48 protein-coding genes and 3 pseudogenes (1 of these 51 running past the window's edge) are annotated in these 57671 nt (G+C 57.1%); 39 read left to right on the top strand and 12 right to left on the bottom strand.

The features are described from left to right. On the top strand, positions 1-190 hold the 3' portion of the coding sequence (locus HYQ67_RS18520; protein ID WP_202306011.1) for a hypothetical protein. The gene continues 20 nt to the left of window position 1, outside the view; only the last 190 of its 210 coding nucleotides appear in the window; its start codon lies beyond the left edge, outside the window; its stop codon occupies positions 188-190. Positions 191-200: 10 nt separating this feature from the next. Here the strand turns inward: HYQ67_RS18520 and HYQ67_RS18515 are convergent, their stop codons facing one another. From HYQ67_RS18515 to HYQ67_RS18490, 6 genes are all read right to left on the bottom strand, one after another. Continuing rightward, positions 201-9887, bottom strand: a complete 9687-nt coding sequence (locus HYQ67_RS18515; protein WP_202306010.1) for an autotransporter-associated beta strand repeat-containing protein — start codon at positions 9885-9887, stop codon at positions 201-203. A 410-nt stretch (positions 9888-10297) separates the two neighbouring features. Next, positions 10298-10921, bottom strand: a complete 624-nt coding sequence (locus HYQ67_RS18510; protein ID WP_202306006.1) for a BBE domain-containing protein — start codon at positions 10919-10921, stop codon at positions 10298-10300. Between the two features lie 59 nt (positions 10922-10980). Further along, the gene (locus HYQ67_RS18505) at positions 10981-11268 is read right to left on the bottom strand and encodes a type II toxin-antitoxin system RelE family toxin (RefSeq protein ID WP_202306000.1); all 288 of its coding nucleotides are present in this window, start codon (positions 11266-11268) and stop codon (positions 10981-10983) included. Continuing rightward, on the bottom strand, positions 11265-11516 hold the full coding sequence (locus HYQ67_RS18500; RefSeq protein ID WP_202305998.1) for a type II toxin-antitoxin system Phd/YefM family antitoxin: 252 nt from the start codon (positions 11514-11516) through the stop codon (positions 11265-11267). Before HYQ67_RS18500 ends, HYQ67_RS18505 begins: the two co-directional genes overlap by 4 nt. 1843 nt (positions 11517-13359) lie before the next feature. Beyond that, on the bottom strand, positions 13360-14406 hold the full coding sequence (locus HYQ67_RS18495; protein ID WP_348519219.1) for a Replication protein: 1047 nt from the start codon (positions 14404-14406) through the stop codon (positions 13360-13362). A gap of 549 nt (positions 14407-14955) precedes the next feature. Then, entirely contained in the window at positions 14956-15237 is a 282-nt protein-coding gene (locus HYQ67_RS18490; protein WP_431355452.1) for a RepB family protein, read from the bottom strand. Positions 15238-16032: 795 nt separating this feature from the next. Between HYQ67_RS18490 and HYQ67_RS18485 the strand changes: the two genes are divergently transcribed. The 32 genes from HYQ67_RS18485 (at position 16033) to HYQ67_RS18330 (ending at position 47775) form a co-directional block, all read left to right on the top strand. Further along, positions 16033-16542 (top strand): transcription termination/antitermination NusG family protein, encoded by a 510-nt coding sequence (locus tag HYQ67_RS18485; protein WP_348519218.1) that lies wholly within the window; start codon positions 16033-16035, stop codon positions 16540-16542. A gap of 158 nt (positions 16543-16700) precedes the next feature. Then, on the top strand, positions 16701-16961 hold the full coding sequence (locus HYQ67_RS18480; protein WP_202305996.1) for a hypothetical protein: 261 nt from the start codon (positions 16701-16703) through the stop codon (positions 16959-16961). A gap of 8 nt (positions 16962-16969) precedes the next feature. Next, positions 16970-17629, top strand: coding sequence for a conjugal transfer protein TraC (locus HYQ67_RS18475; RefSeq protein WP_202305994.1), 660 nt, complete (start codon positions 16970-16972; stop codon positions 17627-17629). 7 nt (positions 17630-17636) lie between these two features. Continuing rightward, a complete protein-coding gene (gene pilM / locus HYQ67_RS18470; protein WP_202305992.1) occupies positions 17637-18062 on the top strand; it encodes a type IV pilus biogenesis protein PilM in 426 nt (141 codons plus the stop codon). Between the two features lie 23 nt (positions 18063-18085). After that, entirely contained in the window at positions 18086-19717 is a 1632-nt protein-coding gene (pilN, locus tag HYQ67_RS18465) for a PilN family type IVB pilus formation outer membrane protein (RefSeq protein ID WP_202305991.1), read from the top strand. A gap of 10 nt (positions 19718-19727) precedes the next feature. Continuing rightward, the gene (gene pilO2, locus HYQ67_RS18460) at positions 19728-20999 is read left to right on the top strand and encodes a type 4b pilus protein PilO2 (protein ID WP_237391326.1); all 1272 of its coding nucleotides are present in this window, start codon (positions 19728-19730) and stop codon (positions 20997-20999) included. Next, positions 20986-21459: a type IV pilus biogenesis protein PilP gene (gene pilP, locus HYQ67_RS18455; protein ID WP_202305983.1), complete on the top strand. Its 474-nt coding sequence runs from the start codon at positions 20986-20988 to the stop codon at positions 21457-21459. Before pilO2 ends, pilP begins: the two co-directional genes overlap by 14 nt. Positions 21460-21465: 6 nt before the next feature. After that, the gene (locus HYQ67_RS18450; RefSeq protein ID WP_202305981.1) at positions 21466-22956 is read left to right on the top strand and encodes a GspE/PulE family protein; all 1491 of its coding nucleotides are present in this window, start codon (positions 21466-21468) and stop codon (positions 22954-22956) included. Further along, positions 22947-24053: a type II secretion system F family protein gene (locus HYQ67_RS18445; RefSeq protein WP_202305979.1), complete on the top strand. Its 1107-nt coding sequence runs from the start codon at positions 22947-22949 to the stop codon at positions 24051-24053. Before HYQ67_RS18450 ends, HYQ67_RS18445 begins: the two co-directional genes overlap by 10 nt. A 14-nt stretch (positions 24054-24067) precedes the next feature. Next, positions 24068-24637: a type 4 pilus major pilin gene (locus tag HYQ67_RS18440; RefSeq protein ID WP_202305977.1), complete on the top strand. Its 570-nt coding sequence runs from the start codon at positions 24068-24070 to the stop codon at positions 24635-24637. A gap of 58 nt (positions 24638-24695) precedes the next feature. Continuing rightward, positions 24696-25322 carry a prepilin peptidase gene (locus tag HYQ67_RS18435; protein WP_202305975.1) on the top strand — a complete coding sequence of 209 codons (627 nt, stop codon included), beginning with the start codon at positions 24696-24698 and terminating at the stop codon, positions 25320-25322. After that, positions 25319-26686 carry a shufflon system plasmid conjugative transfer pilus tip adhesin PilV gene (gene pilV, locus HYQ67_RS18430; RefSeq protein WP_202305971.1) on the top strand — a complete coding sequence of 456 codons (1368 nt, stop codon included), beginning with the start codon at positions 25319-25321 and terminating at the stop codon, positions 26684-26686. The genes HYQ67_RS18435 and pilV overlap by 4 nt, the downstream gene beginning before the upstream one ends. A gap of 136 nt (positions 26687-26822) precedes the next feature. After that, positions 26823-27704, top strand: coding sequence for a TcpQ domain-containing protein (locus tag HYQ67_RS18425; RefSeq protein WP_202305969.1), 882 nt, complete (start codon positions 26823-26825; stop codon positions 27702-27704). A 54-nt stretch (positions 27705-27758) separates the two neighbouring features. After that, positions 27759-28238, top strand: coding sequence for a lytic transglycosylase domain-containing protein (locus HYQ67_RS18420; RefSeq protein ID WP_202305967.1), 480 nt, complete (start codon positions 27759-27761; stop codon positions 28236-28238). 73 nt (positions 28239-28311) lie between these two features. Beyond that, entirely contained in the window at positions 28312-28782 is a 471-nt protein-coding gene (locus HYQ67_RS18415; RefSeq protein ID WP_237391321.1) for a DotD/TraH family lipoprotein, read from the top strand. Beyond that, on the top strand, positions 28779-29564 hold the full coding sequence (locus HYQ67_RS18410) for a type IV secretory system conjugative DNA transfer family protein (RefSeq protein WP_202305963.1): 786 nt from the start codon (positions 28779-28781) through the stop codon (positions 29562-29564). Before HYQ67_RS18415 ends, HYQ67_RS18410 begins: the two co-directional genes overlap by 4 nt. Before the next feature lie 12 nt (positions 29565-29576). Continuing rightward, positions 29577-30737: a plasmid transfer ATPase TraJ gene (gene traJ, locus HYQ67_RS18405; protein WP_202305961.1), complete on the top strand. Its 1161-nt coding sequence runs from the start codon at positions 29577-29579 to the stop codon at positions 30735-30737. Beyond that, positions 30707-31018 carry an IcmT/TraK family protein gene (gene icmT, locus HYQ67_RS18400; protein ID WP_348519220.1) on the top strand — a complete coding sequence of 104 codons (312 nt, stop codon included), beginning with the start codon at positions 30707-30709 and terminating at the stop codon, positions 31016-31018. The genes traJ and icmT overlap by 31 nt, the downstream gene beginning before the upstream one ends. Beyond that, positions 31015-34320, top strand: coding sequence for an LPD7 domain-containing protein (locus HYQ67_RS18395; protein WP_202305959.1), 3306 nt, complete (start codon positions 31015-31017; stop codon positions 34318-34320). Before icmT ends, HYQ67_RS18395 begins: the two co-directional genes overlap by 4 nt. Positions 34321-34336: 16 nt before the next feature. Beyond that, a complete protein-coding gene (locus tag HYQ67_RS18390; protein ID WP_202305957.1) occupies positions 34337-34822 on the top strand; it encodes a hypothetical protein in 486 nt (161 codons plus the stop codon). A 42-nt stretch (positions 34823-34864) separates the two neighbouring features. Beyond that, positions 34865-35542 (top strand): DotI/IcmL/TraM family protein, encoded by a 678-nt coding sequence (locus tag HYQ67_RS18385; RefSeq protein WP_202305955.1) that lies wholly within the window; start codon positions 34865-34867, stop codon positions 35540-35542. Beyond that, positions 35539-36555 (top strand): DotH/IcmK family type IV secretion protein, encoded by a 1017-nt coding sequence (locus HYQ67_RS18380; RefSeq protein WP_237391320.1) that lies wholly within the window; start codon positions 35539-35541, stop codon positions 36553-36555. The genes HYQ67_RS18385 and HYQ67_RS18380 overlap by 4 nt, the downstream gene beginning before the upstream one ends. Positions 36556-36557: 2 nt before the next feature. After that, complete coding sequence (gene traO / locus HYQ67_RS18375) at positions 36558-37784, top strand: conjugal transfer protein TraO (protein ID WP_202305949.1); 1227 nt, start codon at positions 36558-36560, stop codon at positions 37782-37784. Further along, positions 37781-38563 carry a hypothetical protein gene (locus HYQ67_RS18370; protein ID WP_202305946.1) on the top strand — a complete coding sequence of 261 codons (783 nt, stop codon included), beginning with the start codon at positions 37781-37783 and terminating at the stop codon, positions 38561-38563. The genes traO and HYQ67_RS18370 overlap by 4 nt, the downstream gene beginning before the upstream one ends. A 9-nt stretch (positions 38564-38572) precedes the next feature. Continuing rightward, complete coding sequence (traQ, locus tag HYQ67_RS18365; protein WP_202305944.1) at positions 38573-39103, top strand: conjugal transfer protein TraQ; 531 nt, start codon at positions 38573-38575, stop codon at positions 39101-39103. Positions 39104-39114: 11 nt separating this feature from the next. Further along, entirely contained in the window at positions 39115-39513 is a 399-nt protein-coding gene (locus tag HYQ67_RS18360; RefSeq protein ID WP_202305934.1) for a DUF6750 family protein, read from the top strand. Between the two features lie 56 nt (positions 39514-39569). Further along, positions 39570-40175 (top strand): hypothetical protein, encoded by a 606-nt coding sequence (locus tag HYQ67_RS18355; protein ID WP_202305924.1) that lies wholly within the window; start codon positions 39570-39572, stop codon positions 40173-40175. Positions 40176-40177: 2 nt separating this feature from the next. Continuing rightward, positions 40178-43249, top strand: coding sequence for an ATP-binding protein (locus tag HYQ67_RS18350; protein WP_202305923.1), 3072 nt, complete (start codon positions 40178-40180; stop codon positions 43247-43249). Positions 43250-43257: 8 nt separating this feature from the next. After that, positions 43258-44475, top strand: coding sequence for a conjugal transfer protein TraW (gene traW / locus HYQ67_RS18345; protein ID WP_202305922.1), 1218 nt, complete (start codon positions 43258-43260; stop codon positions 44473-44475). Beyond that, positions 44468-45007: a conjugal transfer protein TraX gene (gene traX / locus HYQ67_RS18340; protein WP_202305913.1), complete on the top strand. Its 540-nt coding sequence runs from the start codon at positions 44468-44470 to the stop codon at positions 45005-45007. Before traW ends, traX begins: the two co-directional genes overlap by 8 nt. Positions 45008-45052: 45 nt before the next feature. Continuing rightward, positions 45053-47200, top strand: a complete 2148-nt coding sequence (locus tag HYQ67_RS18335; protein WP_202305911.1) for a DotA/TraY family protein — start codon at positions 45053-45055, stop codon at positions 47198-47200. A gap of 278 nt (positions 47201-47478) precedes the next feature. Continuing rightward, on the top strand, positions 47479-47775 hold the full coding sequence (locus HYQ67_RS18330) for a hypothetical protein (RefSeq protein ID WP_202305904.1): 297 nt from the start codon (positions 47479-47481) through the stop codon (positions 47773-47775). An 847-nt stretch (positions 47776-48622) separates the two neighbouring features. Here the strand turns inward: HYQ67_RS18330 and HYQ67_RS18320 are convergent. Together HYQ67_RS18320 and tnpA are read right to left on the bottom strand one after the other, a co-directional pair. Continuing rightward, positions 48623-48835: pseudogene (locus HYQ67_RS18320) on the bottom strand (type II toxin-antitoxin system RelE family toxin); the annotation flags it as partial. 48 nt (positions 48836-48883) lie between these two features. Next, positions 48884-49309, bottom strand: coding sequence for an IS200/IS605 family transposase (gene tnpA, locus HYQ67_RS18315; RefSeq protein WP_202305902.1), 426 nt, complete (start codon positions 49307-49309; stop codon positions 48884-48886). Positions 49310-49366: 57 nt separating this feature from the next. On the opposite strand from tnpA, the gene HYQ67_RS18310 reads away from it, so the two are divergent. Beyond that, positions 49367-50557, top strand: a complete 1191-nt coding sequence (locus tag HYQ67_RS18310; RefSeq protein WP_202305897.1) for an RNA-guided endonuclease InsQ/TnpB family protein — start codon at positions 49367-49369, stop codon at positions 50555-50557. Between the two features lie 13 nt (positions 50558-50570). Here the strand turns inward: HYQ67_RS18310 and HYQ67_RS18305 are convergent. Continuing rightward, a pseudogene (locus HYQ67_RS18305) lies at positions 50571-50648 on the bottom strand (type II toxin-antitoxin system RelE family toxin); the annotation flags it as partial. Continuing rightward, positions 50648-50887, bottom strand: coding sequence for a type II toxin-antitoxin system RelB/DinJ family antitoxin (locus tag HYQ67_RS18300; protein WP_202305895.1), 240 nt, complete (start codon positions 50885-50887; stop codon positions 50648-50650). The pseudogene HYQ67_RS18305 and the gene HYQ67_RS18300, both read right to left, overlap by 1 nt. Positions 50888-51098: 211 nt before the next feature. Between HYQ67_RS18300 and HYQ67_RS18295 the strand changes: the two genes are divergently transcribed. The 5 genes and pseudogenes from HYQ67_RS18295 to HYQ67_RS24505 all read left to right on the top strand — a co-directional run. Beyond that, complete coding sequence (locus tag HYQ67_RS18295; protein WP_202305893.1) at positions 51099-52439, top strand: secretion/conjugation apparatus DotM-related subunit; 1341 nt, start codon at positions 51099-51101, stop codon at positions 52437-52439. A 14-nt stretch (positions 52440-52453) separates the two neighbouring features. After that, entirely contained in the window at positions 52454-53485 is a 1032-nt protein-coding gene (locus HYQ67_RS18290) for a thioredoxin domain-containing protein (protein WP_202305891.1), read from the top strand. Continuing rightward, positions 53475-55685, top strand: a complete 2211-nt coding sequence (gene trbC, locus HYQ67_RS18285) for an F-type conjugative transfer protein TrbC (protein WP_202305889.1) — start codon at positions 53475-53477, stop codon at positions 55683-55685. The genes HYQ67_RS18290 and trbC overlap by 11 nt, the downstream gene beginning before the upstream one ends. Next, on the top strand, positions 55682-56050 hold the full coding sequence (locus HYQ67_RS18280) for a hypothetical protein (protein WP_202305887.1): 369 nt from the start codon (positions 55682-55684) through the stop codon (positions 56048-56050). Before trbC ends, HYQ67_RS18280 begins: the two co-directional genes overlap by 4 nt. Positions 56051-56119: 69 nt before the next feature. Next, a pseudogene (locus tag HYQ67_RS24505) lies at positions 56120-56206 on the top strand (hypothetical protein); the annotation flags it as partial. A gap of 53 nt (positions 56207-56259) precedes the next feature. Here the strand turns inward: HYQ67_RS24505 and HYQ67_RS18275 are convergent. Both HYQ67_RS18275 and HYQ67_RS24300 read right to left on the bottom strand, forming a co-directional pair. Then, positions 56260-56499, bottom strand: a complete 240-nt coding sequence (locus tag HYQ67_RS18275) for a hypothetical protein (RefSeq protein ID WP_202305885.1) — start codon at positions 56497-56499, stop codon at positions 56260-56262. Next, positions 56496-57671, bottom strand: a 1176-nt coding sequence (locus tag HYQ67_RS24300) for a VENN motif pre-toxin domain-containing protein (RefSeq protein ID WP_202305883.1), incomplete at its 5' end; no start/stop codon positions are given. The genes HYQ67_RS18275 and HYQ67_RS24300, both read right to left, overlap by 4 nt.

Raw genomic sequence — 57671 nt, 5'->3', positions numbered from 1 at the left:
GCGACTGAATCTCCAGGAAGAAGCGAGCATTCTCCTGAAAAAGCGGCTCACCGGAGACATGCTGGATAAGGAAGAACTTCAGGTGGCTCCTGGAAAAAAAATGGCTGACGATAAAGATGAAGCGGAAAGAGTCGTGATATCGACATCTTCTACATTTGCCCATTCAGAGAAGATATCAATATCACATTGACTCAAATTCGTCAGAACCGAATTTTCATCCCTACCGATGCGGAGAAGTCAGCGTCTACGTTTGTTTTACCGCTGTTATCCCAGGTTTTACCCAGTTCCGTATACGCCTGGACGTCATTCGTCACGGTCCAGGTTGTGCCAACAGCCGCTTCCGTAGCAGAGAACTGCTGGTTCGCCTTGAGCGTGGTTTTACCATCGCTGTTGGCAGTATTACGATAAGTCACCTCATCCTGGCCATCGGTCAGCTCATGCCAGTAGTTAACGCGTAAATAAGGTTTTACTTTACCGTATTGCGTATCGTAATCCGCCGTCAGGCGTGCACCAATACGGCCTATCACCGCGCTGTCAGCATCAACTGCGACCCTGGTTTTTGCCGGGTCGCTGAGTGTGACATCATCGAAGTCACTCCACTGCCATACCAGCTGAGCCTGCGGTTCAAGTGCCCAGTGACTGTCTCCTAACTGCCACGGGCGCCCTACTTCAACTGATGCAGTAACTGTGTTGCCGTCAGGATGATAGGTTTCCCGGTCAGTCAGATTTTTCAAATCAACCGAGTGATAGCCGTACTGCAGCACGTTATCGACATACAGCCCATCGGTATCCGTCCAGGTCGCATAGCCGCCAATGTAAGAAGAGAAAGTGGAGTTATACGCCCCGCCACCGCTCATTCCGGTGTTACCGCTAATTGAACTGTCGATATCCATAAAGGTGGTGTAGATCCCGGAACGCCACGTGTCGTTCTGCCACAAATCAAGGCCCATCTGCATACCACTGTACTGAGAATGACTGCTGCTACCGGTCGCATCATCGAGATGCAAATCCACCGTTTTATTCATATAACGCGCCCAGAATCGACCTTCCTGATCTTCAGGTACATCGGCGCTCCACAGCTGTTCGTCACCTACGCGCTGGTGCAGCGTACCCAGCACGAACAGATCGGCCTGACGAGTAATAGCAGCTAAAGTATCAAAGCCAGGTACATCCGGGCGATAACCGGCACGCAGGAACCAGTCCTCACCTGCCCCCTGAGAATTTCCGGGGAAGAGCTCGTATTCCCATGCCCCGGCCGTTAGCCTGTCGCTACCGATCGAAAAGGCGTCTTTCGTTGTTTGTGCCGTCGTCGTCGCCCCATTTTTAGCCTCAACGACCATTATTCCGTCGCCTTCCGTCGGCTCACCGAGCTGGCTGACATCAATATCCAGTAGCGTTGAACCTGTCGCCGTACCGCCGTTAATCACTAAGCGGTCGGCAACACCCGGGCTGTGCTGCTGGGCAGCAATTTTCAGGGTGCCGTCCATCCCAACATAATCGCCGTTTACCGTCAGCGTTGAACCGACCCGATCGCCACGCAGGTTAACGGTGCCCTGGTTAACCAGGTTTGCCACATTCTGGTTATGCCCACCGGTATCCAGCGTGGCGTTATTGCTGACGATGTGGCTGGAATTGCTGCTCAGGCGGTCAGTCCCGCCTGCCAGCAACGTGCCGCTTTCAACCAGCGTATAACCACGCCAGGTGTTCACGCCATTGAGGACCGTAGTGCCCGTGCCGCGCTGAATAACATTACCGGTACCTGAGATACTTCCATCCAGCTCCAGCGTATTGCTGCGATTAAGAACCAGCGTATCCTGGTTAAGGATATTACCGTTGACGTTCCCCTCGGCCCCACCATTACCCAGCTGCAGAGTGCCGTTACGAATGGTGCTGTCTCCCTGACGGGTACTGTTTTTGGTCAGCGTTAAACTCCCTTCACCATCTTTAGTGAGATTGCCGCTACCGCTGACCGCGGAAAGCAATGACACATCATTGCCGTTGGTATCAATGGTCCCGCCATCGCCTGAAACCTGCACTTCACGGGCAGTGTCAAACGCAGCGCCATATCGCAGCGTACCGCCATTTAAACCAATAGATGTCCCTGCCGCCCCCAGATTCTGATCACCAGACACCTGCAGTACACCACCACTGATTTTGGTCCCGCCCTGATAGTGGTTCTCACCCTTCAGGATCAGCGTGCCGAGATCGGTTTTATTCAGTCCACCTTCTCCGTCGATGGTCGAATTAATGGTCGTGGTATAAAGCGCGCCGGGAGCTGAGCCGTCACCAACACGGATAATCGTATCAGGTGTGTGGGTTGTGATGACGCCACCACTGATGACATAACCATTGGCTGCAAACTGAGCACCGCTAATGGTCACCGCCCCCAGGTTATTATCAACCGTGACATCGCCGCCAGTTCCACCGAAAATGGCAAAAGCACCGTCGCTGAATGGCGCGTTCAGTGCACCATCCGGGTCGGTCATATCGGTAGTCCAGTTATCGTTGCCGTTACTGTTCTGCCAGACGCCGTCGCCCCCTTCGATTATGCCGTTATTTTTCAGGTCTCCACGCGAGCCGCCGGTACCATCCCAGAAATTCAGGGTATAACCTGCGTGGTTGACCAGGTTCACCTGTCCGTTCACAGAAGTCTGCACATAGAGCTCGTCGGCCGCCTCCGGCGCATTACCAATTTCGAGAATGTTGTTAGTCAGCTCGCCGGTATAATTAATTACCCGGTAAACGCCGACGTCAAAATTCCCCCCCGGCGTCTGGGTGATATTGAGCTTACCGTCGAGAGTCAGATCGCCGTCCACATTCAGCAGGTCGTTAAGTGTGCTGCTGGTATTATCCGGATCGTTGGAAAGACCATACTGAAAATCGAGCAGGGAATTATTGCCCGCCAGGTTCAGGCTGCCCATCGTCAGGCTGCCAACGCTACCGAGTGTGGCACCTGCGGCCAGGCGGCCATTATCAGCAACGGTAACATCACCACCGACGATACCCGACCCGCCGAGCGTTGCGCCGCTGTTAACGGTAGTCGCGCCCGTTGCCGCGCTTTGATCGCCATTAATCAACAACACGCCTTGTGCAGCCGTGGTCGCCCCGGTCCAGGTATTATTCGCTGTCAGTGTCAGGGTGCCAGTACCGGTTTTGGTCAGCCCGCCTCCATCACCGCTGATAATGCCGCTGATGGTGTCGTTAAGACCCAGTGCGCCTTCGCTGAGTCTCGCCCCTCCCAGCTCAACATCGCCGGCACCGGATAAAGAACCGACAGATGTTGTACCTGTGGCAGCACTGATATCGACATTCGCGCCACTCTGGTTTGCGATACGCGTACCCTGTGCCTGTGCATTACCTGCAAAGCTCACCAGGCCTGCGTTGGTCACGACGCTTGAACCACCATTGGCATTTTCCTGCAATGCCAGCGTCGACGTGGCATCGACATTCACCGCGGCGCTTCCGCCGTTACTGTTGCCGGTAAATTGCCCCGTGGCATTATTGGTCAGGTTCAGCGTGCTTTGCCCGGCATCAGAGGTATTGTTAAAGCTCAGGGTTGCGTTATTGATATTAAAGCTGTGCGACTCTGCCTGAGTGCTGTTATTGACGTTCAATAACGCCTGTTCAGAGACCGCCACGGTGCTGCTGGCTGTCCCCCCTAATGCCCGGGTGACGTTGGCATTGACCGTGAGCTGACCTGCCCCATTTTTACCGGTAATCGTCGTGTCGCCCAGATAAGTATTGGCGGTACCCAGATCAACAATGCCCTCGCCCGTATTGGTTGACGTATCAACTATCGCCAGCGGACCGTCGCCACCCGTCACGCCTTGTGGTGTGAAGGTATGACCGTAAGCGTCGAAGGTGCCGCCGCCTTCGTCATCAAGGAAGATCGGACGCTGGGTAGTAAAGTCGTCGCCCGCCTGGAAGGTTGCTCCGTTACTTAAGGTGATGGAGGTTCCCGCCAGGCCGAGATTCTCATCACGGCTCGCCTGCAATGTGCCGTCCCAGACTTCAACCCCTCCTTCAAAGGTGTTATCACCGTTGAGGATCAACCTGCCTGGATCTGTTTTCAGTAAACGCAGCGTGGTGCCCAAATCAAGATCGTTTTTCACCAGGTCCGCATTGATCGTCGTGGTGACATCCTCACCAGCTGCACCGTCACCCACACGAATGACAAAGAAGCGATCGGCTTCGGTTTCTCCTGCTGCCTGGTAAGCATTATCCGGTTTCAGATTGCCCTGGGTTAACGTGGCAACCATATTGAGCCGGGAGTCAGGATGGTCAGGGTCGACATCAACGACATAGCCGTCAGTGGTAAATTGCATGCCGGAGGCATAGACGGTGCCAAACTGGTTATCCAGTAATACCGTACCGGCCTGCCCCTGGAAAACAGCAAATGCGCCGTCGGACCACGGATCGTTACCCGTACCGGCATCACTGGTCCAGTTGTTGGTATCACGGCCAATTTTACTGAACCAGTAACCATCTCCTCCCTCCACGGCACCGTTACCTGTGGTGCCGTCCCCATGATTACCGCCGGTGATATCCCCGTCCCAGTACTGCAGTCTGGCAAGCGGCAAGGTAAAGTTCAGCACCAGGTTAACCTGACCACTGATATTGGTCTGAATACCATAACGGCCAGGGAACTGCGTAGGCAGTGATTCGATATCCATCGTGTTATTGGTTAATGCACCGCCGTAGTTAAACAGTCGGTAGACACCGGGCAGGAAATTGCCCCCTTCGGCTAATGCGGCATTCAGCGTGCCATCCAGCGTCAGATCGCCATCCACATCCACCAGGTCATTGAGTGCACCACCAGGCGTGTAGCGCTGACCTAGCTGGAACTGACTGTCGGTATCATTAGCCAGTGTCAAATTGCCGTTAATTGTCAGCGTGCCGGTTCCATTACCACGGGCATCATCCCCGGGCCGTAATACCGCGCCGCCCGGATTAAACAGCACATTGCCACCAATAGTGCCATAACCCCCCAGGGTGCTGCCGTTCATCACGGTGGTCTGCCCTGTTCCGGTCTGCACGCCATTAATCAGCAATGTACCCTGTTCCACATTGGTGGCACCCGCGTAGGTATTGTTGCCCCCCAGACGCGTGATACCGCTACCCGTCTGACGAAATGCACCGCTGCCGGAAATCACGCCATTCAGCGCAACGTCGTCAGAATGATCAACCGTCAGGATACCGTTATCAGTAATATTGGTTGTTTCCGACAGGCTGCCCACCGTACCGCCAGCGCCAAGGGTCAGCTCCGAGCCGTTGCCAATCAGTGTATTACCGGTGTAGGTGTTATCGCCCAGCAGAATAGTGTTACCGCCATTAATACGTTCCATTCCGCCGGTACCGGAGATCACCCCACGATAAGTTTGATCGGCTGTACCATCGAAGGATACCAGGCTGGCTGCTCCAGCCGTTGCGATATTGTAATTATGAATAGTTGCCTGCCCGGCCTGGGTCGTACTGTCACCCGAGCGCAGCGTGGCACCATTATTGACATTAATCACAGGAGAGCTGGCGAGTGTCAGATCGTTCACTGCACGTATGTCCGTCGCATCGCCATTAAGCGTCAGCGTGCTCCAGCCGGTCCCCACGTTCGTACCGATGCTGGTGTCGTCCGCGGCAAGTGAGCCTATATTGCCGGTAGTGCTGTTAAAGGTCAGCGTGCTGCCGCTGCCCCCTTCGGTCAGAAGGTGCGTGGTATCGCTAATATCCACACTACCGATGGTTGCGCGATCCTGACCATCGGTACCTTCAAAGGTTACGCCGCCCGCAAAAGTGCCTGCGTTCCAGTTAAACTGGTCGCTGCCGCTACCCATCAGGATTTCCCCCTGGGTCTGGCCAGTCAGTGAGACGCTATCATTGCCGGTACCCAGCGCGATGACATTGGCCGTGCTGCTTGCCGCCAGCAGAGTTCCGCTGTTGGTCAGCGTGTTATTGCTGCTGCCGGTGGCATCAATTACCGTCGCCTCTTCGCTCTGGCTGGTGATAGCTCCGGTATTGTTAATGGTACGTGCGGCGATGTTTCCACTGAGGTCAATAAGTGACTGGCCGTTGGTTGTGCTGCTGGAGGTGATGCTGCCAGCGTTAGTGAACGCCGGCGTATTTTCAGCAAGGATAGTGCTGCCGCTGTCGCTACTGGTGGTGATGGTTCCGCTGTTAGTCAGACTGGCGGCGTCGTTAGCCACAATGGCAGCGCCTGCACCGCCAGCCATGGTGATATTCGTACCGGAGTTCACATTGCCGTCAGTGAGTGCGAGGACCCCAATGCTGTCATCGCCATTGCCATTAATCGTATAGCCGGTACCGATATTCAGATCGCCACTGGTTGGCTCGCCGTCTGCATTCATAAAGGCAAAACCACTGCCGCTGCCATTAACGTTCAGCTCGTTGCCGGTTCCTTCCGCCGCGAAAGTGACGGCAGTACGGATAGCAGGGCCATCACCTGCATTTATCGTGACACCGTTCAGGTTGATATTACTGGCGTTGGCATTGTTGTTAATGCCCGCCCCGTTGCCCGTTATATCGATAGTGGTGTTGTTAGCGGTAAAGGAAGAGGCACCCGTACTGTCGATACGGATACCATCGGCACCGTTACTGGCAGTAATATGGTTATCGGTGCCATTAACCGTTAAATTAGCACCGCTTCCGGAAAGTTGAACAGCCGCTAAACCTCCGTTTGCGGTAACCTCACCAAGTTGCTGAACGACGGCTCCGGCTCCCTGTACACGGACACCCACGTTACCGCTGTCGGGCACGCCAGTAACAGAGATGGTGCCATTGTTGGTCAGCTGGCCGGCATTCTGAATATCGACACCGATATTATTGCTACCTGCGACGCTGACGTTCGAATTCACATTCACGACACCGTCATTGTGCAGCAATATGCCGGTGCTGGCATTGCCCAGCATATTCATGTCCGCCCCCGAATTGAGGGTTAGCCGCCCCAGGTGTGAGACGTTGTACCCCACGATCCCTGCCTGTCCGGCAGCTGAATCAATGTTGGCATCTGACGTAACAAAAGTGGCCCTTGGGTCAGAACCAATATCACCGTTAATGCTGTAATTACGACCGTCTACCAGTACCGCTGTAGTATTATTACCCGCCAGTGAGATTGCACCATCGCTGATGGTGCCTGCGGCACCGCCTGTGACTTTGACCCCAACGGCATTCTGACCGCTCACCACAATACTGGCGTCCCCGGTATTCATCTGTGTGGCGATATCGTCGCCGGCATCCTGGTTATTAAGATCGTCTACGCCGTTTGCAAATACACCGGTGGCGTTAGCACCCGCAACGATAAGGTTATAGTTGCCTCCCGTTGTTGAACCGGTGAAGGTCGCCCCATGATCAACGGCAAACAGAACAGACCCCTGCTGGGCACTGTCCGTGATAGTGGGGTCCAAAAGGTTAATGCTTGCGCCCTGTCCCCAGGCGTAGTAACCAATCTGGTCAGTATTTTCAAAGGCTAACGACGCAGGTGCGCCAATATTGACGGTCGCATCACCTCGGGCATGCACCCCGATTGCGCCTGCCGCCAGTAACCCAACATCGGAATCCAGCTGTACGGTGGATGCATTGCCATTCAACCCTTCTACATAAACCGCATAATTACGGTAAGTCAAAGGATCATCATCTGTGCCACCATGATCGCCCTGGGCACCAACCGTAATGGTGCTGCTCTCGCTGGACGTCATTTGCGCATCAGCGCCCTGCGCCAGCACATACAGTGCGATATTGTTATCTCCATCCACATTAATATCACCGCTGTTAGTCACAACACCGGTATTATCTTTAACGTACATTCCGTAGTTTGCCGCAGCAGAGCCATTAACCAGCTTACCCAGCACATTGATGGTACCGTTGTTAGACACGGTAGCACCGCCTCCGTTGACCAGCATCCCTGCGGCATTACGCGTACCATCAAGCAGGGTGATAACGCCGTCAGTGTCGTTAAGCATGGTGCCATCGCCGATACTGGCAACGCCGGCTGTCAAATCACCGCTCCCCGCGAGATTAACCGGATCGGGCACAGTTTCATCGATGACGGGTGTGCTACCTAAATACAGGGTGCCGTGGTTGGTGAAATTAGCGTTTTCGCCGGCGAAAACACCATATGCCCCCCCCTTACCGTCAGCGTTATTCGCGTTATCGACAATGGCAATAGTAGCGCCAGCGGCGTTAGTGACGTTCGTCGTGCCCCCAGCGGCAATACCATAGGCGTCATGAGTCGCGGTGTCAGTAATGGCAATATTAATATGTCCATTGTTGGTTATTGAGCTGTCACCATCTCCGGCTATACCAACTACACCCGCGTTGTTGACGTTCTGATTAATTCCGTTTTTTTCGATAAACAATCCGGCATTGAGGACACCATTGTTAATGGCCGTTGCGTCATCTACCTGCATTGCGGAGGTAAATGGACTGCTGGCACTGCTGCGCCACGCATTAATCGCCCCGTTATTGGTGATAGTCGCCCCGTTATCTCCCTCCATTACCGCAGAGGCACCATCGACGGCCAGGCTGCCCTGGCCGGTAACGGTACCGCTGGCGTTCGCGCCCGTAGCATAAATTACCCGCAGAGCACCTGTTGGCAACGTACCGTTATTGGTGTGCGTACCCTGGTCATCCCAGACGTTATAGCTCATGTTAACGGAAGTGTTTTCTGCCGTGCCCAGCAACCCGGTAATAATGGCGTTATAGACAGTTTGAGCCTCAACGGCGGAATCAATCACTTCGCCCTGAACTTCTGCCCCCGCGGTTAGCCAGTACTGGACCTGTGGTTCGTCAGCGAACTCGCCCTGACCAACCAGAAAATCATTAACCCTGGCGATATCTTCGGCTGAATGGATCTCAAAAACTTCATTTCCTCGCAGTGTCACTCTGCCCAATGGCCCCATCTCATAGCGTGGCAGCGTCAGACTGTAGTTGTATTGTGTGGTCTGTGCGGTGACGGACTGTGACTGAGGTGAAATGACAGCTGCCGGACGAAAATGGATATAGTTATCGGAAAGCCAGTTAGCCGAGGCAGCGCTTCCGGAATCGGCTGCGACAAAGGCCAGCGTTGAGTTTTTTGCCAGCAAATCAATGGTATTAGTGGGGGCGGAAATAGGGGTTGTACCAGTTGTATCCTCACCAACATTTATATTCGCTGTACCGCCCCCCTCGCTAACATATGCGATACCAAAATTATTCAGGATGCGCACTGACTGGGGATCATATACCGGCAGTTGCAGGTCAGCGACAGCAGCATCTTCTCCGGGGATAAACGACTGCGAGTCGTAAACACTGATGACCTGATAGCTGCCATCAAGCCCGGGTATTTCGACATTCAGTTCCTGATTTTGCTGCGGATTCGCTGGACTCGTCGAATAATTATATTGCGAGACATTATCTGAAGTGATGGGAACGGTGGTCCCCTGGGAGTCTGTTGCGGTAATTGCCGTTATACGTCCAGCTTCTGCAGTACCAGAGTCTGCCAGTGCATCTGCGACAGTAACGGTCGTTCCGCTTACACCGTTACCGTTTTCGAAATCAGGAAAAGCAGGCACTGGCCCGAGGATATTAAGCTCGGTGCCTGCGGGGTAATTGGTATCGCCCGTATTCACATCAATGGTATATGCATTCCCCGCACTGAAAACCTGGTCAAAGTTGAAGCCAGGTGTCGTCGGGAAGGCGTAATCAGGATAGTCCTGGGCCCACTGCACATCCACCGCCTGCACACTAACAGGGGTCATACCAGCCAGCAAAGCCGCCATAACAAGCTGAGCCCGGCGACGGCTCCTGACACGGTTCCCTGATCTGCTGGTACCGATCTCCGCAACAGGCACATAGCCAAGTGCGGTATGGCTCCACACTAACCGGTAGATTCTGTTCATATGCGTTCCCGACAAGTTGAAAAATGCATCATTTTCTAGTTGGATAAGTTCATAGATACTGAAAATTACATTTTGTAAAAGTAGTACAAGTTTCGTAGGAGGGTTCTTTAACAAAGAAAAGAGTATCGCAATGAGAGGGATCGAATCTTTCGCAGGCCGCAACAGTTAAACCTGATTTGTAAATGCTCAGGAGCGGTCATGGTTTGAAGCAATGTTGCGAGAGATTAAGTAGAACGTTAGATTGCAGGACGCAGAGTCTGCTCTTTGATAATTTCACTTACAGCATGTGTGGTTTTGTAGTTGCACACTGAATTGGGCCTCCTGAGCAGAGTGATATGCTCACCTCAGAACAATACAGGAAAGGTGTCAGGGCAACCAACTGGCAGCCCTGGATAGATATCTGATAGAAATCAGGATGGTAAATTTAGCACTGACTGAGGGAAAGAGAAAACATTGGTTGGGTCGATTGCTGTCGTTATTTGTTTCAGTCTGTACGAAACATCCTCGCCGAAATATAATTGCATGAAATCACCATATACGTCTCCGGGATCAGCGGAATAACCATCGTTCACGCCTAATTGTTTATCAGGATAATTAAAGTAACAATCCGGATATTTTTCACCCCAGACAGGGAACAATGATACCCCATTTGTTGCGCTGGAATGAATGTTGTTATATCCGGTGATAAACCAGGTAACAATATCCTTTTCAATTTTCAAAGCTTCTGCCGATGTGGTACATTCAAAAGTCATCCAGTAAGTCTGATATTGTGTTTTGAGTAAGGATTTTCGTGCCGCAATTGCTGTATCAGCTATTGTGGAATAATCCATTTTATTTATCTGCAATCCATAACTGTCGATTTGAATAAGCGTCTGTGATTTATCAGCCGATACAGGTGCTGTATTGTTATCCTGGTTGTCAGTTAAAAACTGATAAATAGATTTCGCTTCTGCATCTTCGAAGTTCCTAATCATATAGCTACTTTTATATTTTCCGTTCTGGTATTCACCTGAACCATTAAGTAGCTGTGTCATATCAATCCAGGGCAAATCATAAACCGTATCGAGTGCTACCAGTGCAGATACAGGCTGGCTTACCTCATTCTTTCGCTTGCCAGATTATAAACATCACTCCGTTCGCGTTTACCTACGGCAACAACCGCGATAATTAACTGATCGTAAATTACCTGATAGACCATGCGAAAGCCAGATGAACGTAATTTTATCTTGTAGCAATCCTCTATTCCGCGCAGTTTTGCAGATGGAATATGAGGATTTTCACTGCACTTCTTTAGCTTTTTAGCAAACTGCTGCTGAATGGCCTTATCCAGCTTTTGCCATTCTTTCAGCGCATCTTCCCTGAATTTGACTGTATAAGTCATAGGTAGCTATCCAGGTCCACGCCGTGCAGCTGCTGGCTGCTACGTTCGGCTACCAGCTTCACGAGTTCCTGATCATCAAGAGCATCGAGCATTTTCTCGTACAGTTCTGCGGGAACACAGTAAAAAGCGGGCTGATTGCGGTTCAGAATAGCGACCGGATAACCACCACCTGCATTGACTGTCGCCATCGGGTTTTTCTTGAGTTCGCTGACACTGGCGCTTGTGTCGCTGAGAATGATGTTGGGCATAGATGACCTCTTAAGACTGTTTAACAAGTCTTAAAGATAAGGTATTAAAGACCTGTTAACAAGTCTTTATGTCATTATTTGTACAGATGGACAGAATGAACGAGCTGAATAGAATCCCCTGTAAGCCTGACAGCCGTCTTGCTATTTATCCGATCGAGTACATGTGCATAGAGGTCACGGTGATTTGTAGTAACTTATTCTATCTATAGCCAATTTTACTTAACGACATCTCTTCTGGCTGCGCTGTTGTGGGGGCTGAAAGCTTTCCAGTTCGCGTTGTGTTTTAGCAAAAAATGCTATTTCCTTAACATAATGAAAAACCTGATCAAATCTACAGATTGACCGCATAAATGGTTTAAAAACAGGGGGCTATATACAACATGTCAACGGATCGCATGAGTGGGTGAATATTCGCAATTTATTGATATATCTATTTAATGTTCACACAGAATGAGGATCACTTTAGTATCCGGAGCATTGCATAACGGACCCCAGGGATGTCATGACGACAAAATATATAGAATTGATGAGGCCAAACTTTTCAATCGTAGAGGAACACCAGAAGATGTGTGTCAGTGATAATGTGCCACATATCATTATCTGGACGTACCCGAATATTTCACGCGCTACCATAATGTGTAGCGTCGGTCATCTCTGCGCGCAGCTCGGCCCCCTGTCCCGGAAAGAACTAATCTCCTGCTTTAACCTGAAAGCAGCGGAGCTCGCCGCCCCTGTTCGGGAGGAGCACAGCAGTAACCGGAGTCATTGTTATGCCTATTTCAATTCCGGAATGGACAGTATTAACATTGACAGAATTCCGAGCCAGGATCTGGCCAGAGAATTTGCCGACTGTCTTTATGAGGTGATCAACAACAAATTCCGGGAGCTCACCGCCGAATGTTCAGAGAAGGATTGAGCCGCCAGCGGGTATGCCGGCGCAGCGGTTAAACTTCCGTTAGTCCGGGCATTAATCAGCACCTCCGGGTTTGCATACTTCTCCTGATGCGCCGTCAGGCGCATGGAGGCGGCAACAGGTTCTTTGTACGTCTCTTAGCTAAACGCCGCCGGTAACGCGGCACAGCCGCCCTGCTCTTACATTGACGCACAGTCGACCCCCTTCCCTGCAAGACCCTTCCTGAAGCTAATGATTTCCACACTGCTTAATTGCGCGGTCGGAGTGGCCACGGCGTAGCCGGGGTGTATCTCCGCGTTAGCGGCCGCAGGCCGGTTACGAGCGTGTACCCCGAGACACAGCATCTACAGGCCACACAAAATCTAGTTACAACATCCATCTAACAGACTGGGGTGTTCCGGGCCTTCGGCCCGGGGCGGCGCGGTCTTTCAGGATGGGGAGGGAGACGCAGTGACAGCAGCGTGTGCGGGCCGGGGCCCGTCGTTTACGACGGGAGGTACTTTAATACCGGTGTAACGCATTGCCGCGATGCTGATGCGTTGGGTTTTTCTGGATCGAAAAGAGAATGATGTAACTACTGGGTTTGTAAGTCTGGCAGGCGTCATGTTTTTGCCTCGAGCAAAGCGAGAAGAGCTACTTTCGAGTGCCTGGCTTTAGCCGGCACGAAAGATACTCCCTGTTAAGGGCATGTTTAGTTCAGAAACTACGTTCGAAATTAATCACTTTTGCGCAAGACTCTTCGAAGTTAACTGTATGCAAAGTGGTCATCACCGGACTGATGCCGGCAGCGGGTTAAAAATTCAGGATAATCGGGGGGATTGCGGCCACCGGACGAAAAAGCCAGTGGTTAAAATACGTGCGTTTTCGATGCGATGGCCACACAAAAACCGCGAAGGTCGCGGTCAGATAGGATTAAAGTGACGCAGGCCATCAGTGTGCCCCCGCCTTCTCAAGCAGGAGCCGGTAATACTTCTCTTTATCCCGCAGTTTCAGGCCGGGGTGGTCTTGCTCTACGCTTCGCTCCAGCTCCCGCACGCGGTGAAGCGGGGCTTCAGGACTTGTTGACCAGCGAACCCAGGCTTTCCAGTGGCGGTCGCGGCCGTCGGCTTTCCCTGCGCTGCGGATTTTCTTATCCAGCGTATCTATCTGTGCCCCCAGGTCCTCGGTTACACGACGCTTCTCTTCGCGCAGCTCGGGGCTGACGACCCAGCGTTTTATCTGACGCAGCCGGTTCTTCAGGGAGTGGTGGCGTTCGATATCGATACCCATCCGCGCCATCTTCAGCATGTGGCGCTCGTTACGCAGGCTCAGTGACTCCGCCAGCCCCTGAGCGATAGCCCACTGGCGGAATTTGTGCAGCCATTGCCGGATTTCATCCACGGTAATGCCCCGGGAAGTGAAGAATTTTTCGGTCAGAAAAATACGCATCGGTTTGAACTGGCCAGAATCGGTATCGCGAGCCCGGTGAATAATGAGGTAGTCGAGCTCTTCCTGCACGCGCAGCGCGTGAAGAAGAACGTCGTAGGCCAGGCGGCCATTTTCATATTGATGCAGCACGCCCATCCTGCGCGCCAGCTCCTCCACCGGCAGCATGACTTCAAACATATAGTCGCTGTCCGGGTTGTAATCGCAGTTGGCCGCAAGCGTCAGGGAAAGCGCCGTCAGCGCCTCACGACTTTCCTGTCGTGTGCTGACCCGCATGGGCTGAGGTTTAAACGCGTTATCAAACAGGCGCGACCACGGCGTGTAGCCCCGGCGGCGCAGTGCAGCCAGCTCAGGATTCCGGTTCCAGTCGTGGCTGTTCAGGCGCGCGACGACTTTCGCCGCCATGCCGCGTGGCGTGCTGCCGGTAAAAGCCGGCTGATAGTTGCGGTGTGTTTTGGACTGACCCTTACGCAGGCGATTTGCTTCGCCGCGTCGCGAGGGACGGTACTGAGAGACGGGCATTGCCCGCAGGTTAGTAACCTGGCTAGTCACGCCCGCCCGAACTTATGGCGGGCAGGGGTTGTCTTATGAATTGCATGCGTTATAATCCGTTTCAGGCCTGCGCCTGCTTTTGGACCCCCTGATATCTGACTCTTCCGCCAAGTTGAATACAGATTTCGGGGGGTTTTTGCATTCAGGGCCATCTCACTGCCGACCCTTCCATGGACGTTTTTCCGGATACGTCCCATCCATTTGATACTTCCCGCGCCTTTCAGTCCGGTCACGGTGCTTCGTGCAGCCTTACCCGCGAACAGCCGCATGCGAGTAAAGATCAAAAAAGATCGCCATCCGGCGAATGCCCAAAAGAATACCGACTTGAGGCAGTGAGATCCACTACAGAATGCATCTGGCAGAACCCGCTGGCCGAAAAAAGGTCGTGAATTCAAAATGTCGTGACCAGGCTCACAGCCGTTGCTTTTCACTTAACGCAGTGAGTGCTGTATACCTTCAGCACTCACTGCGTAAACCCGACAGAAACAGGCTATTGGCGGTAAACGGGACGGCACTAAAACGCGGCCATCCCTTCCTCTTCCTGCGTGTTCACTTATGAACGTGGCGTTTGTGGCGTCGGAAATACCTTTCAGCGATCAGCTTTTCCAGCATCTTTCCCTGCGTCATTCCTTCCCGGTCGGCCATTCTGGCCAGCGCCTCTTTGTGCTCAATGAGGATCATGGCGTGCAGCGCTCGGTGCGTCTTCGCCAGGCGCTTCAGCGAGTTGCGCTTTCGTTCAGCGGCACTCGCCGGGCTGCCCTTACGGTATGAACGCATCTTTTCCGCCAGCTCATCACGCGCTGATTCATCGTGTTTCACTGCCTGTTTCACTGCATCTTCCTGTGGTATTAACCGCGCCCTGGATTACCGGGCTGTCCCTGCAATGCCGGCCACGCGTTTAATATGCGTCAAAGGATCATATGTGGCGTGAAAGGATCGTGTCGGATGCCCGCAATAGTACAACCGAAAAAATTAATATCAATAATAAATATTCAAACCCTAACTTAAATTAACACATTCAGCGCCACCATTTGCTTATTTTTGCGTTTGAATATAACCATAACACTTAACTAAAATAACCCAGATGACACCTTCCTTACCTGCAAAAATAAACCAAAGTTTAAATTTAAACTAAAAACATACAGCGCTATTTTGCGATCTTTTCTGCCATTCAAAGCAGAATCGCCAGGATAAATGATCGTTAACCTGTCTTTTGCTCGAACAAGACAGATTAATGCACCGCCAATGTGATGATGAACGGTGCAAAAGATCGTAAATATCATTCATTGCCCTATCAATCTCTAAAATGTAAGCTACCTGTAACAAGCTGCTAAACGGGCAGCGAAAGGGTACTGAGGTTTATTTCCGATATTTATTCACCTCCGGGAATAAACCTGAGCATCATTAGTTCAGGAAGAACATGTTTTTCATCCAGGCGTGGGTAAAAAAATGGCGTTAGCATTCCTGAACGCCAACCCCCATTATCAAAAGCGCATTCAATAATAAAAACCATTTTGTGTTTGATAATCATATGCTGCTTAATAAGTTACGTTTTCCTTAAATTAAATTATTCCGATTCCGGATAAATTCTTTCGCGTAATTAATGGCACCCCAGGGAGATTTCGCGTGACACTTCACACTGTGACGTCCATGGACTCAACATCCGGCCCGAGCTGGTATCTGGCCCAGCATGCCACAACCGGCCGCAACGCTCTTTTTGACTGGCTCTGCGACAGGGAAGTCACTCCCTGGACGCCTTTACACATTCACATGGCGAAACGAACCGACCGTGTCGGCGGCGTTCGCAGGACTATCCGCCCCGTCTTCCCGGGCTACTTCTTTCTCAACGCTGACTTTGCGCGCCACCCCATCGCTGAAATCAAGTCGCACTCTGCGTTTATCAGCTTTGTGCAGTTCGGGGCCGGGGTATCGCCGGTCAGTGAAAGGCTGGTGACCGGCCTGCAGCGCTTTTATCCCGATCCGTTATCGGATTCGGCAGCCATCCGGGAGGCGCATGCAACACCGGACTGCTGGCTCACCCGCCAGCAGTATCAACACCTGGTCCATCTTGAAGAGAACGCGCGCCCCGTCTCCCGCATAAAAATGCTGATGGATATGATACAGGCCGCCGCATAACCCCATCCATGTAGTCCCTTTGCACCGCTTTGCCCCTCCTCCCGGGGCTTTTTTTTTCCGTCCGCATCACTAAGTCGCCCCTCCCACCGTATCCCTTCCTCAGGGGCTTCGCGCGTTCGCGCACCGGGCGACTTAGTCATGCTTTGGAGATAAACTTGATGAAACAGACCCTTTCACCAGAACGCTTTGCCCGGATTGCGGCCGCCGTAAAAACGAGCCAGGCCCACCGGGCTTCACCCTCACCGCGTGAAACACTGCTGCGCGAGCGCGACAGGCAGCGGGAGACTATCCGCGAGCTGACCGTGCAGAACCAGGGGAAGTCCTCTGCGGATATTTCCGTCAGAATTTCCCGGCTGCTTTGTCGCATTGAGGAAATCGACCGGCTCGTCGATGCTCCTCTGCCTTCACCTCCTCACTGAGTTAGCTTATGTCGACAGATAACCCCGTCCGGCACCTGCTCTGGTGCATCCTTGTTGCCCTGCGTTCTGCAGATCCTGAAAACCAGCTCTCTGAAACCCGCCGGCGCGTATTTATTTCACGCTGGCTCGACGGTGCGCGTAAAAATCCCGCGTTCAGAGAAATGACCTGCGAATTCCAGACTATCCGCAAGCTGCTGGACAGCCCCAAAGAAATGTCCGTGGTGGATACCCTTAACGCACTGCTGAAACAATCCGAGAGCGCACAGAGCTGCGATCTGTTCCGGTTTCGGGCCGCGCACAACGCGGTGATGCAGCAGGGATGGCGCTCCTATGCCTGCCGCTCACCGGAAGAGATTTTTCACCAGATAATGCAGCGCCGGCAGGAGCAGCGAAATCACGTGCTGCAGCTGACCCGTACCCAGGCCGCTTTTTCCGGCACCGGCGAAATGCTCTCCCCGGCCACCTTCCACCTGGTACTTAAGCGCCGCGCCCCTAATCAGGATGTGGAAAAGGCTTTCTGGAGCGAAGGCTTTGAGGTTGTCGTTGCCCATCAGGACTGGCAGGACGAGAAAACGGAAGTGCGCACCATTTATGTCGGGGCCAGCACGCTGAGCCAGGAAAAATGGCACCCGGACAAACGCGAGTTATGGCAGCCCGCCCTGCACTGAGGTTGTCATGCTGATATTTCTCCCCCTGGTGCTGGCCCTTCTGATGAATGTAGTTATGGAGTACCAGCAGCTGGCCGTCACGGCCGAAACCGAACGGATAGCCTCCACGCAGCAGCGCGCTATCCAGACCGTTACGTTTATGAACGCCATGAACGACTACCTGTATGACCATCCGTTTCGCGACGGCAGCATTCCGCAAGATAAGCTGCCGGTCCGGCCGCCTGAGGATGCGCGTCATATCGTCCGTCAGGGACGCGCCTACATCTGGCAACCTTTTCAGCCTGGCCTGCTGTACGAGCTGGCGCTGGCCAGCGATATCTCAGCGCTCGTTGGCAAGGTTGAAAATGGCCAGCTGCACGACGTCATCGGCGCCGATATGCAGGTGGATGTGCCTTCTGATATTCCCGACGGCACCATCGTCTACATGAACTAACCTTCACGCTTCCCGGAAAACCTATGCAAAAAATACCTCTTACCAGAGTGGCGGCCGTCATTTCTCTGGCGCTTGGCCTGTCCGCCTGTGCCCCGCTGCAGCATATGCAGGCCTCCATGGACACGACGGACAGGCAGCTGAGCCGTGGCCAGAAGGCTATCGACTCGGTGACCCGCCCCTCCCCCGTGACGGAGATGTCAGGGCAGTGGATCAACCCCGTGCCGATTGCCCGGCAGAACCTGAAGCAGCAGCTGCCTCCCTGCCCGCTGACCTACAACCGCAGCGGCGCGGTGTCGCTGCATGAGCTTCTGGCCTTCATCAACCGCACCTGTCATATCCCGGTGAACGTCACGCCGGATGCGCTGAGCGTCCTGTCCGGCACCGGAGCCTCGGCCACGTCGGTTGTGCAGGGCAAGCTGCCGCCGCCTTCTGCGACCGGGGAGATGATGCCACTGGCCTCCATGTCGTCTTCAGGCCGCCAGAGCAGTGCCGCCGGCATACCGGCGGGCTTACACGGGGTTGCCTGGCAGGGCTCGCTGTCCGGCTTTATGGATAACATCACGACCCGTCTGGGCCTGTCATGGCGCTATAAACGCGGGCGGATCTCCGTCTTCTACACCGAAACCCGCAACTTCCCGGTGCTGTTTATGGACAGCGTGACGGATTACCGTAGCAACACGGTGTCAGGCACCACGTCCAGCTCCGGCAGCTCCGGCTCCTCGTCGGGCGGGCTTAGCGGTGACGTCAACACCGAGCAGAAAACGACGACCACGCTGAAATCCACGCTCTACAAGGACATCAACGAAACGGTCAAATCCATGCTGACCCCCGGCGTGGGCCGGGCTTACCTTTCGGCCGGCGTCCTGACGGTGACCGACACGCCGGAAATCCTCTCGGAAATAGAGCACTACGTCAGCGACCGTAACAAAGAGCTCAATCGGCAGGTCGTCCTGAACGTGGAGGTATTGAGCCTCAATAAATACAGCGCGGATCAGGTTGGTATCGACTGGAACATGATCTTCAGCGCGGGCGATATCACCGGCACGCTGACCAGCGCCCTGGCCGATACGGCAACCAGCGCGGTCACCGGCAGCGCCACCATTCTTAACGGCCGGCTGGCCGGCTCTAAGGCGTTTATCGAAGCCTTGTCGCAGCAGGGTTCGGTCAGCATTGTCACCCAGGAGGCGAGCACCACGACAAACCTGTCTGCGGTGCCTATCCAGGTTGGCACCCAGCAGGACTATGCAGACAGCGTCACCAATGAGGACACGGCGAACGTCGGCAGCTCGACGTCCATCAGCAAAACCACCGTTACCACCGGCTTTAACATGACGGTGCTGCCGTACATTCTGCCGGGCAGCAATCAAGTCCAGCTGCAGGCAAGCTTCAGCATGAGCGACGATCCGACGTTCAGGACCTTTACCAGCGGTAATTCCAGCACCGAGTTGATGAAAACGAAGATGCGCGTCTTCAACCAGCGCACGATGCTGAAAACGGGTCAGACGCTGGTCCTGTCCGGCTTCCAGCAGATGAATGACAGCGTCAGTAAAGAAGGCGTCAGCTCACCGTCCTTCTGGCCGCTCGGCGGCGGCGGGGATACTGAAAAAGACCACAGCATGCTGGTCATCCTGATAACCCCGACCCTGCTGGAGTAAGCCTGTGACGATGCTTTTGCGACAGGGAAACCTGAATCTTATCGCCGGCATGAACTGGCACTTCCAGTCTGACCGGCGCGAACGGGCGCTGCGAATACTCGCCCGAAACGACAATGCCTCTCTGTTCACCTTTATGTCCGCCCTCAATGCGGAGGGCGTCCTGCTGGGGACGGCAGATACCGACCTGAAAACGCGCAAAGGCCCGTGCTATTCCCTGGCGCTGCTTGCGCTGCCCCTGCTGAAACAGCACGGCGATAACGGCGTGGCTGTCATTCCGCTCGGTGATGACACCTGGTGGTTTGTAGCGCTCAACAAAGGGGAGCTGTCCGTGCTGTCCGATGTGACCGGCAGCCGAGACGAAATGATTGCCGGCATTGATGAGTTTAAGAAGTTTCATACCCAGAAGGAGATGTTCACGCTCGCACCGGCGGGGTTCCTCGGCCAGGACATCAGCGCTGCGCTGACGGTAGAGGATATCCTGAAGAGCCTGACCGGCATTGCCCGCTGGCAGCATCTCTGGCGCTGCAGGCTGCGTCCCGTCTCCCGTCAGAAACAGCAGTCCTGGCTGCTGGGTCTGATCCTGCTTGCCCTGGCCGGCGGCTATACCTGGCACTATGTGGCACAGCAGCAGGAAGCGGAGCGACTCCACGCCCTGAAGGCTCTCAGGGACAAACGCAAGGCGGCCAGACACAAAACCATACCGGTAAGCCGACCGTGGCTTACGCAGAGCCGGCCCGCGGATTTTATCGGTGCCTGTGTCGGGCAGTGGAAAACGCTGCCGCTGGCCATCGAAGGGTGGACGCTGAATCTTGCGGAGTGTGGCCCCCGCGATACGTCCGGTGACCGGATCCTGATGACCCGTTATGCCCGGGGCAATCACGGCACCGTCGCCGGTTTTCTTGAACGCCTGCCGCACTATTACCCGGTAACGCCGGAATTTGATATCCCGGGTGCCGGCAGCACGGCGCAGTTCGTTCTCCCGGTGCCCGTCGAACCTGCCCGCCATCAGGACAAACTCATCCCGGAAAAGCGGCTTTTGCAGTGGCTGGTCAATTACGCCCAGCGCCTCGATGCGACGGTCACCATTCAGCCCTTACCGGTGGGCGAAAAAATCCCGCTCCCGTGGCGGCAGTTTACCTGGACCCTGAAAACGGACATCCCCCCCGAACATTTGTTCACCGGTGACATACCGGATGGCTTCAGGGTAAGCAAAGTCAGCTTTGCCCGCAGCCCGGGCCGCATCCACTACGTTCTTAACGGAGATCTTTATGCCGCACACTAACGCCCCGGCAAGGCGGGCGCTCCTGCTTACCGCCCTGCTGTCCCTGCCGGTCTGCGCCTCAGTTCAGACGCCTGAGGCCGCCCCCGCGCAAAGCCTGACCTTTGCGCGTCTGGAGCAAATCCAGTCGCAAACCATTCTGTATGAAGCCCAGGCGGCGCGGGATAAGGCAAAACGAGGGATCAGCGGGGAAGAGATCCCTGCTCCGATGGCCACCCCGTCGGCTGGCAAGACTGAGGTGAAACCGACCCGTCAGTCCCCAGCGCTCCCCCGGGTGCGGGAAATATCCGGCGCAGGTACGCACCTGAGCGCACGCCTTGTGCTGTCCGATGGCGCTGTCGCGTTTGTCGCGACGGGCCAGCCCGTGCCGGGCAGTGAATTCACCGTCAAAAAAATCAGCGCCCGGGCCGTGTCAGTGACCGACCATAGCGGGCGGGTTATCTCCCTGCCAATGATGCCCTGAGGTTCAATGGATATCTCTCTTCACGACATACTCATTCCCGCCGCCATCGCCGAATACGTTTATCTCAGCGCCGATAAGTTTCTTGTTTCGCAAAACGACCGGGGCCATCAGCAGATCCAGTCGTTCTGCCGTCAGGTCCGGGACAAAACCGGACGCGAGCCCGAGTTCGTGGAATTTGCGCAGCTTAAGCTACAGCAGGAGGACAAGGCCTCGCTGGTTGTGACCAGCGAGAACCAGCGCAAGGTGCGCGACATGTTCCAGCAGGCGATGCACGTCGGCGCGTCTGATATCCATCTGCGCATTGGCGAAGCGGGCATCTCCCGCACGCTGTTTCGCATCAACGGTGACCTGGAAGATATCGACACCGGCAAAACGGAAGAAGGTGAGGCAATGGCCTCGACCATTTATCAGTCGATGTGCGACATGGCCGAAAAGAACTTTATTGCGACGCGCCAGCAGGACGGTCGTCTGAAAGAAGAGTTCGTTAAGGACCTGGGCCTTTTCGGGGCGCGCTATGCGCATACGCCGACCGTCTACGGCCTGAACGTGGTGATGCGAATCATCCCAGACGACGCCGACACGCCCCCGACCCTTGAGGCGCTGGGCTTCCTGCCCGAACAGCGGGCGATTATCGAGGAGCAGCTGGGCAAGCCCGAAGGGATGATGGTGCTGTCCGGCCCGACCGGCTCGGGAAAAAGCACCACCCTGCGCAGTATGGCCAGCCGCTATATGGCGCTCACCGGAGGCAAAAAAAACCTCATTGCCGTTGAGGATCCGCCAGAAGGAAAAATTGCCGGCGTGCAGATTGCCATTGTGGCCGACCGTAATAATCCGGAAGAGCTTTCTGATGCCTGGGTGAGAACCATGACCGCCGGTTTACGCCTTGATCCGGACGCGATGGTGATTGGGGAGATACGCTGCCTGAACTCCGCCAGAACGGCCACCGTTGCCGCCCAGACCGGACACATTATTCTGACCACCCTGCACTCCAATGATGCCTTTACCATTCCTGAGCGTCTGATGACCTTCGGTTTGTCCCTTGCAACCCTTGCCGATCCGCAGCTGATGGTCGGGCTTATCAGCCAGCGCCTGGTACAGACGCTGTGCCCCGCCTGCTGCCTGACGTGGGATGAGGTGAGCGCGCAGATGGCTTTTGCTGATAAGGCCCTGGTCCAGGATCACTGTGATACCGCCAGCGTGCGTTTTCGCAATCCGCAGGGCTGTTCACACTGCCGCAAGGAGGTCATGGGCAGCAGCGTCAGCCAGGGGGTAACCGGCAGGATCGTGGTGGCCGAAGTGGTGAAGCCGACTATCCGGATGATGAAAATCTATAAGGAAGAAGGTCGTCTGGCGGCACGCCGGCACTGGCACCGGGAGGAAGGCGGAATAACGCGCCATGAACATCTTATTCGCGTCATCAACGCCGGCCTGGTCGATCCGCTTCACGCCCACAAAATTTGCCCCCTTGATGAGGATAAGGAGTTTCTGTGCGACTGACGGACAACCCGCTGCTGGCAGCGGTAAAGGACAACTTTCAGCGCCTGAATCAGTACGTCGGCCAAAAAACCTTCTCCTCACGTGAGCGGCGCGCGCTCTACGAAGAGCTGGCCTTCCTGCTCGATAACAACCGGCAGCTGATGCCGGCGCTGAACGACATTTACCTGGTGACCACCGACTTTGGTGAGAAGCCCGAAAACAGCACCGCACACTGCATCAAGGACTGTATGACCGCCCTGAACAACGGGCAGAAGCTGGATATCGCGCTGGCCGAATGGGTGCCGCCTCAGGAGGTCGCCCTGATTGGTGCCGGGCTGCTTGACGGGAAACTAGCTGACGCCCTCAGGCGCACCATTAAAGTCGTGGACAGCACCACCTCAATGCTCTTTGAATGTATCAGCACGCTGGCCTATCCGCTGCTGCTGCTAAGTTCGATGTTCTTTCTGATGTACACCTTCACCGTGGAGTTTATCCCCAAACTCAGCCGTCTCGCCCCCCGGGAGAACTGGACCGGCGCGCTGAAATGGGTAGCGACCCTTTCAGAGGCCGTCACGGTCAACGGACCTGCGCTGCTGATCCTGCTCTTCATTCTGATAAGCCTGGTTATCTGGTCGCTGGGAAACTACACCGGACACATCAGAAAGCGGCTGGATCTGATGATGCCCTGGTCAATCTACCGGGACATTCAGGGGGTGAGCTTTCTGCTGAACCTGGCGGCCCTGCAGCGGGCAAACCTCCAGGTGCTGGACTGCTTCAACATTCTCAGCCGTCACGCTTCGCCCTGGCTTCTGGAACGTCTGGATGCGGCCCGCCGCGAAGTGAACAGCGGCGCGCACCTGGGAATGGCCCTGAAGAACACCGGCTTCGACTTTCCCTCCCGGGAATGCGTGAACAAGCTCATCCTGCTTACCGGCGGCGACAACGGTGAGGAAATTATCGAAAACTTTGCCCACACCTGGCTGACCCACGCCGTCCGGCGGGTTAAATCCCGTCTTGCCTGGCTGTCCGGCATTTGCCTGTGCCTGGTGACCAGCTACCTGATGGCCATTGTGTATGCCACCCAGTCTATTTCTAACCTTGCCGGCATCGGCAGCTAACCCTAAGGAAAACTATGAAAACCCAACCTCACAAGGGCACGACCCTGATGGAGATAATCTTATGGCTTGTCGTCGTGCTGGCTATCATCGTCGGCGTGATCACGATGTCCAAATCAGCGGGTAACAGCAACTCCATTAATGATGAGATACAGAACATCCACTTCATGCTGGGTAAGACGCACTCTCTGCTCAAGCAGAAGGGGATTTATGATTACGCCAGCGAAACGGAAATGACCGGTATTCTCATTCAGTTTGGTGGCGTCCCGGAAACCATGAACATCACCGGCGATAAAACAACCGGTTCGGCCACCCTGCAGAACGCCTGGAGCGGGCATGTGACCGTCGCACCCGTTGCGGATGCTAACGGCAATAACACCGGCTTTAAGCTCACCTACGACGGGATCCCTCAGAACGTCTGCGCAACGCTTGCCGTTAAAATCAGCGGCAGCGCGGTGGTTGACCATATCGCCATCAACGGCGAGCAGACCGACGGCACGATCACCCCGACGGATGCCAGCAGCCAGTGCCTGTCTGATAAAGGGGCGACTGGAACCAATACGCTGGAATTTATCAGCAATACCTGATGAACATGCGCAGGCGGACTGTCCGCCTGCATACTGATGTTGCGATAAAGGCTCCCTTATGACGGCCCTGGTCTTTGTACTGCTGGCCGTGCTTTTGCCCTGGCTGTCGCTGGACGCCAGCCGGTGGTTTATTCGCCGGCATGACGGCAGGCAGCTAAAGCGCGGCCTCTGCTGGCTGCTGTATTCAGGCTTCACCCTGTGCATTCTTGCGCTCATCCCGGATGTCCTGTCAGCCCGCTACCTGCCGGCATCCCGGCTACTGATGCTGTATGTCTTCAGCCTCTCTTTTGTCATCACCGACCTGTCTAACCGCTGGCTTCCGCTGGAGTTCACCGCCCCCTTTTGTCTCTGCGCCCTTGTGCTGTGCCCCGGTGACAAGCTCAACGCCGTGCAGGACATGACCGCCGTGTGGCTGCTGCTGGCTGCGCTGCGCCGGGGGTTTACGCGGTTGTATGGTCGTGAGGCGCTGGGGATGGGGGATGTCTGGATGATGAGTGGATTCGCCGGACTTTTCTCACTGACCACGGCATTTGCCCTGATGCTGGCAGGCCTGCTGCTGATGGCCCTGAGCGCACGACATTTACGCGCGCAGGCGCTTCCTCTTGCACCTTTCGTGGTGTTTTTTTCCACGCTGTACGGACTTTGTCAGCCCTTCCTTACCGGTACCTGGAGAATGAGCATTTGAAAACACGGAAAATACACGCCGGCGTCACGCTGCCTGAAATGATGTTCGTCCTCATCATCATCCTGGGCATGCTTATCGTCTGGGGTTTTTACAAGAAACAAAGCCTCAATGAGCTTGAGTACAATCACACCGCGATCCATATGAAAGCAGTGAGCAGCGCGGCGACGGCTTACATTCACGACAATTACACCGACCTTGCCCGCACGGTAAAAGTCGGACAGCCCGGACGGGTGACACCGGAGGCGCTGCGGGACGCAGGCTATCTGGTGCCCGGCTTCTCCCTCACTAATAACGCAAATCAGACCTACAAAATCCTGATTGCCGTCAACCCGAAATTCAGTACCCGCCTGGTGGGGTTTGTGATGACCGAAAACGGGACGGAAATCCCGTTCGACGGTCTGCGAACCATCTCGGCAAAGGCGGGCGGCATGGCCGGCTACGTGCATGAGCGAAATATTGCGCAGGGCGCGTTCGGCGGCTGGGAGGTGAAACTGACCGACTACGGCCTGAGCTCGACGCCGGGCCATCTGGTCACCTTCATTCCCTCAGACAAGCTGGGCGGCGGCGCGGGTGCCGGTGACCGTCTGTACCGCTATTCCGTTGACGGTCACCCGGCGCTGAATCAGATGAAAACCGCACTGGATATGGATGCGAACAACATCAGCAACGCCGCGACGGTGAATACGAAAATCCTGACGGCCAGCGATAAGGTCACCACCAACACGCTGACGGCAAACCAGTCCATCAGCACGCGGGATTTGAGTGCGAGCAGCAGGGTCAACACCAACATCCTGACCGCAAGCTCTGCGGTCAACACCCAGAACCTGACGGCCAGCAATGCCGTCAGCGCGAAATCGGTCACCGCCAGCGCCGCTATGCAGGGCGCCACCGTGCGTGCAAACGGACGACTGGCCACCGGGGAGGTGCTGCAACTCGATAAGGTGAACGTGGCGGGGACAGCCTGCAGCCCTAACGGGCTTTTCAGCCGCGACACTATCGGCAGCCCCCTGTTCTGCATCTCCGGCAAATGGTCCTCAGCGGGCGGTGGCCTGAAAATGCCGAAGCCGCAGACTATTTCCTGCGGGATCAAAACGTCCGGGAAGTCAGGCTACGATATGTTTTACGCAAAACTCGATGAGGAGGGCAGATTCTGGACCAAAACAATTAACTCTAGTGGTACAGATTATGAATGGCAGCCCGGGGGATTCGATATGCCCAACAGAAATAACAGCATGGTCACTCTGGTCACCGTCGGCATGGGCGGACTTGCCGTTGTAGATGATGTCGGTAGCTGCTCCGGACACAGCGGAGGCTCGACCTGTACAATGAATCGTCCTGCCTGTATCGCTAACTGGGTTTACTGATACCGACCTTTCCCGGTGACATTTCCTGTTCCCGCTTTAAAACGCTTTTGGACCACGCAGCCCTGCGGGTTCGGCTTTCCTTTTTTGCCCCTGACTGCTCCTGGCCCGCAAGGCCGGGAGCAATGGAATATCCTGGATGAAATACCTTTTTCCTCTCGCCCTGTCACCCGTGATGCTGACAGGCTGCGCGTTAACATCATCACTTCCGCCGCCCGAGCCTGCCGACCAGGTCGTGGGCCAGCTGATTGAAGCCCAGGTGCCGGTTATTGCGCAGGCCTGGGAAACGCTCAGGCGCGCCCGGGGACAACATGAACCCCGGACAATGCCAGCAACACCCGCTCAGCCTCTGACAACCGGCCCGTCCCTCCACAAGACACGGTCCGCACCGCAAAGCACCGGCAGCCGCCCGGCAACGTTACCCCTGGTACCCGGCGGCTCTGCACGTACGCTGCGTCAGGCCGTCACCCGTATCGCGCCTGTCGGCTGGAAACAGCATTACGCACAGGGCCTGAAGCCCGAGGTCAAACACGCCATACGCTGGCGGGGTAACGACCAGTGGCCGTATGTGCTCAACAAGATGCTGCGCGAAGAGCACCTTGAGGCCGCTATCGACTGGAAAACACACCGGGTGTCCATCACCGGGCAGGCCGGTGCGAAGCCGCCGGTCAAACCCGCGAAGCCCGCTTCAGACAAGAACCCCTTTGTCGCAACACCGGTAGCGGCCAAACCCGTTCCGGTACTGACCACCTGGCAGGCGGCTGCAGGCAGCACGCTGCGCGATACGCTGTCCATCTGGTCAGCCCGTGAAAAATGCCCGGCACCGGGGGTAGAAAACTGGACCGTTCACTGGCTGACCACCGTGAACTACCGCATTGATGCCCCGCTGACGTTTACCGGCAGCTATGAGGCGATGCTGAACAGCGTCTTCACGCTGTACGGTAGCGCACAAACGCCGTTATATGCCGGTGTTCGACGAGCCCAGTGCATTCTGACCGTTGATGACAAAAAACCACAGTAACCGCCCCGGCCCCTGACGGCACAGCGCCGACAGAACGCCTTTCAGGATGTCCTCATGACCGTATTTCGCAGATGTCTGCCCGCCCTTGCGCTGGCCGGGCTCATGCTGGCCGCGCCAGCCGGGGCCTTTTGTTTTAAAGAAGCCGGCGCGCGCTACCATCAGGATCCCAGACTGCTGCGCGCCATCGCTATCGTTGAAAGCAGCCTCAACCCGAAGGCCGTCGGAAAGAATATCCGCAAAGGCAAGGTGGCCAGCCGTGACCTGGGCCTGATGCAGATAAACGACACGCACATCCCGGAGCTGCGCGCGCTCGGGGTCATCAAAAACCGCCGGGAGCTGCTGACCAACCCGTGTCTGAATGTGCAGGTCGGCGCGTGGATCCTCGCCCGCAGCCTGAAAAAGTGCGGCATATCCTGGGAATGCCTCGGCTCCTACAACGCCGGGTTTGCCCGTAACAACTCAGCCCGTCGGCTGAAGTATGCCCGCAAGGTCTACACCACGTATCTCGCCCTGCTGAGCAGGCGACCCGCCTGATTTGTCCCCACGCCACGGGCGCGGAGGCGCGTTCATTCGTTTCATAAAACACCTAACCCTGTGAGAGTTTGCGATGGTTAATAAACCTGTCCTCAGCATGCTGCTGCCCCTGCTGCTGACCGGCTGTCAGGCATTGACGTGTTTGTCACCGGTTCCCGTTTTACCCAAACCGGCCCCGGTTAAGCCCACTCCGGTTCAGCAGCTGGCGGCAACACAACAAGCGATGGCGCTCGGCGGGGCACTCAGTGCCGCCGTGCCGGTGCCTTCATTTTCGCGTATCACCACTAATTCACAGCGCGTCACGCTGGACTGGGATGGCGACGCCATCGAGCTGCTTGCCCAGCTGGCTCACCAGCGCGGGCTGTCCATGAGCTGGAACGGCACCCGCCTTCCGCTGCCGGTGAATATTCATGAAAAGAACGTCACGTTTAACACGCTACTGCGCATCATCAGCACGCAGACGGACTGGCGCGCCCGTATCGAGCAGCGGTCTGATTCCCTGCGCGTTTACTTCATGCTGCCGCTAAAAGGGAGGATGGCATGACGCTCACTCAGCTATCACTCTGCCTGGCACTGGTGCTGCCGGCGGCAGCTCTGGCCACATCCGCCCCGCCGCCACCGGATATTGATGACTTTATCAACCCGCAGTCGGTCAACAAGCATGGCCTGAATGACACCCAGTGGCAGCTGCTGACCGACGCCGGTCAGACGGTTGGCTTCCGGGGCGGGAAGGCGCAGCGGGCATGGGAGCTCAGGCAGAGTCTTAACGCCCGGGCCGCCACGCTTGAGAAAATGTATACCTTTGCCCCGCTCATCAGCCGTCAGGGCTGGCTTCCGCCGGTCATCACCGCCGCACAGTCGCTGGCGCATATCACCCCCGGCCAGATACGTACCGCGAACAAGGTTTACGACATTCTGGTTCCGGAGCGTTTTGTCAGTAATCCCCCGGGATGGCGGCAGTACCTGCTGGCCGGGCTTAGCAGTGACGCAGTTGTGCCCACGGAAATTCGGCCAAAGAACAGCGATGAGGAGGCCGTCTGGAAAGAGGCGGTGGAAAAAGGCTGGCTTGAGGGGCGCGAAAGCGCGGACCGGACGCTGGAAAGCAACCTCAACCGGCTTAGCCGTGATTACACCGGGATGATCCAGTACCTCACGCTGGTACAGCAGGGGATGGTCACCGCCCCGGTCGTCAGCGAAGCGCTGCAGACCGTCACCGGCAGGCGTGACCAGCTGACGCTGGGCGACCGTACCCGCAGGCTGGATAAACACGCCGGTTTTGAGCTGGATAAGAAACGCTGGAAACCCACTATTTCCGTCTCTCACTAACAGGGCTACTCAATGATCCCCCTTGACCAGTTTGATTTTCGCGGCGGGCTCACCGCCGACGGCTTCCGCGCCTTTATGGTGCATTGCTACCGCCACAATGTTTCCGATATTCACCTGCAAAGCGGCGGTCCGCTGATTGTGGATCATCACGGTCGAAAGATTGTGACCAGCCAGTTTCGTCTCGAGCACGCCACGCTGGTTCGTCTGATTGACGAAGTCTACTCCCCGAACATCAAGGCCTCAGTGATGGGCGGAAAAGGGTATGACGGTCCCCTTCAGCTTGAAGGCGACAGCAATGGTCGCTACGGCCTGAAGCGCGGTGAGCGCGTACGCTTTCGCAGTAACTTTGTGCAGGCCACTATCGGCAGCCTCAGTACCGCCATGGCCGTTACCTCCCGGATCATCCCGACCACTATCCCGCCGCTTGACGGGTTTGGTCTGCCGGACGAGCTCTACCACAGCCTCCTGCCTCAGGACGGGATTGGTCTGGTGTGCGGCCCGACCGGCTCGGGTAAATCCACGCTGCTGGCGGCGACCTGCCAGCACTACGGAAAAACGCACCCGGACGGCAAGCTGGTGACGAACGAAGATCCGGTGGAATATCCGCTCGGGGGACCCGACTGGCTCCTGCAGCCCCAGCAGTGCGAAGTCGGCCGCGACATTCCGTCGTTTTCCGAAGGCATTCGTCTGGCCATGCGTCAGGCCATGGACGTTATCTGCGTCGGTGAAATCCGTGACCTGCTGACGCTCGTTGCTGCCCTCGCCTGTGCGCAGAGTGGACACCTTGCCCTCAGCACGCTCCATGCCTTTTCACCCGGACATGCGTTTTCACGCAGCTATCTGATGGCACCGGTCGATGCCAGAGAGCAGACCGCCTATGACCTGCTGGACACCCTGCGCTACGTAGTTGTGCAGCGCCTGCTGCCGACCACGGACGGCCGCCGTCAGGCCGTCCGTGAATATGTGCTTTTTGATGAGGCGCTGCGAATGCATCTCACCGCTCAGCCCTACACCCGCTGGCCCGCGATGATTAACGCCACGCTGCTTGAGAGAAAAACCCGCATAGCCGATCAGGCCTGGCAGCTGTTTGTCGAGGAGCGTATCGATGCGCTCGTCGCGCAGGATGTCATCGGCTGGGCTGAATTCAACCGGCTCACGAGGAGGTCCTCCTGAACGATAACGACTACAGCTACTGGCTGGATGCCGGCCGTCCGGTCGCCATTTTCGGCATCCCCGTGCCGGTCTTCCTGGTGTTCTTACTCTGGCTCATTTTCCCGTCATTCCCGATTTTCTGGCTGTGTATCGGGCTTCTGGTGACGTACCGGATACTGGGCTGGCTCGGGATAACCCTCACCATCTCCCTGCAGCGCATTCTTCACTACCTGCGGGGCAACCAGCTGAGCGGCCGCCCGTGGTGGTATCGCCGCTACTTTGAAGGAGGACGCATACGATGATCGCAACTGAAAACACCTATCTCGTTATTCCCTTTGAAAAACTCCCCCAGGCAAAGAAACAGGCAGGCAGACTGGCCAACGGAGAGCCTGCCATCGCGTTTGATAATGAGAAAAAATACTGGTACGCCCGCCCGGGTGCCGACCTGGAACGCCTGAAGGCATACCGCATCAACACCGCGCTGACGGTGGAGGATAAGGGGGACCACCGGCAGCAGTTTGGTGACTTCATCCGCATGAGCGGCGGCCTGCTTGACGGGCCACCGGTGATGGACGGGAAGCCGCACCGCATTGCGATGGAGGATGATAAAAAAGGCAACAAGTCCGGCGTGTACGTCGGGCATCTCGACGGTTTTGCCAACGGCTGGTTCAAAGACCATCGCCAGCCGGACCGCAACACCTGGTCACCCACATCCGAAAAGCCCGACCCTGAGGTTCTTCTACACCGCAGGGCAATGGCCGCGCAGGAGCAGGCCCGACGCGAAGCGGAAACCCGCGAGCGACAGGACCGCGTTGCCGCGCACGCCAGTGCGCTCTACCAGGCATTGCCGGCAGCCCCTCATACCCATCCGTACCTGGTCAAAAAGGGGGTGAAGGCCTCGGGCGCCCTGCGCCTCGATGACGGATCCATTCAGGCTGACAGGCAGCTGCGCCTGAACGCGGCCAACCAGCTCATCATTGCGATGCACAATATTCACGATGACATCCGCACCCTGCAGGCCATCACCCCTGACGGCAGCAAACGGCTGGCCACCGGCGGGGAGAAGATGGGTAATTTCTGCGTCGTGGGCGGCACGCTGAAGGATGGCCAGCCTCTGGTGCTGGCGGAGGGCTACGCCACGGCGGCCAGTGCCGCGATGGCGCTGGAGTATCCCGTCGTGATGACCGTGGACTCCGGCAATCTGGTGAAGGTCGCAGCCGCCCTGCACGCACGCTACCCCGCAAGTCCGGTCCTGGTGCTGGGCGATGACGATTTACCGACGCCGCGCCGCCCGAAAAACCCGGGACGCGAAAGTGCTGAAGAGGCGGCCAGACTGACCGGCGGAACGGCGCTTCTCCCGGACTTCAGCTGGACGGAACTCTCACAGGGTCTGTCAGACTTCAACGACCTGCATCAGGCGCACGGGCTCGATGCCCTGCGCGACTACCTGAAGCGCCACATCGATATAAAAGAGGAGCACACCATGAAGGAAAAACCGGATAGCGCTGTCGTTACCCGCGAGCAGGTTACGCCGACGGATGAGCCTGCGCAGACCGTGCCGGTTACGCCTGTGGATGAGCCGACAACGCCCACCGATACGCCAGTGAGCTCAGAAAACGCTGTCGACACACCGGCGCTGAAAGAGACGCAGGACGCTGTACCCGAATCAAAAGAGCCTGAGTTTGCCCTGTCCGAACCTGAAGCGCCGTCTGACAGCCAGAGCACGCCTGCGGTTAAGCCAGCCGCAGAACCTGCTGAAACACCTGCTTTGACGGCCTCTGTTGAGCCGGCTCAAAGCGTGATGCCGGAACCGATGCTTGCGGATGAATACGCAGACTATGCCGGCATGGCCGAACAGGTGTTTGATAACGATCTGGCCAGCAGCCCCCTGATGGCCTCCGCCCCTGAGTCTGAAGCGCCGGTCCCGGCTGAGACGGCTCCCCTGGTCACCCCGGCCCCTTCAGCCCATAAGCCGGAGAAGGAGGAAGCCCACCCGCCGGAGGCGACGGCACCGGAGCCCACGGGCCCGCAGGAAGACGGCATTACGATTGAAATCCCCGGCGGACAGCGACGTCCTGAGCGCGTTGACCTCGACGCGCTCATCGCGCAGCTCACTCATGAGATGGCCGAGGACGGGAAAAGCGTGCGCTACAGCGTTGCCGGTGAAATGGCTTTTGTCGATCACGGTAACCGCCTGGCCATGGCAGGGCCTGCAGCCAGTCAGGATGACAGTAAAATTCTGGCGGCCCTGATGGTGGCCAGCAAGCACTATCGCGGCCGCATTGAACTGACCGGCAGTGACGCCTTTAAAACCCGGACGATGACGCTGATTGCCGAGTATGACCTTAAGCTCACGATGAAAAACCCGCAGCAGCAGCTGCAGCTCGATGAAGCCCGTAAAAAGGTGTCTGACGAACCGGAGCCGGGCGACAAACCAGTCCCGTTCGGTGCGCCAACGGACGCGATTGTCTCAGCTGCAGCGACGCCTGTAACAGCGACACCTGCGACAGCATCCAGCGCTCCGCCGCCTGCGTCGGATTTGCCGCCGGAGCTGCGCCCGACGGAGCGTCCTCAGGCGGGCCCGCAGCACGCCAGCCGCACGGAAACGCAGGCCGGGCTGACCGGGACGCTGCTCGGATACGGCTCGGATAAGTACCGCTTTGATCAGACTGAAAATCACAGCTACTTCGTCCACATGCGTACCGCGCAGGGCGAACGCTATATCTGGGGGAAAGAACTGCGTAATGCCCTCAGCGACAGCGGCCTGAAAACCGGCGATCCGGTGACGCTCAGCTGGCTGGGCTCTGAAACGGTGACGGTCGACGCCAAAGTCCGGGACAAAGACGGCAACGTGGTGGTGGACGGTAACGGCGTGGAGATGACCGAGAAAATCGAGACGCGGCGCAACAAGTGGAGCATGACCCCGGCCATTGATCCCGCGCTTCTGGTCAGCAACGACGCGCAGGCCACGCCGCCCGGCAGCCTGCAGGCCTACGACATGCGGCATTTTACCGCCCTGCAGGAGCAGGTTCAGACGCTGGCACACGATGCCGGCATCTCGCTTGCACCGCTGCCGGACCCCGGCCCGCTGCTGTGGATGAAGCCGGACGGTAAAGGTACGCCTGCACCGGCCGCCGTGCCTTCCGATATGAAGCTGCCTGACGAGACGCGCTCCGCCGGCACGCTGCTGATGCAGGCGATGGATGAACAGCAGGCCCTGCGCCTCATCCTCGTCAAAGGCTTCGGAGACTGCGTTCAGGGCGTGGTGAAATATCAGGACGCCTGGCATCCGGTGCTCGGTAAAGTCTGCATGCGAGAGAACGGCAGCCGCTACATGTCACTGAATGCCGTCACGGCCGACGGGCTGCAGGCGGTGGGATACGGCAACGCCATTTCTCATGAAGCCGGTGCGAATAATGCCTTTGTTTTTCGTCTCAGCGGCGAGAAGGAAAAGCTCTACGCCCCGGTATCTGATGCGGTAAAGCAGGACCCGGCGCTGCATAAACAACTCGGGTTTGAACAGGCGTACGCACCGCAGGCCCCGCAGCGTCGGGAAGAAAACACCGCCAGATATACCCCTCCGCTACCCCGCCCGGGAGCCTGATTAAAGTGAGCGTTCTATGAAACACAGCATTCTGTGCCTGGCCCTTCTGGTCGCCGGCACATCGTCGGTCGACGCGGCCAGCTGTCGGGCGGCCACCGCAGCCCAGGCCGGCAGCGATGCCGGCTATGCGCGCGACAAGGCCGCAGACGATGCCTGGTCGCAGCGGGAAAATCAGGTGTCCGACGGCCTGCAGCAGTGCCTGGGCAGCATCAGCACGGCCATCACCATGCCGACCTTTCCCAGCCTTAATGACGTGCTCAGCGGCATTGAGGAAAAGGTCTGCTCGGCGGCCCGCGACCAGATTGGCAAATATGTGCCGGACTCCATCGACCCGTGGGGCGATATTCCCGGCCAGAACGGCAGTTCAACTATCCCGGTAACGGTGCATGCTTATGTGCCATCCGTGCAAAAAGCACCGGCGGTGGCGGCCCCTCAGGCCCCGCCGCCCGCTGCGGCCACACAGCCCGCAACGACCGGAAAGTCCGCGTTCTATTCCTGGTAACCCTTCTTTTATCGCCCGGCTCTCCGGGCTTCAGGACGTTTCATGACAGACACTACTTCCCCTGAGCCTCAGGCGGTGGACGCACGCCCCTATGCACCGGCGGTGGCCAGACACATCGAGGGCCAGCTGGGCGTCGGTATTACCCGGGGTTCGGTGACGGCCAACGTCTGGCTGTCGGCCGGGCTTTTCCTTTCGCTTTGTATTAACTCAGCCCTGGTCTGGCAGGTGATGCATCCCCCCATACAGAACTTTGCCACGGAGGACGGCCGGATAATCCCGGTCGTGGCATCCGACATTCCGCTCTATACGGATGCGCAGGTCGCTGAGTTTGGCAGTCGGGTGATAAGCCAGGCCTTTACGCTGGATTTTGTGCATTACCGCGAGCAGATGAATGCCCTGCAGGGCAAGTTCTCCGATAACGGATACCGCAGCTATTACTCGGCCGTGACGAACTCCAATGTTCTCGCCTCGGTGAGGGACAAGAAAATGAACATGTCCGCCATGACCTCAGCCGGCGTAGTGGTCAGCAAAGGCACGATGGGCGACAACTTTGCCTGGAAAATTCAGTACCCGGTGGTCATTCGCCTGTCCGGCCAGTCGACCTCCCTGCCCGAACAGCGCTTTATCGTTTCCCTTCTGATTACCCGCGTGGACCAGCGTAAGAAGCATGCTGGTCTGGAAGTCTCGCAGCTTGTGACCTTTGAGGCCCCGACAAAATGATGCCCCTTAAACCGTATTTCCTCTGGCTGATGCTTGCCGGTGCGACACCGGCCGTGGCGGCCGGGATCAGCGTGCCGGACGCCGCCGCATCCCATGCACCGACGACGGCGATGCCCCCCGCGCCCGCCTGGCAGCCCGCACAGACCATGCGCACGACACCGCCTGCCGGTCAGACCGCTGCACCCGCGCCTGTTCAGCCGGCAGCGCAGCCTGTGCAGGCAACACCCCTGCCGGATGCGGCACTGCGTTACGCGCAGGAGCAGGCCATGCCGCTACCGGCGGCCGATGTGAGCACGCTCCGTCAGGGCCTGGACACTCTGCAGCGTAATGAAGGGCGCGCACCGGTCACGGCCGTGCCCCGCATCAGTTCGCTGACCGTGAACCTGGCACCCGGTGCGTCACTGCCTCTGGTTCGCGTACTGCCGTCGTTTCCGGCCACCGTCACCTTTACCGATGAAACAGGCTCACCCTGGCCCATCGCGGTGCCGCCGGTTAACGGCAACGACAGGGGGTTTGACGTCAGCTGGATGCCGGATGCGATGACCATTCAGGCCCGTCGCCCTTATGACACCGGCACGGTCACGGTTTACCTGCAGGGTCTGTCGGTCCCGGTGACGCTCTCCATGTCCAGCGGCGAGCCGGATAACGTATCCGCCTCACAGGTGACGGACAGCCGCCTCGATTTGCGCATCCCACGTCGGGGTCCTGCCGCCCGCGCGCTTCCCCGGGGGCGCGGTAAAGTCGCCCTGTATGACGGCACGCTGCAGGCCTTTCTGGATGGCGTCCCGCCCGCTGAAGCCCGCCGCCTGAAAACCCAGGGCGCGGTACCGGATACCGCCGTCTGGCAAATCGGGGATGACCTGTTTATTCGCGGCCGTCACGACATCCGCGACGCGTTCGATCAGACGCTGGCGTCCGCCGACGGCACACGCGTCTGGAAGCTGCCCGTCACGCCGGAAGTCAGCTTCTCCGTTCAGGGGCATACCCAAATCCTCTCAGTCGGCCTGGAGTAAGCATGGCCATTGAAAAAGACGTCGCCCGCGAGGGAAAAAAAAGCCTCTGGCTGATTGTCCTCGCGGTCTTTGGTGTGTGCGGCGGGGCCTACGTGGCCTGGGGCTGGTTTAACCGGCCCGTTGAAACCCCTTCGCAGTACAGCATCAACCGGGTCGCCAACAACGCCCCGGTCAACACCCAGGAAACCGCACAGTACCGCAAGCTGTTAAAGACCGCCAACACGCAGGGCGCGCAGCAGGCCGACACGCAGGGAAGCAGCTTTGTCGCCTCCCTGAGCGTCAGCGAGGCGAAGCCGGTCGCCATCACGCCGGTACCCGAGCCGGTGAGACTGGTCACTACGCCTGCACCGTCGAACGACGCCGCGCAGACCGGTGACGGACTGAGCGATAAACATCGTGAAGCCATGAACGCCTATCTGACGACGCTCAGCAAGCGCTGGCAGCCCGCCGGTCTGCAGGTTGCCACCCGGTTTGGCGGTCAGGATGCCGCCGGCGGAGAGGGCGACACCGGCAACGCTTTCAGCGCCTGGCATGACAGTCTGCCGGGCAATGCGCCGGTCACCCCGGCGAGCCTTACCCGGACGGTTGCGGACGCGACCGCGCCGGATGCGGTGATCGTTCCGCCGAATACCCGACGCCCGGGCGTCATCGATACCGCCGTGAATTCCGACAACCTGAACTCCATCGTGCTGGCGCACATCCCGGCCGGGAAGTTTGCCGGCGCGTCGTTTCAGGCGCGCGGCATTCAGCTGGCCGGGGACGGCGTGGTTATCCACTTCACCCGCATGACGCTCAACGGCGTGGATTACAACGTCGATGCCTATGGGCTGCAGGATGACACCCTGCAGTCCTCGGTCGCCAGCGAGGTTAACAACCGCTACGTCTCTCGCATCGTCCTCCCCGCCATCGCCAGCAGCCTGGGCGGACTGGGCGCGCTCTACCGCGATGAAAACACCGAAATTCTGTCCACCGATGCCGGCACGATTTCCGGAAAAACCGGCAAGGTCAGCGGCTCTGCGGTCGCCGGCACCCTCATCGGCGGTATGGGCAGCAATGCCGGCCAGGTGCTGGCGAGCGATGCGGCAAAGCTGCCGGTTAAGCAGGTCCGCGTCTGGCAAAACCAGGTGGTGGCCATCCAGTTTATGAAAGGCGTCTATGCCAGCGACCGCGTCAACGAACAGGCCGGGACGACTCCCGTCATTAAGGCCACAAGGAATGCCCATCCGTGAAACTCAACAGTCCCTTTAATCTGAAACAAAAGCCGTCCGTGCCCGATGCCGTGGTGCCAGCCTCTTCCGGTGCCAGTACCCCTCCTCCCGTCGTTGAGGAGCAGAAGAGCACGATAGTGACGGTTCCGCTTATCGGCCTGCGGCTGCCCCGTTCACAGCTCATCCTTTTTGGCGTGATGCTGACCGGTCTGGTGGTGTTTCAGATCCTGCGTAACGGCAGTAGTGAAGAGAGCGCCAGTCAGACATTCGTGGCGCAGACGCCGGTCGTGCAACCCCAGCCTGCTGCAGCGGCACCGCCCCCGATGCCCGACATCCCGGCGCCGCCGCTTCCTGAACCGGCAGCCCCGGCGGCCCTGCCTTCCCCGCTCGCCGCCTCGCCCGGGCTCTCCGTCTCCGGCCGTGATGAAGAGCAGGATGAAAAGCTCGCGTCGCTGCGCAGCTGGACTGCGAACAACCGGGAAGGCCTGAAGGCGCTCGATGCGCGCCTGCGCGCACTGGAAAGCCAGATAGCCACGCTGCAGGCACAGCGGGTACAGCCGGCCGCGAAGGCTCAGCCGGTTGCTCACGCCGTCCCCCGTCGCAACGCGTCTGCCCGTCACCGTTCATCGTCAGCGCTGAAGGGCGCGAAGGTCCTGAGCATCTATCCGGGGCTGGCGTGGGTGCGCTGGAAGGGCAGCACCTGGGCACTGCACCCGGGCGATACGCTGGGTACGGCGACCGTCACGGCCGTCGATACGGCGAAACGTGAAGTGGTGACGACCGCAGGCGTCCTGCGCTAAGGAGGCGAGATGGATCTGGTTCAGATGCTGGCAAACGCCGTCCAGAACGTGACGGCCGTTGGCATAAGGCTCGTTCTGGCACTTTCCCTCGTCGGGGGGATCGTGGGGCTGATGACCCATTTTGGCCGTATTTTCGGGCGTGCCCGACGCGGCCAGATGCAGGAGGGGCCCGGCAAAATCCTCACCGTCGTCCTGCTGTGTGGTGCCGTGATGTCACTGCACAGCGTGATGACCGCCACCAGTCACCAGATGGGGCTGGGCGAGGTCACCTTCGGGGCTATCGCCTATGTCTCAGAGGGGCAGTACGGTCCGGCGGCGGTCGCCGTCAATGCCGTACTGACGCTTTTACAACTGGTTGGCGTGTCGTTCGCACTCGGTGGACTCCTGCGCTTTGTGCGCGCCAGCAAGGATGGTCATACCGCACTCAGCGCCGGCGATGATGTCACCACCGGCGCAAAAAAACTGATCGCAGGCGTCATGCTCGCCTGTAACCCCCAGCTGCTTGATGCAGTACAGAACACATTAAAAATTCACTGGTAAAAGGAAAACACATGAACGTAATCTCCCGCATTAAAAACACCCCGCTGGCCCTGTCCGTCTCCACCGTGATGATGGCCGACCGCGCCCGCCTGCGCACAACCCGCCTCCTCGTCGGTGGGGTGACGGCGCTGCTGTCCTCGGCCGCCCGCGCGGACGACGATATTGCCGGGATGATAATCAGCATGCTTGACGGGGTAGTCAGCCTGAAAGATCCGCTGGTCAAGGCATCCTTAACCATCGGTATCGGCTGTATTTTTACCGGCATCGTGATGATGACGGCAAAGAAAAATAACCCGCAAATCAAGGGCTGGCACATCATGCTCGCCTTCATCTGCGGCGCGGCCTTTATCGCCCTTGATCAGGTGGCCGCGCGCTCCCAGAAGCAGCTCAACCTGACGCCGGTGTCCTGATAATTTCCGCCTTATGGCCGGCACCGCGTGCCGGCCCTGCCATATTGAGAGTGACCATGTCTGACTTTTCTGTTTCCCGGCAGGTTGCCGGGCTTGCCCGCACGCCGGAAGAACGGGCCGCGCTGACGCTTACCGCCCGCAGCAGGGACAGCGCCTGCACGTTCTGCCGCTATGACGCACCGGATAACACGGTGGTTTTTCTGGATGACAACCCCCTCAATACCGGCCCGGATAATCTTGCGCTGGCCTGTCCGGCCTGCCTTGCCCGCCGTGAGCTCGACACCGTGGGTGCCGACGCCGGCGTGATGGTCTGGCTGCCGGCGCTCAAACCCGGGGACGTCAGTCACCTGCAGCGCGCCATTGCGCACGCCCTGAACGCGGACGATGAAACCTGTCGGGAAGATGCCGGGTGCGTGCTGGGCTGGTTGACCTCCCATGACTCGCCGGTCAGAGAGCGCTGGGGAACCACGCACCCGCAGGCGTTTGGCAGCGCCCTGCAGCAGCTCACCGCTGAGCAACACGACCAGGTTCAGGGGCAGTTTCGCCATATGTCGCTCATCCTCCACCCTGCCCGTGCGGTCAACACGCTGGCCACATCGGGTATCGAAGCCCTTCCTCGGTGGTGGTCTGCCCTCTATCGCGATTACTGCGCCCGGAGTTGACGATGATTATTGATAAAGTTGAGGATGCCCTTGCGGCATTTTCCCGCTATACCCTCGGCCGCGACTTCGCGAGCTACTGCGATTTGCGCACGGTTATTGGCATGACCGGTGATGACAGGGTCCGCCACCCTTCGCTGGATGCGCCCTATATCCTGGTGAATGACAACAACGACTATGTTTCCTGCTTTGAAATTCAGGGGGCGTTTCGTGAGTTCAGCGACGTCAGTGCTGCGGAGGGCAACGCGCCGCCCGCTGACAGCTTCTCCCACTACGCGCTGCGCCAGCGTGATGCCCTGATTGGGGATTTTAAAACAACCGGCCATAAGCTCAGCCTGGTGTTTGAACGCGATCCGACGCGCGGTGAGGAAGAAATCGTGCGCATGCTGTCGCCACAGCGCCTGACCTATCAGCGCCTGGGTCTGGCGCTGGATGACCTGGTCGATGAGCAGATCGTGAAGATGACGCCCTATCTGGCCCGCGAGCGTGTCTGGCTCTGCGTCTGGAGCAGTTTTGCGGCCATATCCGCGGTCGAACGTAAGGAAGAAGTGGCCCGGCAGCAGAAGGTGTTCGCGAACCTGCCGCCCTCGCAGTTCGGGCAAAACCCGGTGTATGCCGAGTTCGAAGGGCTGAAGATGCGCCATGACGCCTTTATCGACAAGCTCGCCGCCGATCTGGCCAACGGCAATGACGGGGTGATGCTGCGGCTGCTCGATGCCCACGAAGCCGGCTACGTGGTGCGCGATGAGATAGAGCGAACCAGCACCAGTGAAGACTGGCAGCCGCTGCTGCCCGGTGACCGGGTGATCCCCCAGGGTACCGGTCGGGAGGGAGATATCGGTCCCGCGCTGGCACCGCATCTGAATTACCAGCTCTGCGACACGGAGCTGACCCCCAACAAGGGGTATGTGGAAGTGGACGGCCTGCATTATGGCCAGCTGGCGATGACGCTTGCGCCGCAGCGGCCGGAGTCGTTCGCCCAGCTGCTCAAAAAGGTCCCCCGGCAGATCCCCTGGCACTTTCGCCTCGATATCGCCCCCGGCGGGGCGGATATTCTGACATCGAAAAATAACCTGCTGGGGTTTGTGGCCTTCGTCCCTTCCCTGCGCCGGATTTACGACTCCATTAAGCACCTGCTGGAAAACGACAAAAAAGACCCGGTCTGCGTGATGTCCATTACGGCCAGCACCTGGGATGCGGATGAAAGCCGCATGAAGCGCAACCACACGCTGCTGCAAAAGGCCATCCAGTCCTGGGGCGTGTGCAGCGTTACGCGTACCTTTGGCGATCCGGTGCGGGCCTTTATGCACACCCTGCCGCTGGCCTCGGCGCTGGGCGCGCCCACGCTGATGTTCCCGCCGCTGTCCGAAGCCCTGAAGCTGGCCCCGCTGCAGCGGCCGGCCAGCCCCTGGGGAAACACCGGTAACGTGGTCTTCCCGACCGAGGACGGCAAGCCCTACTGCGTACAGCTGGCCAGCGCGATCCAGGAAAAACACACGGAAATACTGGCGGGCGCGCCGGGCTCAGGTAAGTCTTTACTGGCCAACCGGATGTTAGTGGACGCGCTGTCCATCGGCTCCCGGGACCTGCCGTTTATGGCGCTGATTGATAAGGGGTTCACGGCGCAGGGCTATTTTGACCTGATTGATGACAGCCTGCCTGACGATCAGAAGCATAAGGCCATCAGCATCGTGCTGCGCAATGACGCTTCGCACTGCCGCAACCCCTTCGACATTCAGCTGGGGCTCAAATACCCCATCAGCACCGAACGCGAATACCTGCTCAAGCTGCTGCTGAGCCTGTGTATCGATCCTGAAACCGGGATTGCGCCGGATTCGGCGTCCTGCCGTCAGATCCTCACCCGGGCGACGGACCTTGCGTACAAACAAAGCAGCGATATTTCAGCGCGGGTGTACGGTCCGTCTCTGGTCCCTGACGTGGATAAGGCCCTTGAAGAGAGCGGACTGCGGGCGCAGCACGACGGCGCCTGGTGGGAAATGGCCACCTGGTACGAGGTGCGCGACATGCTGTTTGATGCCGGTTTCGTGCATGAGGCCTCGCTTGCGCAGGCGCAGGCGGTCCCGGAGCTGAATGACCTGCAGGGCACCCTGAACAGTCAGGAAATGCTCAATACCTTTAAAAACGTTAACCGCCCGGGCTCGGATGAATCCCTGCTGAGCTATGTGTCCCGCTGCCTGACGCAGGCGCTGACGGATTATCCGCTGATCACCGGTCGTACCCGGCTGACCGTCAACCCGGAAACCCGTATCCGCGTCGTGGACGTCAACAACGTCGCCGGTGACAAAACGCCGGAAGGCATCGTGCGCACCGGGATCATGTACCAGTTCGCCCGCCACGTGGCCGGTGCCAATGACTTCTACCTGCCGCAGTATCAGGATGAGCTGTATCAGGGTCTGGATCCGCGCTACCTGTCGATGCACCGCAAACGTATCGAACAGCTGGATCAGGAGGTCAAAACTATCTTCATTGACGAGCTGCACAACATCAAGGGGATCCCCCTGCTGTGGGCCGCGCTGGAAACGGAAGACCGTGAAAAACGCAAGTTTGGCGTGCGCACCGTCTTTGCCAGCCAGTACCTGGACGACTTCCCGCAGGAGCTGCTGGAGTCCGCCAACTCCCTTTACCTGCTGCGCGTGCGTCCCCGGGACTTTGAGGTGCTGGAGAAGAACTTCAACGTGCCGCGCACCACCCTTAACCGCCTGCTCAACACCACGCGCGGCCCGGCCCCCGACGGCAGCGGCACCACCTTCCTCGCGGTCTACCAGACCACCAACGGGAACGTGGCCCAGCTGCTGAAAAACACGGTCGGTCCCCGCATGCTGTGGGCGCTCAACTCAACGCCCGCCAACCGCGCGCTGCGCAACATGCTGTATGAGGCGCTCGACGGCCGGACGGCCCGCGATATCCTGGCGCAGGCCTTCCCCGGCGGCAGCGCGGAGAAGCACATTAAGATGCTCAAGGAGCGCGCCGGCAGCGATGATGAAAATAACGCCGTCCGACAGTTAGCCGATGAGCTGATTGCCCGGGCAGGTTACCTGCAGGACCATGCCGCTTAAGGAAAACTATGCACGCTTACATTCCCCGTAAAACCCTGGCCGCGGCCGTGGTGTATATCATCCTGCAGCCGCTTCAGGCGCAGGCTTACCCCGTAGAGGTTATCACCAGCGTTCCGATTGATACTTCCGTTGTGCCGGCCCTTGCCGGCATCAACGGCGAGCTGGGCACCGCGAACAGCACGCTGTACCAGGTGGGTACCGCCATTAACCAGAACGGCGGCAAAATCGCCGCTGAAGTGGAGCAGGCCGCACAGGCCCAGCGCGACCAGGACATCTTTGCCCGTCAGTCTGAGCGTCTTGAAGCGGCCCGCCAGTCGTATACCGTACCGGACAGCATCTGCAGCGAGTCAGCCTCCGGGGCGGCCAGCAGCATCAGCAGTGCCGCCCGGGCCACCCAGGGTGCGCTCGGCGGCGGCAGCGGCATCAGTGACGCGCAAATCAAACAGGCGGTCACCGACCCGTCTCTGGCCAGCGACACGGCGCAGTACCGCGCCGCCGCTATCCATGCCGGCTACTGTGACGCGACCGATATGGCGACCTATGCCGGTACCGCCGTCTGTAAGGGCCTCTCCACGATGCCCGGTGCCGATATCCAGCTGGCCACCCTGATTGACGGCGCGGGCAAGCCCGGCAAGGCACCGGACTTAACCTTTAATCAGCAGCAGACCGATGCCGCCGTGGCGTATGCCCTGAACAGCAGCGCCCGGGCCGCCGGTCGCCAGCTGGGCAAAGGAGAGGTGAAATCCGCCACCGGGCAGCAGTACACCGGCCTGATGACCCGCTACAACGCGATTAACGATGCCGGCCGCGAGCCGATGCTGTCGATGATTGCCCAAAGCCAGCCGCAGGAGGCCACCCGGGCAGCGCTCAAAGAGGCGCTGAACACGCCTTCAGCAAAGGCCTATTACGACGAAACCGCGTCACCGCAGGCCAGAAAGACCGGGCTGATGTCCGCCCGGGAGTTTGAGCAGTTTGAAGTGGGACGGCGCTATGCCAACACCGCTTACCTGACCGACCTGCAGGCGATGAGCGGGGATAACCTTACCCGCGAGTTCGTTCGCGTACAGAGCCTGCAGAACTGGCTTCTGCTGGGCATCAAGCAACAGCTGCAGAAAACCGCCCTGCTGCAGGGCCAGCAGCTTTCCCTGTCCGCCACCGAAGCCTATCGCCCGCAGCTGCAGGCGAAACTGCGCGAAGTGAGCGCCGGAGTGACCCGAAATGAATGAGAAACAAACCCCGTCCACCCGGCTGCGTAAAGGGGCCTGGTGGGCCGCGAACATCGTCCTGCCGCTGTCTGATGCACGCTATGCCGTTAACCGTATCGTGCCGTCCGTCGTTAACCAGTTTCGCCGCACCCGTGCGCTTCTCCCCTCGACAGAGGAAGCGGACAGGCTACCGGAGCTGAGCTTTGATGAGGCAATCGCGGCCAGCGGTATGAGCGTGGAGACGCTGGCGGGCATATACCTGCGCCGCAAACGGTTTTACCTGGTGCTGTTTTATCTGGCCATTGCGCTGGTCTGCCTGCTGCTGGCGACGGGAATGCTCGCGCAGGTGACGACCCCGGCATTCTGGCTGCGCGTGGCCACGATGTGCATTTTCCTGCTGTCCGCCGCCGCCCTGGTGTTTATGCCCGCCCTTATCACCGGCTGGCGGCTGTGGCAGCTGCGCAACCGTCGTCTGTCATCGCCTGAGCGGGGCATCTTCACGGACTTTATCGCGGACAGCCGCTGGCTCGCTGACACCCTGTCGTTCCGCTAATGCCTCCTCGCCCCTGAGCGGCAACCCAACTTTCTGAGAATCCCTATGAATGCCATACGCAACCTGCTGGCCGGCGCGCTGCTGAGCCTGTTTTCCGTGTGCGCCTTGGCCGATACGGTCGTCAGCTTTGACAGTATCGAACAGGCCGCCAAACGCCCGACGGACCTTTCCCGCCAGTTTCTGGTGATGATGTTCGGTGACGTTGTCACAAACCCTCTATCGACTAACCGCAGCATGGTCGGGGAGTTGTTCTTTGTTTTTAACGGCATCGTCATGGCGGTGGCGGTGGTTTACTTCCTGATGGTGACGCTGCGCCACGTGGTGAAGGTGGGCCACAAGGGGAAGGTGTTCAGCGGTGCCGGCTCGGCTATGGGGCCGGTGACCACGGCGGCCGGGTTTATCTCGCTCGTCCCCACCGTCTCCGGATGGTCCATCTCGCAGCTGCTTTTTCTGTGGGCCGCCTCCGTCATGGGGGTCGGTTCGGCCAACGTGGTGACGGACCGGATCGTGGATTTGATTGATGAAGGCTACTCGCTGGTCGTGCAGCCGGTGGCCCCGGATACGGTTAACTCCGCGCGCGCCATCTATGAGATGAACCTGTGCATGTACAGCATCAACAGCGAGTTGAATAACATGTACCAGCGATACGGCCAGGGCGGCACGCCGCTTATGAAAATAAAATCCCTGCCGGACGGGTTTGAGATTGGCAACGGCAGCGCGCTGTGCGGGTCTGCACGCATACCTAAATCGAATCCCATTACCGTGGCCTGGGAGTTCGGCATACATGCGGATACCAGCGCCATTTTTAACGCACAACAAAGCGCACTCAACGCCATGCAGAACTCACTCTCGCAGAACGCTGCAGCCTTTGTGAATGCGACGGTCAGCAAACAGCAAACCGGGAGCGGAGCAATACCGGATGCGGAAACGGCCATTCAGAACGCGGCCCGGGCCTATGAGGACAGTATCAATCAGGTGGCAAAAGCTCAGGGAGGCGGTAACACGCTGGCCTCAACGATGACCGCACAAATCAAGAAGAATGGCTGGCTGGCGCTCGGGGCCTGGTATCAGACCATCGCCACGGCCAACACCAAAATGAACGACGCCGTGCAGCTTAAGCCTGTACTGGCGGGCATGTCCGGCGTGGGCGAGCTGGGCAGCGGCGAGCAGTACGCCACGATCCAGACGGCCTATCACGCGCAGCTGCAGAACTCGCCGTACACCCCGCCGATGGGCACCCAGGGTTTCCGGGACACCCTGCAGGCAACGGATGCATCGTCACCCGAAGCCGTGTTTGTCGGAGTATTTCATTCATACTTCCAAAGGATGACGAACAGAATAGCTACTGCCCAGTTCGGCAGCGCGGGTGAAGCCAGCGGCCAGATGAATCCGCTGCTCAAAATGAAAACCATTGGTGACTACACCATGGGAGGCGCGCAGGCAGCCTTTGCCGCATTCACCGCCGCGAAGGTGGCCACGGCTATGGGAGGGAAAGGCTTCTGGGGTAAGGTCCTTAACGCCTTCTCTTTTAATGCAGTGACAGGAATAGCCGCCTTCCTGGATGCCGTCACGCCTCTCGTCTACTTCCTGTTGCTGATGCTGTTCGGGGTTGGCGTGTCGCTGTCAATCTACCTGCCCCTGATCCCGTTTATCTTCTGGATTGCCGCAGCGGCCAACTGGTTTGCCAGCGTATTTGTGGGATGCACGGGCGGTACGCTGTGGGCCGCCACGCACCTGGGCACGGAAGAGAGCACCGGCAGCCGCTCGGCCTATGGCTACATCTTTCTGATTGATGCCATGCTCCGTCCGCTGCTGATGGTCTTTGGCTTCGTTTTTGCCAGCCTGATTGTGATCGGCGTCGGGACGCTGACCGATATGCTCTTCGGTCCGGCGATTGCTAACGTGCAGACAAACTCTTCAACCGGCATTGCCACAATGGTATTCTTATTACTGGCCTACGCGAGAATATGCACTACCAGCGTGACCCGCGCATTTGCCTTGCAGGTCACCATGCCCGATTATATTATTTCGTGGCTGGGCGGGCGAGAAGCCGCCAATATTCTTGGGGGCCTGGCAGAGTCAACAAAAAGCGTATTTGCTGGTTTTTCAAATGGACTTCAACGCACACCCGGTATAAAATCAAATGATAAGACTGGAAATAATAACAAAGGCGATGAGGACGGAATACAATGACAAGAAAAGGATTTTACTTAAGGTTCCTTTATTATGTGGTTGCCTGGGGGTCTGGGTTATGGTGCCTTTTATCTGGTATAATAATGTTTTTCGTACTTCATAAAAACGAATCTATACTTATACCAATCTCAGTCACTGCCTTTGGGTCCGCCATACTCTACTCAATATACAAAATGAATCGCAGAACACGAACGCGCGTCAAAGATATACTTAAACGGTTTAAATGCGCTGAGTTCTCCCCTGATAAAGATTATGAAATTACGCGCATCGATACGGGTATGTATTTCGGCATTGATACCAAATATGGCACGATGTTGATGGCCTCGACTTACGACAAGGTCTTTAAGGGCATACACTTCTCAGACTTCTCCGGGTATTCATGCCGTGGTGATGAAATCACCCTTAAATTTAACGACATTAAGTTCTCGTCCTTCAAGTTGAATGCCTGGAATGAGTCAAAATGCATGGAGTTTGCGCACCGCCTCGACGTGCTGCTCTCCGGCACCTATCGTCCTGCAAAGCTGCCCACGTCTGATTTCAGAAAGCACGTACAGCAGGTTGCGATGGCCAGTTAATCCCCCTCATCTCCGTCGTGAATCAGGCGCCCCTCTTCGGGCGCTTTTTTCTTGGGTGAGGATTTCAACCCGGTGTATTTAACCTTACGGATAACTTCTCAGAAGCAGCGTTTTTCCATTTATGCATACAGAAAAATCATTCTTCCGGGATAGCGAAGAATGAACCGATAAAAACTACCGGACTGAGATCCCTTCGAATATCACAAACCATAACAATATAATCATATTTATAACGAAGCGATTACAGTGTCGCTAAGTGAATATTACCCTTAGGATTTTAAAAATGAAGATGAGTGATATCAACCTGCCAGGCATTGTTTATGTACTTTCGTATGGCGTCGCCCTCTGGTGCATCATCGCTTGCGCTTGTTTGTTTATTTTATCAGGCACGGCCCCCTTCAGATTTCAACTGATAGCCGCTGCGATTATTGTAATCGGTGGCGTCATCATTTGTATTTTGCACGGGTTAATACGCAGAGCTGAGGTGAAGTTCCAGCGATTAATATCCGGATTCAAATGCGCTGACTTTTCACCTAACGCAAATTATTAACTCACCCGCAACGATATCGGGGCTTATTTTGGTATTGATACCACGCACGGCACGATCTTAATGGTGTCGTTGCACGACAAAATATTTAAGGGCAAGGAGCTCGCTGACTATGCCGGGTATTACTGTGAAGGGACAACAATGACCATTACGTTCAATGACGTTAATTTCCCGACGTTTAAACTGCGTATGCGCAGTGGTTCAAAATGCAGAGAGTTTGCTCATCGCCTGGACGTGTTGAAGTCAGCCAGCTATCGGCCGGAAAAGCAGCCGGGGAGTGATTTCGGCATGCACGTACAACTAAACAATGCGTTTGGCCGCTTCGGAATAGACAGCTGCTCGTTCTCTTTTACCGACGGAAACGACAAAGACGACGACCTTTTCATCGATCACCTGGTAGACGAGGCGGTACCCGGATGATCTGAGCTTGATTTTGTAGCAGTCTGGCATGCCATGTAACCTGTTCGCCTCAATTCTGGGTGACTGTAGCACCTCGGCCAGCTTCTTTTTTAGCAAAAGCCCCGTAAACCCTCGCCCAATCGGGCGGGGATATAAGGGGAGCTAATCAGGGGTTTTCTGCGCTGCTACATACGCTTTCAGTGTTTCGATTGTTGCGCCGCCAGCACTACAAGCAAAATAGGAGCGTGACCAGAGCACCCCGCTATTACTCGCCTTGCGTAAATTCGTATTCAGGATGCGCACACGGCGACTACTGATCGACTTCAAATTATTGACCAATACACTGATAGCCAGCTTCGGCGGGTATGCGATCAAGATATGAACGTGATCCGCTTCCCCGTCCATTTCCAGAATCTCAATTTCCAGCTTTTCGGCAGCGCTTTGAAATGCTTCCCGTATCTGCTGAATCATCATGCCGTCAAAAATCTTGCGGCGGTACTTCGTAGTAAAAATCAGGTGAACAACCAATTTACTGACGCTATGGCGTCGCAAGAGATAACCTTCAAACGCCTTACCCTGCACACTCACTTGAAAAGCCCCACTTCAACCCTTATATTATGCGCATCCTACATGTGAGCACTGAAAATGAAAAGAGCTACCAAAGTACGAATTCACCCGACCGACGAACAAGCCGCATTCCTGAATGCGCAGTTCGGCGCAGTTCGTTTCGCGTACAATAAAGCCCTTTATATCAGCCGTCATATGTACCAGCGCCACGGCGTTTCCCTCAAGCCAACGCGCGACATAAAACCGTTGCTGGCAGTGGCGAAAAAGTCACGTCGCTATAGCTGGCTCAAAGAATATGACTCGCTGGCGCTACAGCAAGCGGTGATCAATCTGGACAGGGCATTTGCTAACTGTTTTAACAAGAAACTCAAAGCCAGATACCCCATTTTCAAAAGCAAACACGGCAAACAATCCAGTTATCATCCCAACGGGAAGGTATTAACTGACGCTATTCAGTTGCCAAAATTGAAGCCTATCCGGGCGAACGTTCACTGTAAGATTGTCGGCAGCGTTTCCAGTATCACAATCACCCGCAACGCAGCGGGTAAATACTACGCCTCAATACTCGCAGACGATGGACAGGAAGCGGCAGCAAAGCCGGCCTACATCACCAACGTAGCGGGCTATGATTTGGGGTTGTCGCACTACTTGATCAGCAATGACGGCGGCAAGGTGGAGAATCCTCGCCATCTGGTCAACGCATACCACCGCTTACGCCGTGACAACAAGGCGCTATCCCGTAAGAAATTGGGGAGCGCAAACCGCCGTAAGGCTCGCTTACGGCTTGCCGCACAACACGAACGGGTAGCCAATGCCCGCGCTGACTTCCAGCACAAACTTTCCAGACGAATTATCGACGAAAACCAAGCGGTGATTGTGGAAACACTGAAATCAGCAAACATGATGAAAAATCGTCGCCTTGCCCGTCACATAGGGGATGCGGCATGGTCTGGATTTGTGGCAAAACTGGCATACAAAGCAGAATCGGCGGGGGTTCACCTGATCAAACTGGATCAGTGGTTCGCCAGCTCGAAAACATGCCATTGTTGCGGTCATAAGATGCCGGAAATGCCGCTAAAAGTGCGCAAATGGAAATGCCCCGGTTGTAATGCTGATCATGACCGCGATATCAACGCGGCGATCAACATACAGCACAAGGGCATAACTGAATTAATGGCGGCGGGTCACGTCGTCAAAGCCCATCGAGGCTTGCGTAAGTCTGGCTCTGTGCCAGTTGCAGCCCGCGAAGTGGGAAGCCTCGCCCTTTAGGGCGGGGAGCAGTCACCTGCTCGCGAATAGTCGCCCCCAGCTTTCGCCACTCCTTGAGCGCACGTTCGTCAAAATCCAGCTGATACGGCATCAGAGATCATCCAGTGTCATGCGCACTGGTTTTGGGTTACGAAGCCTTTCTTTGACGACTTCAATGAGCTCAGCATCTTCGTCGCTTAAAAGCGTTTGCCTGAAAGGCAGCCTTTCATTGTCCGCTACGTACTCAAGCATCAGGCGAAGCGCTTCAGAAGGCGTTACCCCCATTTTTTCCAGCGCAGCATAAGACCGCGCTTTGAGTTCATCATCGATGCGCAAATTGATACTTCCCATCCAAGCCTCCTGTGTAAATACAAATGTCATTACAATCATTGCACCGCCATGTGCGTAAGGCAAGCTTCAACGGTAGTCGGTGCATACCTTTTTCTTTGTTCAAATCCCGCGTCCGCCTGGGTGCTATGTCTGCGGGGATCACTCTTCCCGGTGCGCCTCACTTGCTTTAGCCCTCTCACTTACTGCAGCCATCGCGCTGTCCGGAGTTACCGTGTCTACTGTTCGTCAACCTGCCCCGCACAATCCCGGGCAGGAAAAACTCATCATGGCCCTGCTTGCTATGGTGCTGGCCTTTGTCCTCATCTGGATCTACCTGCCGCCGGTAATGTACGGCTATATCTGCGTATTGTATTTCCTGTGGGGGCTGGTCGATATCCCTCAATTCCACGCATGGGCCGCTGAGCATATCAACCTGCTGGCGTGGGCCGGCAATAATGTGAATACCCTTACGTGGGATCAGTTCGTTACGATTATCAATCACACCGCCGGCATTCTGTTTATCCCGCTGGGTTTTATCGTCGTCTTTGGCATTCTGGTCGCGCGCAATCACCCGGCCAACTGCACCCGCAGAGTCATCAATGTCTATACCCTGCCGCACATCATGTCTTCATGGTCACCGACCATCATCCCCGCGCTGTGCTACGGCGACAAGAAGACGCAGCTGCTTAACGTTGACCCGCCGGAGCACCGCAGCGCACAGCACCCGGAAGAATTCGCCGTTGAGCATCAGCTGGTTGTCGGAATGCGCCTCGACCGTGCCCGCACCGCTGAGATGTTCCGTGCGCAGCTGGGCCAGCCGATGACCGGTCCGGAAGATTTAAACGCCCATGAGCGGGCGCTGTTTACGGTGTTTGCGCTGGCGTCATTTATGGATAACCGCAAACAGGCGGAAAGCCTGCTTGACACCCTGAACCGCTCCTGCCTGTTCAAGTCCCGCAAAAGTAAAAGCAGGCGGGGTTATCCCGATCTGGACCGGGCGGATACCGTATTCAGAAAGGTATTAGCGCACCCGGAGGCGGCGCAGTGGTTTTCCCGCTACGGCACGGCCCGGACCTGCCTGTCCGCGCTGCACGACCAGGATTTGCGATTACCCGGTGCTCGTTTTCGCTGGTTAAAGGGACTGGACCGTCCGCTGTGGTACGCCCTGACATCGACCGGTCGCCCGAAGGTGTTTATTGAAGGTGCCGGCATTATTGCCCGCGCGCGCTGGGAAACGCTGGTCGCAGTGATGTCAGCCCGGCTACAGATAACCGTTCCGCTGCCGGAGAACTGCATGGATATCGCCATCGATGCGCTGAACGACGATTTGCAGAGTATCGGTATGGTGGCCGAAGACCACGACCTGCAGCCGGAGAAAAAGGGCAAATCCAGCAACACAGATGACATGGATGATGACGACGCCGGCGAAGAAGACAGCGTTGTCATTCTTCCGACGCCGTCACTGGCTAAAGCCCCGGCTCCGGCATCATCTCCAGTCCCCGCACCGCCTGAATCTCCGGCACCGGCAATACCAGCGGCGCAACAGCTGCCGCGCAGACGCACATCTAATTAAGTGAGAACAACATCATGAAAGCCTTCACCGTCACCCTCAATGGTTCATTACTGGTCGTTGCCGATAACAAACATGACCCGCTTTTTACCCTGGACCTGGCTCCCGGCTCACGCTTCTGGCTGGGTGAGTCTGAAGTCTCACTGCACCACACGTCGTTGTATTACACCACCCTGTACCACGATGCGCCGGGCCAGCAACCCCACGCACTCTTTAAGGGACAGTGTGCCGAAGACGCTCGCTCTCTTCTCGCGGAAATCACCCACGGCGTCAGCCGTGCCGGAGAGCGTAAAAAAATCCCCCGGCTGGCAGCGGCAGCGCTCGGCTTCATTATGCTTGGTGCCGTCGGCTCCGCCGCCTTCATGCATCAGACCGTGCGCCTTCACGCTGATGTCCCGCTCCCCCCGCACCGGGGAATACCAACGGTGGCGCTCATGCCGGAAGCTCAATCTCAACCATCGCGCATTCATCCGCCTGCACCAGTCATACCCGTCACGCCAGCGCCGGCCGCCTCAGGCCCGGGCAGGCTGCAGGCACTGCAGAACACCGCGAAGCACCTCGCCGCTGCGGCACAGACCGGTAAATACACCGTCACGCTGTCATCCGGTCATCCACGCACCCTGTACGTTTTTGCTGACCCCCTGTGCGAGAACTGCCGCATCATTGAGCCGACGCTGCTGAAGCTGGCGCAGCGCTACAACGTCGAGATTTTTCCGGTCACGCTGGTCGGCAAAATGTCCACGGTAAACCTGGTGAGCCCGGTGCTGTGCCGCCCCCGGGCGGAGCGCAGTACCGCCTGGGATAATTTATTCCGGGCAGACAGGGGGATAACACCGGGCCAGAAAGCCACTCCTGCAAAAACCTGCGAGACGGGTATTCAGGCGCTCATCAAAAACGATATGGCCATGAAGCTCTACCACATCCCCGGCACGCCGTCCCTGCTGGCCGACGACGGCCGCTTTATTCCGCTACGGACGCTTCGCTCGGATGCCTCGCTTCAGGCATTCCTGAATTCTCCCGTTACGACCGAGGGGCGCAATGAGCCATAAATCCGAAATCGATGCGCAGCGTGTCAGGCGACAGGTCAGCTCCACCTGGATAACTGACCTGCTGTTTTCACCGTTTGCCATCCAGCTGTTACTGATTGCCGGCCTCGTTGCCGGTTTTTTATTTCCGGTCACGTTGTTACCCGCGTGTTTGCTCCTTCTGCTGCTTCTGACGCTCTTTTCTGATGAGCCCTTTCGTCTTCCTCTGCGCATGCCCGTTGATATGGATATGCCGGACCGCTCAACGGAACGCGAAATGCCGAAGCTGCGCAATGGGTTTGGCGGACTCTTTCGTTACGTATCGCGCCTGCGCCAGTTTCAGAAATCCGCCGGCATCATGTGTCTGGGCTATGCCCGGGGAAAATGGCTCGGCCGCGAACTGTGGCTGACGCTGGATGACACGCTGCGTCATATGCTGCTGCTGGCCACCACCGGCTCGGGCAAAACCGAAGCCCTGCTTTCCGTGTTCCTGAACGCCATCTGCTGGGGCCGGGGAATATGCTATTCCGACGGTAAAGCGCAGAACTCGCTGCATCTGGCCATCTGGTCGCTGGCCAGACGCTTTGGCCGGGAGGATGATGCGTACACGCTTAACTTTATGACCGGGGGTATCGACAAGTTTGAGGCCCTGCTGAATAACATCAAGAAGCGGCTGCCCTCCAACACCATCAACCTGTTCGGTACCGCCAACACCACGTTTATCATCCAGCTGATGGAGGCACTGATGCCCGCTGCCGGTAGCGGCGATGCGGGCTGGCAGGATAAAGCAAAATCCATGCTCTCAGCCCTGGTCTACGCGGTGTACTACAAGTGCGCCCGCGAAAAGCGGCGTATCTCGCAGGCGGTTATTCAGGAATACCTGCCGCTGCGCAAAATGGCGGAGCTGTACGTCGAAGCTAAACGCGACGGCTGGCACAAAGAGGCCTGGCAGCCGCTGGAAAGCTACCTCAATACGCTGGCAGGCTTCCGTATTGAGCTGGTCGGCCGTCCGTCTGAATGGGAATCCGGCGTGTTCGACCAGCACGGCTTTCTCATCCAGCAGTTCAACCGCATGCTGACGATGTTCAACGACATCTATGGCCATGTGTTTGCAAAGGATGCCGGTGACGTAGACATCGAGGACGTGCTGCATAACGACCGCATCCTGACCACGCTTATTCCGGCGCTTGAACTGTCAAAAAGCGAAGCGGCCAATATCGGTAAGCTGTATATCTCAGCCATCAGGATGACCATTGCCCGCGACCTCGGCTGCGAGCTCGAAGGGATGATTAACGACGTTCTGATTGTTAAAAAATACTCGTCAAAATACCCCTACCCCATCGCCATGGATGAGCTAGGCGCCTACTTTGGCGAAGGGATGGACAACCTGGCCAGCCAGCTGCGTAGCCTGCAGTACATGCTGATTGTCAGCGCCCAGGATATTCAGCGCTTCATCGCCCAGTTTAAGGGCGAGTTTATGACGGTGAACGCCAACCTGCTGACGAAGTGGTTTATGGCGCTGCAGGACGAGAAAGACACCTACGAGCTGGCCGCGCTGACGGCCGGCAAAGGGTATTACTCGGAGCTGGGTTCGCTGGAGCAGACCGCGGGCGTGGCCACGCCGGGCTATGAGGACGCTAAGGCGCATTACATCCGGGAGAAAAACCGCCTCGACCTTTCAGACCTCAAAGACCTGCAGCCCGGTGAAGGGATGATTTCGTTTAAGAGCGCGCTGGTACAGAGCAACGCCGTCTACATCCCTGATGATGACAAGCTGACCTCAGCGCTCCCCGCGCGCATTAACCGCTTTATCGATGTCGCCCGACCGACTGAAGCGATGCTGTTTACCCTGCAGCCGGAGCTGACCGGCTACCTGCCGCCCACGGCACAGGAGACGGCGGGCATTCTGCAGCATCTGGGAGAGCCTGTGGCAGCCGGCATGACGCCGGGCATTGCCGATCCGGTTCTCCGGCGCGTGGTGGCGGTGGCCCTCGACCTCGATAACCGGGCAGATATCAGCTATACGCCGGCACAGCGCGGCGTGCTGCTGTTTGAGGCTGCCCGGGAGGCCATGAAAAAGCAGCGTGGCAACTGGAAGCCTCAGGCCCAGCCCCCCAAACCCGTACGCGTATCAAAGGAAAAGGCTGCAGAACTGGCAGCCGAAGAAACCACCTCGACCACCTCATCATTTTCCTCTTACAGACCACAAGGACCCCGACCATGAATCATGTCACTGACGCACAAACGATGATAAATGCTGACCCTCTGATCCGGGCAATGACAGCTCGCCTGTCGTCATCCACAGACCCGGTCTGGCGAAAGAAAGCCGGATCGATGCTTACGGCCCTGATTTGCGTGGTTCGCTACAAATGCCTTCAGGAAAAGTGCGAAGCCACGGAAGAAATCGTGAAGGGATATCTGCCGCTGACAAAAATGAACGAACTGTGCGCTGAGGCCAAATTCGAAGGCTGGCCAGAAGAAACCTGGCAGAAGCAGGAAGGCTATCTCAGTACGCTGGCTGGTTTTCGTATCGGGCAGATCGGTCGCCCGTCTGAATGGCGATCGGATGCCCTGGATCAGCACGGCTAGGAAAGCACGCCGAAAGTAGCAAATTACTGATATGCATCACGTCAAAAAGGCCACAGGTGAAAGAAGGTCTGTAAGCTTTCAGGGCGCAAGCAGAAAACCCTTGAGTTTATTGATATGATCACGGCTAAAACGCGATCAGTAGGGAGGTGGGGCTGATGACTTGCAGATAAAAAAATCCCAGCTGTTAAGAGCTGGGATTCCCGTTATTTCTATTTACGATAATGACGATAATAGATATACCAGCATCCACATCCTATTACCGTTCCTGCTAAAGAGGCTGCTTTTAGATATCGGATCAGATCACTAAAAGGCAAAGTCAGCGGAATCCCTTGAAAGATAAGTAAAAATAACCGGCTAAAGATGAATGCAGCTAATGCTAAAATGATCATCCCCAGAATGCTGGCCGCTATTAAATAAGCAAATAAAATAAACCACCGTTTATGACTCATTTTACGTCCTTCTTCAGCTTCTCCACACCTTTCCCTGCCTGATCATTAAAGATCTCTGTAAATGTGCCTCCGCCAGCAGTTCCTAAAGCCCCAGGGAGTGGATTCAATGGCATAGGTTTGCTTATTCCCATTCCAACATCAACCCATTCCCAGTTTTTCCAGTTAGGATTGATAAATTTATCTAATCCAGGCTTGATTAACTTACTGCCAATTCCATAACCCAGACCGGCTCCAAGACCACTAATCGCTCCGCCGGTCAACGGATCATCACCTTTCAGCAAGTTAGATGTCGCACCACCCGCTGCATTCCAACCCACTGTTCCCCATAGACCCGTTTCAGCCGTAAATGCACCAACATAGCTCGCGATTAATACATCTGTTGGATTAACTGATCCATTAATAGCATATTGAATACCAGCATTCGCTGTTCCACCAATGCCAGCTGTTACCTGCATTCCGCCTGGTAAATAAATCAGACCCGCTGCTGCCAACGCTCCTGCATACGCTTTATTTTCTGAGATCCCTCGCTGGCAGGCTGCACCTGACGGGTTATCTGCACAGGAGAGAACATCGGCACCATGCCTCTGTACAGCTTTGATTTGATCTTCTTCCGTACCCAGGAAGTTATTCTCAACTGCATTCTTCCCGGCACTTGCTCCAGCAGCTGCTCCGGATATATCCCGGCCAGCAATCCCGCCGGCCATACCCGACGAAATACTCGCCAGTGTACTCAGCGTCTGTTTCTGATCTTCGCTCAGCGTTGACAGGTCTTTAACATCCGGGTAAAGCACCTTCGCAATAGCTCCGGCGATAAGCTCTCCCGTCGCACCACCTGCGACACCCGCTGCTGCACTGTTGCCCTGAAGGGCGGCGGTCACCCCACCCAGAATGGCATGAGCCACAGCCTTCGCTTCGTCATTGTCATCAATGCCTGCGTGGTGGCCGATAATATTCGCCAGCTCCGGTGCCGATGCTCCGGCCAGCGCACCGCCGATATTTCCACCCGCCAGGCCCTGAAGCGCCGCGGTCGCTGCCTGAATACCGCGCTGCATGTCGCTGCCGGTGCCGTATTTCTTCATTTCTTCCTTGTAGGACGGCGAGTTACGCAGGCCTGCAAGATAATTCTGTCGCTCCTCTTCCGTTGCATTCGCCGGAAGCGTGGTTTTCGAGTC

It is taken from the genome of Dryocola clanedunensis subsp. sulfonylureivorans (assembly GCF_016756775.1).
In the GTDB taxonomy this organism is placed as follows: Bacteria; Pseudomonadota; Gammaproteobacteria; order Enterobacterales; family Enterobacteriaceae; genus Dryocola; species Dryocola clanedunensis.
The sequence above is the reverse complement of the archived record's forward strand: the minus strand, read 5'-3'. Positions and strand labels throughout refer to the sequence as shown.

Bases quoted from the DNA above. Each gene is read 5' to 3' on its own strand.
- HYQ67_RS18355 (WP_202305924.1), top strand. From the start codon at position 39,570: ATGTCTGACTTTTCTGTTTCCCGGCAGGTTGCCGGGCTTGCCCGCACG.
- HYQ67_RS18435 (WP_202305975.1), top strand. From the start codon at position 24,696: ATGACGGCCCTGGTCTTTGTACTGCTGGCCGTGCTTTTGCCCTGGCTG.
- HYQ67_RS18275 (WP_202305885.1), bottom strand. From the start codon at position 56,499: ATGAGTCATAAACGGTGGTTTATTTTATTTGCTTATTTAATAGCGGCC.
- HYQ67_RS18360 (WP_202305934.1), top strand. From the start codon at position 39,115: ATGAACGTAATCTCCCGCATTAAAAACACCCCGCTGGCCCTGTCCGTC.
- HYQ67_RS18450 (WP_202305981.1), top strand. From the start codon at position 21,466: ATGGATATCTCTCTTCACGACATACTCATTCCCGCCGCCATCGCCGAA.
- HYQ67_RS18510 (WP_202306006.1), bottom strand. From the start codon at position 10,921: ATGACACAGCTACTTAATGGTTCAGGTGAATACCAGAACGGAAAATAT.
- pilP (WP_202305983.1), top strand. From the start codon at position 20,986: ATGCCGCACACTAACGCCCCGGCAAGGCGGGCGCTCCTGCTTACCGCC.
- HYQ67_RS18385 (WP_202305955.1), top strand. From the start codon at position 34,865: ATGACAGACACTACTTCCCCTGAGCCTCAGGCGGTGGACGCACGCCCC.
- HYQ67_RS18515 (WP_202306010.1), bottom strand. From the start codon at position 9,887: ATGAACAGAATCTACCGGTTAGTGTGGAGCCATACCGCACTTGGCTAT.
- HYQ67_RS18425 (WP_202305969.1), top strand. From the start codon at position 26,823: ATGAAATACCTTTTTCCTCTCGCCCTGTCACCCGTGATGCTGACAGGC.
- trbC (WP_202305889.1), top strand. From the start codon at position 53,475: ATGAGCCATAAATCCGAAATCGATGCGCAGCGTGTCAGGCGACAGGTC.
- HYQ67_RS18415 (WP_237391321.1), top strand. From the start codon at position 28,312: ATGGTTAATAAACCTGTCCTCAGCATGCTGCTGCCCCTGCTGCTGACC.
- HYQ67_RS18280 (WP_202305887.1), top strand. From the start codon at position 55,682: ATGAATCATGTCACTGACGCACAAACGATGATAAATGCTGACCCTCTG.
- traO (WP_202305949.1), top strand. From the start codon at position 36,558: ATGGCCATTGAAAAAGACGTCGCCCGCGAGGGAAAAAAAAGCCTCTGG.
- HYQ67_RS18410 (WP_202305963.1), top strand. From the start codon at position 28,779: ATGACGCTCACTCAGCTATCACTCTGCCTGGCACTGGTGCTGCCGGCG.
- traJ (WP_202305961.1), top strand. From the start codon at position 29,577: ATGATCCCCCTTGACCAGTTTGATTTTCGCGGCGGGCTCACCGCCGAC.
- traW (WP_202305922.1), top strand. From the start codon at position 43,258: ATGCACGCTTACATTCCCCGTAAAACCCTGGCCGCGGCCGTGGTGTAT.
- HYQ67_RS18310 (WP_202305897.1), top strand. From the start codon at position 49,367: ATGAAAAGAGCTACCAAAGTACGAATTCACCCGACCGACGAACAAGCC.
- HYQ67_RS18350 (WP_202305923.1), top strand. From the start codon at position 40,178: ATGATTATTGATAAAGTTGAGGATGCCCTTGCGGCATTTTCCCGCTAT.
- HYQ67_RS18420 (WP_202305967.1), top strand. From the start codon at position 27,759: ATGACCGTATTTCGCAGATGTCTGCCCGCCCTTGCGCTGGCCGGGCTC.
- HYQ67_RS18500 (WP_202305998.1), bottom strand. From the start codon at position 11,516: ATGCCCAACATCATTCTCAGCGACACAAGCGCCAGTGTCAGCGAACTC.
- HYQ67_RS18480 (WP_202305996.1), top strand. From the start codon at position 16,701: ATGAAACAGACCCTTTCACCAGAACGCTTTGCCCGGATTGCGGCCGCC.
- HYQ67_RS18335 (WP_202305911.1), top strand. From the start codon at position 45,053: ATGAATGCCATACGCAACCTGCTGGCCGGCGCGCTGCTGAGCCTGTTT.
- HYQ67_RS18505 (WP_202306000.1), bottom strand. From the start codon at position 11,268: ATGACTTATACAGTCAAATTCAGGGAAGATGCGCTGAAAGAATGGCAA.
- HYQ67_RS18300 (WP_202305895.1), bottom strand. From the start codon at position 50,887: ATGGGAAGTATCAATTTGCGCATCGATGATGAACTCAAAGCGCGGTCT.
- pilO2 (WP_237391326.1), top strand. From the start codon at position 19,728: ATGCTTTTGCGACAGGGAAACCTGAATCTTATCGCCGGCATGAACTGG.
- HYQ67_RS18475 (WP_202305994.1), top strand. From the start codon at position 16,970: ATGTCGACAGATAACCCCGTCCGGCACCTGCTCTGGTGCATCCTTGTT.
- traQ (WP_202305944.1), top strand. From the start codon at position 38,573: ATGGATCTGGTTCAGATGCTGGCAAACGCCGTCCAGAACGTGACGGCC.
- HYQ67_RS18330 (WP_202305904.1), top strand. From the start codon at position 47,479: ATGTATTTCGGCATTGATACCAAATATGGCACGATGTTGATGGCCTCG.
- HYQ67_RS18290 (WP_202305891.1), top strand. From the start codon at position 52,454: ATGAAAGCCTTCACCGTCACCCTCAATGGTTCATTACTGGTCGTTGCC.
- HYQ67_RS18380 (WP_237391320.1), top strand. From the start codon at position 35,539: ATGATGCCCCTTAAACCGTATTTCCTCTGGCTGATGCTTGCCGGTGCG.
- HYQ67_RS18390 (WP_202305957.1), top strand. From the start codon at position 34,337: ATGAAACACAGCATTCTGTGCCTGGCCCTTCTGGTCGCCGGCACATCG.
- HYQ67_RS18440 (WP_202305977.1), top strand. From the start codon at position 24,068: ATGAAAACCCAACCTCACAAGGGCACGACCCTGATGGAGATAATCTTA.
- traX (WP_202305913.1), top strand. From the start codon at position 44,468: ATGAATGAGAAACAAACCCCGTCCACCCGGCTGCGTAAAGGGGCCTGG.
- pilM (WP_202305992.1), top strand. From the start codon at position 17,637: ATGCTGATATTTCTCCCCCTGGTGCTGGCCCTTCTGATGAATGTAGTT.
- pilN (WP_202305991.1), top strand. From the start codon at position 18,086: ATGCAAAAAATACCTCTTACCAGAGTGGCGGCCGTCATTTCTCTGGCG.
- HYQ67_RS18395 (WP_202305959.1), top strand. From the start codon at position 31,015: ATGATCGCAACTGAAAACACCTATCTCGTTATTCCCTTTGAAAAACTC.